Origin of the sequence: Kitasatospora sp. NBC_01539 (assembly GCF_045040525.1) — a bacterium.
Classification (GTDB): domain Bacteria; phylum Actinomycetota; class Actinomycetes; order Streptomycetales; family Streptomycetaceae; genus Kitasatospora.
This window is the reverse complement of record NZ_CP109390.1, coordinates 6,922,926-6,980,596: the sequence shown is the minus strand read 5'-3', so window position 1 is coordinate 6,980,596 and position 57,671 is coordinate 6,922,926. Positions and strand designations below refer to the sequence as shown.

Annotated in this window: 46 protein-coding genes, 3 rRNA genes, 2 pseudogenes and 1 riboswitch (1 of these 52 only partly in view); of the genes and pseudogenes, 23 read left to right on the top strand and 28 right to left on the bottom strand. The window is 72.1% G+C overall.

Annotated features, from left to right (window positions below; genetic code table 11):
• The 7 genes from OG335_RS30260 to OG335_RS30230 all read left to right on the top strand — a co-directional run.
• Nucleotides 1-89, top strand: the final stretch of a protein-coding gene (locus OG335_RS30260) for a pyridoxamine 5'-phosphate oxidase family protein (RefSeq protein WP_405014307.1). 583 nt of this gene lie to the left of the window's left edge; only the last 89 of its 672 coding nucleotides appear in the window; its start codon lies beyond the left edge, outside the window; it ends in the stop codon at nt 87-89.
• Entirely contained in the window at nt 83-706 is a 624-nt protein-coding gene (locus tag OG335_RS30255; RefSeq protein ID WP_405014306.1) for an FMN-binding negative transcriptional regulator, read from the top strand. Before OG335_RS30260 ends, OG335_RS30255 begins: the two co-directional genes overlap by 7 nt.
• Before the next feature lie 64 nt (nt 707-770).
• Nucleotides 771-2,246, top strand: coding sequence for a sugar porter family MFS transporter (locus OG335_RS30250; protein ID WP_405014305.1), 1,476 nt, complete (start codon nt 771-773; stop codon nt 2,244-2,246).
• A gap of 316 nt (nt 2,247-2,562) precedes the next feature.
• A complete protein-coding gene (locus OG335_RS30245) occupies nt 2,563-3,258 on the top strand; it encodes a dienelactone hydrolase family protein (RefSeq protein WP_405014304.1) in 696 nt (231 codons plus the stop codon).
• A 147-nt stretch (nt 3,259-3,405) separates the two neighbouring features.
• Nucleotides 3,406-4,707, top strand: a complete 1,302-nt coding sequence (locus OG335_RS30240; protein ID WP_405014303.1) for an MFS transporter — start codon at nt 3,406-3,408, stop codon at nt 4,705-4,707.
• A 62-nt stretch (nt 4,708-4,769) separates the two neighbouring features.
• Nucleotides 4,770-5,282 carry an HAD domain-containing protein gene (locus OG335_RS30235; protein WP_405014302.1) on the top strand — a complete coding sequence of 171 codons (513 nt, stop codon included), beginning with the start codon at nt 4,770-4,772 and terminating at the stop codon, nt 5,280-5,282.
• 65 nt (nt 5,283-5,347) lie between these two features.
• A complete protein-coding gene (locus tag OG335_RS30230; protein ID WP_405014301.1) occupies nt 5,348-6,211 on the top strand; it encodes a PhzF family phenazine biosynthesis protein in 864 nt (287 codons plus the stop codon).
• Between the two features lie 56 nt (nt 6,212-6,267).
• Here OG335_RS30230 and OG335_RS30225 read toward each other — a convergent pair whose 3' ends face one another.
• Entirely contained in the window at nt 6,268-7,056 is a 789-nt protein-coding gene (locus OG335_RS30225) for a CPBP family intramembrane glutamic endopeptidase (protein WP_405014300.1), read from the bottom strand.
• Nucleotides 7,057-7,177: 121 nt separating this feature from the next.
• The gene (locus OG335_RS30220; RefSeq protein WP_405014299.1) at nt 7,178-8,677 is read right to left on the bottom strand and encodes a glutamate-cysteine ligase family protein; all 1,500 of its coding nucleotides are present in this window, start codon (nt 8,675-8,677) and stop codon (nt 7,178-7,180) included.
• Nucleotides 8,678-9,015: 338 nt separating this feature from the next.
• On the opposite strand from OG335_RS30220, the gene OG335_RS30215 reads away from it, so the two are divergent.
• The gene (locus tag OG335_RS30215; protein WP_405014298.1) at nt 9,016-9,591 is read left to right on the top strand and encodes a hypothetical protein; all 576 of its coding nucleotides are present in this window, start codon (nt 9,016-9,018) and stop codon (nt 9,589-9,591) included.
• 317 nt (nt 9,592-9,908) lie between these two features.
• On the top strand, nt 9,909-10,100 hold the full coding sequence (locus OG335_RS30210; protein WP_405014297.1) for a DUF5999 family protein: 192 nt from the start codon (nt 9,909-9,911) through the stop codon (nt 10,098-10,100).
• A gap of 79 nt (nt 10,101-10,179) precedes the next feature.
• Here OG335_RS30210 and gcvP read toward each other — a convergent pair whose 3' ends face one another.
• On the bottom strand, nt 10,180-13,053 hold the full coding sequence (gene gcvP / locus OG335_RS30205; protein WP_405014296.1) for an aminomethyl-transferring glycine dehydrogenase: 2,874 nt from the start codon (nt 13,051-13,053) through the stop codon (nt 10,180-10,182).
• Between the two features lie 223 nt (nt 13,054-13,276).
• Nucleotides 13,277-13,380: riboswitch (glycine riboswitch) on the bottom strand.
• A gap of 250 nt (nt 13,381-13,630) precedes the next feature.
• Between gcvP and OG335_RS30200 the strand changes: the two genes are divergently transcribed.
• Together OG335_RS30200 and OG335_RS30195 are read left to right on the top strand one after the other, a co-directional pair.
• A complete protein-coding gene (locus tag OG335_RS30200; protein WP_405014295.1) occupies nt 13,631-14,800 on the top strand; it encodes a DUF2382 domain-containing protein in 1,170 nt (389 codons plus the stop codon).
• Nucleotides 14,801-15,071: 271 nt separating this feature from the next.
• Complete coding sequence (locus OG335_RS30195) at nt 15,072-16,574, top strand: MFS transporter (protein WP_405014294.1); 1,503 nt, start codon at nt 15,072-15,074, stop codon at nt 16,572-16,574.
• Nucleotides 16,575-16,737: 163 nt separating this feature from the next.
• On the opposite strand, the gene OG335_RS30190 is transcribed toward OG335_RS30195, so the two are convergent.
• From OG335_RS30190 to OG335_RS30145, 10 genes and pseudogenes are all read right to left on the bottom strand, one after another.
• Nucleotides 16,738-18,111: a DNA polymerase IV gene (locus OG335_RS30190; RefSeq protein ID WP_405014293.1), complete on the bottom strand. Its 1,374-nt coding sequence runs from the start codon at nt 18,109-18,111 to the stop codon at nt 16,738-16,740.
• 103 nt (nt 18,112-18,214) lie between these two features.
• A complete protein-coding gene (locus tag OG335_RS30185; protein WP_405015576.1) occupies nt 18,215-18,901 on the bottom strand; it encodes a vancomycin high temperature exclusion protein in 687 nt (228 codons plus the stop codon).
• A 213-nt stretch (nt 18,902-19,114) separates the two neighbouring features.
• On the bottom strand, nt 19,115-19,792 hold the full coding sequence (locus OG335_RS30180) for a MerR family transcriptional regulator (RefSeq protein WP_405014292.1): 678 nt from the start codon (nt 19,790-19,792) through the stop codon (nt 19,115-19,117).
• A gap of 291 nt (nt 19,793-20,083) precedes the next feature.
• Nucleotides 20,084-20,557 (bottom strand): bifunctional nuclease family protein, encoded by a 474-nt coding sequence (locus OG335_RS30175; protein ID WP_405014291.1) that lies wholly within the window; start codon nt 20,555-20,557, stop codon nt 20,084-20,086.
• A gap of 242 nt (nt 20,558-20,799) precedes the next feature.
• Nucleotides 20,800-21,549 (bottom strand): MerR family transcriptional regulator, encoded by a 750-nt coding sequence (locus tag OG335_RS30170; protein WP_405015575.1) that lies wholly within the window; start codon nt 21,547-21,549, stop codon nt 20,800-20,802.
• Between the two features lie 62 nt (nt 21,550-21,611).
• On the bottom strand, nt 21,612-22,487 hold the full coding sequence (locus OG335_RS30165; RefSeq protein WP_405014290.1) for an FHA domain-containing protein: 876 nt from the start codon (nt 22,485-22,487) through the stop codon (nt 21,612-21,614).
• A gap of 202 nt (nt 22,488-22,689) precedes the next feature.
• Nucleotides 22,690-23,733, bottom strand: a complete 1,044-nt coding sequence (locus tag OG335_RS30160) for a DUF881 domain-containing protein (protein ID WP_405014289.1) — start codon at nt 23,731-23,733, stop codon at nt 22,690-22,692.
• 11 nt (nt 23,734-23,744) lie between these two features.
• Nucleotides 23,745-24,077 (bottom strand): small basic family protein, encoded by a 333-nt coding sequence (locus OG335_RS30155; protein WP_405014288.1) that lies wholly within the window; start codon nt 24,075-24,077, stop codon nt 23,745-23,747.
• The gene (locus tag OG335_RS30150; protein ID WP_405014287.1) at nt 24,074-25,099 is read right to left on the bottom strand and encodes a DUF881 domain-containing protein; all 1,026 of its coding nucleotides are present in this window, start codon (nt 25,097-25,099) and stop codon (nt 24,074-24,076) included. The genes OG335_RS30155 and OG335_RS30150 overlap by 4 nt, the downstream gene beginning before the upstream one ends.
• A 148-nt stretch (nt 25,100-25,247) precedes the next feature.
• A pseudogene (locus tag OG335_RS30145) lies at nt 25,248-27,500 on the bottom strand (sugar phosphate nucleotidyltransferase); the annotation flags it as partial.
• Nucleotides 27,501-27,548: 48 nt separating this feature from the next.
• Here OG335_RS30145 and OG335_RS30140 point away from each other — a divergent pair.
• Both OG335_RS30140 and OG335_RS30135 read left to right on the top strand, forming a co-directional pair.
• Entirely contained in the window at nt 27,549-27,857 is a 309-nt protein-coding gene (locus OG335_RS30140) for a transposase (protein WP_405014097.1), read from the top strand.
• Nucleotides 27,854-28,744: an IS3 family transposase gene (locus OG335_RS30135; RefSeq protein WP_405014096.1), complete on the top strand. Its 891-nt coding sequence runs from the start codon at nt 27,854-27,856 to the stop codon at nt 28,742-28,744. Before OG335_RS30140 ends, OG335_RS30135 begins: the two co-directional genes overlap by 4 nt.
• Nucleotides 28,745-28,772: 28 nt before the next feature.
• Here the strand turns inward: OG335_RS30135 and OG335_RS30130 are convergent.
• The 5 genes and pseudogenes from OG335_RS30130 to OG335_RS30110 form a co-directional block, all read right to left on the bottom strand.
• A pseudogene (locus OG335_RS30130) lies at nt 28,773-29,042 on the bottom strand (NDP-sugar synthase); the annotation flags it as partial.
• 133 nt (nt 29,043-29,175) lie between these two features.
• Nucleotides 29,176-29,784, bottom strand: a complete 609-nt coding sequence (locus OG335_RS30125; RefSeq protein WP_405014286.1) for a CDP-alcohol phosphatidyltransferase family protein — start codon at nt 29,782-29,784, stop codon at nt 29,176-29,178.
• A 105-nt stretch (nt 29,785-29,889) separates the two neighbouring features.
• Nucleotides 29,890-30,006: ribosomal RNA gene (gene rrf / locus OG335_RS30120) — 5S ribosomal RNA — on the bottom strand.
• A 97-nt stretch (nt 30,007-30,103) separates the two neighbouring features.
• A 23S ribosomal RNA gene (locus OG335_RS30115) occupies nt 30,104-33,212 on the bottom strand.
• A 279-nt stretch (nt 33,213-33,491) separates the two neighbouring features.
• Nucleotides 33,492-35,013, bottom strand: a 16S ribosomal RNA gene (locus OG335_RS30110).
• Together the 16S, 23S and 5S rRNA genes form the textbook arrangement of a ribosomal RNA operon.
• A gap of 731 nt (nt 35,014-35,744) precedes the next feature.
• Here OG335_RS30110 and OG335_RS30105 point away from each other — a divergent pair.
• Both OG335_RS30105 and ptsP read left to right on the top strand, forming a co-directional pair.
• Nucleotides 35,745-36,194, top strand: a complete 450-nt coding sequence (locus OG335_RS30105) for a PTS glucose transporter subunit IIA (RefSeq protein ID WP_405014285.1) — start codon at nt 35,745-35,747, stop codon at nt 36,192-36,194.
• Between the two features lie 79 nt (nt 36,195-36,273).
• Entirely contained in the window at nt 36,274-37,944 is a 1,671-nt protein-coding gene (gene ptsP, locus OG335_RS30100) for a phosphoenolpyruvate--protein phosphotransferase (protein WP_405014284.1), read from the top strand.
• 83 nt (nt 37,945-38,027) lie between these two features.
• Here ptsP and OG335_RS30095 read toward each other — a convergent pair whose 3' ends face one another.
• The 5 genes from OG335_RS30095 to OG335_RS30075 all read right to left on the bottom strand — a co-directional run bounded on the left by OG335_RS30095 (nt 38,028) and on the right by OG335_RS30075 (nt 45,190).
• Nucleotides 38,028-40,049, bottom strand: coding sequence for an acetoacetate--CoA ligase (locus tag OG335_RS30095; protein WP_405014283.1), 2,022 nt, complete (start codon nt 40,047-40,049; stop codon nt 38,028-38,030).
• 215 nt (nt 40,050-40,264) lie between these two features.
• The gene (locus OG335_RS30090; protein ID WP_405014282.1) at nt 40,265-42,145 is read right to left on the bottom strand and encodes an adenylosuccinate synthetase; all 1,881 of its coding nucleotides are present in this window, start codon (nt 42,143-42,145) and stop codon (nt 40,265-40,267) included.
• 133 nt (nt 42,146-42,278) lie between these two features.
• Nucleotides 42,279-43,268, bottom strand: a complete 990-nt coding sequence (locus tag OG335_RS30085) for a hypothetical protein (RefSeq protein ID WP_405014281.1) — start codon at nt 43,266-43,268, stop codon at nt 42,279-42,281.
• Between the two features lie 9 nt (nt 43,269-43,277).
• A complete protein-coding gene (locus tag OG335_RS30080) occupies nt 43,278-44,339 on the bottom strand; it encodes a molecular chaperone DnaJ (protein ID WP_405014280.1) in 1,062 nt (353 codons plus the stop codon).
• A complete protein-coding gene (locus OG335_RS30075) occupies nt 44,336-45,190 on the bottom strand; it encodes an NUDIX hydrolase (RefSeq protein WP_405014279.1) in 855 nt (284 codons plus the stop codon). The genes OG335_RS30080 and OG335_RS30075 overlap by 4 nt, the downstream gene beginning before the upstream one ends.
• Before the next feature lie 313 nt (nt 45,191-45,503).
• Between OG335_RS30075 and mmuM the strand changes: the two genes are divergently transcribed.
• From mmuM to OG335_RS30050, 5 genes are all read left to right on the top strand, one after another.
• On the top strand, nt 45,504-46,493 hold the full coding sequence (gene mmuM / locus OG335_RS30070) for a homocysteine S-methyltransferase (protein WP_405014278.1): 990 nt from the start codon (nt 45,504-45,506) through the stop codon (nt 46,491-46,493).
• Between the two features lie 93 nt (nt 46,494-46,586).
• Nucleotides 46,587-47,351 (top strand): IclR family transcriptional regulator, encoded by a 765-nt coding sequence (locus tag OG335_RS30065; protein ID WP_405014277.1) that lies wholly within the window; start codon nt 46,587-46,589, stop codon nt 47,349-47,351.
• A gap of 334 nt (nt 47,352-47,685) precedes the next feature.
• Nucleotides 47,686-48,405, top strand: a complete 720-nt coding sequence (locus OG335_RS30060; protein WP_405014276.1) for an MIP/aquaporin family protein — start codon at nt 47,686-47,688, stop codon at nt 48,403-48,405.
• A gap of 106 nt (nt 48,406-48,511) precedes the next feature.
• Nucleotides 48,512-50,050, top strand: coding sequence for a glycerol kinase GlpK (gene glpK / locus OG335_RS30055; protein WP_405014275.1), 1,539 nt, complete (start codon nt 48,512-48,514; stop codon nt 50,048-50,050).
• 148 nt (nt 50,051-50,198) lie between these two features.
• Nucleotides 50,199-51,794 (top strand): glycerol-3-phosphate dehydrogenase/oxidase, encoded by a 1,596-nt coding sequence (locus OG335_RS30050; protein ID WP_405014274.1) that lies wholly within the window; start codon nt 50,199-50,201, stop codon nt 51,792-51,794.
• Between the two features lie 314 nt (nt 51,795-52,108).
• Here OG335_RS30050 and OG335_RS30045 read toward each other — a convergent pair whose 3' ends face one another.
• Together OG335_RS30045 and OG335_RS30040 are read right to left on the bottom strand one after the other, a co-directional pair.
• Entirely contained in the window at nt 52,109-53,506 is a 1,398-nt protein-coding gene (locus OG335_RS30045) for a GntP family permease (protein ID WP_405014273.1), read from the bottom strand.
• Complete coding sequence (locus OG335_RS30040) at nt 53,503-54,042, bottom strand: gluconokinase (RefSeq protein ID WP_405014272.1); 540 nt, start codon at nt 54,040-54,042, stop codon at nt 53,503-53,505. The genes OG335_RS30045 and OG335_RS30040 overlap by 4 nt, the downstream gene beginning before the upstream one ends.
• Before the next feature lie 112 nt (nt 54,043-54,154).
• Here OG335_RS30040 and OG335_RS30035 point away from each other — a divergent pair, with 112 nt between their 5' ends.
• Together OG335_RS30035 and OG335_RS30030 are read left to right on the top strand one after the other, a co-directional pair.
• Nucleotides 54,155-54,850: a FadR/GntR family transcriptional regulator gene (locus OG335_RS30035; protein ID WP_405014271.1), complete on the top strand. Its 696-nt coding sequence runs from the start codon at nt 54,155-54,157 to the stop codon at nt 54,848-54,850.
• A 243-nt stretch (nt 54,851-55,093) separates the two neighbouring features.
• Nucleotides 55,094-55,408, top strand: coding sequence for a hypothetical protein (locus tag OG335_RS30030; protein ID WP_405014270.1), 315 nt, complete (start codon nt 55,094-55,096; stop codon nt 55,406-55,408).
• Nucleotides 55,409-55,447: 39 nt separating this feature from the next.
• Here OG335_RS30030 and OG335_RS30025 read toward each other — a convergent pair whose 3' ends face one another.
• Nucleotides 55,448-56,539 carry an NADH:flavin oxidoreductase/NADH oxidase gene (locus OG335_RS30025; protein WP_405014269.1) on the bottom strand — a complete coding sequence of 364 codons (1,092 nt, stop codon included), beginning with the start codon at nt 56,537-56,539 and terminating at the stop codon, nt 55,448-55,450.
• A 113-nt stretch (nt 56,540-56,652) separates the two neighbouring features.
• Here OG335_RS30025 and OG335_RS30020 point away from each other — a divergent pair, with 113 nt between their 5' ends.
• The gene (locus tag OG335_RS30020; RefSeq protein WP_405014268.1) at nt 56,653-57,030 is read left to right on the top strand and encodes an ArsR/SmtB family transcription factor; all 378 of its coding nucleotides are present in this window, start codon (nt 56,653-56,655) and stop codon (nt 57,028-57,030) included.
• A 76-nt stretch (nt 57,031-57,106) separates the two neighbouring features.
• Here the strand turns inward: OG335_RS30020 and OG335_RS30015 are convergent, their stop codons facing one another.
• On the bottom strand, nt 57,107-57,454 hold the full coding sequence (locus tag OG335_RS30015; protein ID WP_405014267.1) for an ArsR/SmtB family transcription factor: 348 nt from the start codon (nt 57,452-57,454) through the stop codon (nt 57,107-57,109).
• Between the two features lie 2 nt (nt 57,455-57,456).
• Nucleotides 57,457-57,654, bottom strand: a complete 198-nt coding sequence (locus OG335_RS30010) for a hypothetical protein (RefSeq protein ID WP_405014266.1) — start codon at nt 57,652-57,654, stop codon at nt 57,457-57,459.
• Nucleotides 57,655-57,671: the final 17 nt, after the last annotated feature.

Genomic DNA, 57,671 nt, shown 5'->3' with positions numbered 1-57,671 from the left:
TCTACGGCACCCCCGAGCCCGACCCCTCCACGGACGTGCCCGTCCCCGACCACCTCACCCGGCTCGGCCGCACGGAGCAGCCGTGCTGATCCGCCCCTGGGACCGCGGCACCGAGGACGAGTGGCGGCGGTGGCTGGCCGAAGGCCGGGACTTCGGCCTGCTCGCCGCCAACGGCACCGGCGGCCGGGGCCCCGTGCTGGTGCCCACGCACTTCCTCCTCGACGCCGACCGCGGGGAGGTCCTGCTGCACCTCGCCGCCCCCAACCCGGTCTGGGCGGCCCTGCGCGCCGACCCGCACGCCACCCTCGCCGTCACCGACGACCACGCCTTCGCACCGGGACGCTGGCGCGGCCCGCCCGGCACCCCCACCAGCTACTACGCGTCCGTGCACTTCGCCTGCACCGCCGAGATCGTCGACGACCCGGCCGGCAAGGCCGCGATCCTCACCCGGCAGCTCGCCCGCTTCCAGCCGGAGGACCCGCGGACCGTCACCCCCGGCGAGGCGCCCTTCGGCCCGCTCCTGAGCGGGATCCGCGGACTGCGGCTGACGGTGCAGGAGGTCCGCGCGAAGTTCAAGTACGACGACAAGAAGCCCGCCGCCGAACAGGCCGCGATCGCCGACCGCCTCGCCGAGCGCGGCGCGGCACCCGACGCCGGAGCCCGCACCCAGCTGCTGCGCCGCAACGCGCTGCGCACCCGCGACTGACCCGGCCGCCGGACGGTCTGTCGCTCCGTCGGCCCGCCCGGAGGGCGGAGCCCCGGACGGGCTGATGGACTGTGGGACGTACCCTGTCCACCCGGCCGAGCAGGCGGGCCCGAGCCGCGAGGAGCCGCTCACCGTGACCACCTCCTCCCCCTCGCACGCCGAGGACCATCTCGGCCACGTCGTCTTCATCTCGGCGGCCGCCGCGATGGGCGGCTTCCTCTTCGGCTACGACAGCGCCGTCATCAACGGCGCCGTGACGGGCATCCAGAAGCACTTCGAGGTGGGGAACGGCGAGACCGCGTTCGTCGTCGCGATCGCGCTGCTCGGCTCGGCCGCCGGTGCCGTCGTCGCCGGCCGGCTCGCCGACCACCTCGGCCGGGTGCGGACGATGCTGCTCGCCGCCGTGCTGTTCGCGATCAGCGGCGTCGGCTCGATGTTCCCCCCGACCATCGGCGTGCTGGCCGCCTGGCGGGTCGTCGGCGGTGTCGCGATCGGCATCGCCTCGGTGATCGCGCCGACGTACATCGCCGAGGTCGCGCCGACCGCCTACCGCGGCCGCCTGGCCTCGTTCCAGCAGCTGGCGATCGTGCTCGGCATCACCATCTCCCAGCTGGCCAACTGGGGGCTCAACCAGGCGGCCGGCGGCGAGTCCACCAACCACCTCGGCGGGATCCAGGCGTGGCAGTGGATGCTCGGCGTGGAGACGATCCCCGCCCTGGTGTACGGGCTGATGGCGCTGGCCATCCCCGAGTCGCCGCGCTACCTGATCGCCGACCACCGCGAGGACCAGGCGCGCGCGGTGCTCGCGGAGGTCGAGGGTCCGGACGTCGACCTCGACGCCCGGATCGCCGAGATCCGCGCCGTCCTCCACACCTCGCACAAGCCCCGGCCGAAGGACCTCACCGGCGGCCGGTTCGGTCTGCTGCCGATCGTCTGGGTCGGCATCGGCGCCTCGGTGTTCCAGCAGTTCGTCGGCATCAACGTGATCTTCTACTACTCGTCGTTCCTCTGGCAGTCGGTCGGCATCGACGAGTCCAACTCGCTGCTGATCAGCCTCTCCACCTCGATCGTCAACGTCGTCGGCACCGTCGTCGCGATGGCCCTGGTCGACCGGATCGGCCGCAAGCCGCTGGCCCTCGCCGGCTCCGTCGGCATGGCGCTCGCACTCGGCACCGCCGCGTGGGCGTTCTCCTTCCGGCAGGGCACCGGCGACAACGCGACCCTGGACGACACCTACGCCACCGTGGCGCTGGTCGCCGCACACGTCTTCGTCTTCTGCTTCGCCTTCTCCTGGGGCGTGGTGGTGTGGGTGCTGCTCGGCGAGATGTTCCCCAACGCGATCCGGGCGCTGGCGCTGTCGGTCGCCGCCTCCGCCCAGTGGATCGCCAACTGGGCGATCACCGTGTCGTTCCCCGACCTCTCGGACTGGAACCTGTCGGCGACGTACGTGATCTACGCCTGCTTCGCCCTGCTGTCGATCCCCTTCGTCGCGCTCTGCATCAAGGAGACCAAGGGGCGCGCCCTGGAGGAGATGGGCTGACCGCCCACCACCCGATCCGCCCACCGCCCGGCCCACCACCCGTCAGGGTCGCACCGCCCGTTCCGCCCGCCGCCGGTTCCGCTCACCCGATCGGCGCGGCGCCGGAACGGGCGGCGGCGTGACGGCCCGCATACCATCGTCCCCGCGGGCCGCGAGGAGCGCGGCCGCGGCCGCCGCCGCACCGCCGGGCCCCGCAGGGGCCGGGCCCCCGGGCGACCGGGCCCCGCCCCGCAACCTCGGCTCCCGCACCTGCCCGGCGCACCCGATCCGCGCCGGCCGACCGCCGCGCGCACGCGGCCCGCCCCTCGGAGAGGCCATGGGCAGCAGCCCCCCGCAGAACGTCACCTTCCCCGGCAACGGGGCCACGGCGCACGGCTACCTCGCGCTCCCGCCGCAGGGAGCGGGCCCCGGCCTGATCGTCGTCCAGGAGTGGTGGGGCCTGACCACGCACATGGTGTCGATGGTGGACCGCTTCGCCGCGGAGGGCTTCGTCGCACTCGCCCCCGACCTGTACGGCGGCGCCACCACGCACGACCGCGAGGAGGCCGCCCGGATGCTCGCGGCGCTGCCGGCCGACCGGGCCGCCCGTGACCTGCACGGCGCGGTCGACTACCTGCTCGGCCGGCCCGAGGTCGTGGGCGACGCCGTCGGCGCCGTCGGATTCTGCATGGGCGGCGGCCTCGCCCTCGTCCTGGCCGCGCAGGAGGCCGACCGGATCGCCGCGGTGGTGCCCTTCTACGGCCTGCCGAGGATCCCCGGCTTCGCGTACGGCGGCCTCACCGCGCACGTGCTCGGACACTACGGCGAGGAGGACCGCTCGATCGACCAGCAGCGGGTCGACGAGGCGGCGATGCTCATCGGCGAGGCCACCGACGTCCAGCCGGAGATCCACTTCTACCCGGCCGGACACGCCTTCATGAACGACGAGAACCTCAACGGCACGTACGACCCGCTGCAGGCGCGGATCGCCTGGCAGCGCACCCTCAGCTTCCTCTGGGGCCACCTGGGGTGAGGCCGGCCCGCCGGGCGGCTCCGACCGGGGCGCCGGCCCTCGCCGCGTCCCCCGCACCGGCCCGGCGCCGACCGGCGGGCCGGAATCGGACACCGGGCTCCGGAAACCGGATGGACAACCGCCGCACCGGGCCCGCATAGTCTCCGGGTGACCGCCGCACCCGCCCCCGCCGCACCCGCCCCCGCCGCACCCCGCCCGCTCGCCTGGGCGGGACGCAACTTCCGGATCCAGACCGCCGCCACCGTGGTGAGCGGTCTCGGCAACGCGGCGGCGCCGATCGCCACCGCGTTCGCGGTGCTGGAGACGGGCGGCTCCACCGCCGACGTCGGTTACGTCACGGCGGCGCGCACGGTGCCGCTGGTGGTGTTCCTGCTGGTCGGCGGGGCGCTGGCCGACCGCATGCCGCGCCACCACGTGATGGTCGCGGCCAACCTCTTCAACGCCGTCTCCCAGGCCGTCCTCGCCCTGCTGGTGCTGACCGGCAGCACCTCGCTGTGGGCCCTGGTGGCGCTCTCCGCGGCGGGCGGCGCCGGGCAGGCGTTCTACGCGCCCGCCTCCGAGGGCATGATCATGTCGAGCGTCGCCGCCGAGCACGCGGACCGGGCGTTCTCCGTGTACCGGATGGCGATGAACGGCTCGCAGATCGGCGGCGCCGCCCTCGGCGGGGCGCTGACCGCGGCGATCGGCCCGGGCTGGGTGCTGCTCCTGGACGCGGGCGGCTTCGCCCTCGCCGGCGCGCTCCGCGTCCTCCTCCGCGTCGAACGGCGGACCGACGACACCGCCCGCCCCGGCATGGTGCACGAACTCCGGCTCGGCTGGCGGGAGTTCGCCTCCCGGCGGTGGCTCTGGGCGGTGGTGCTGCAGTTCTCCGTCGTCGTCGCGTGCATCAGCGCGGTCGAGACCGTGTACGGGCCCGTGGTCGCCGCCCAGCGGTTCGGCGGGGCCCGGGCCTGGGGCGCGGCCATGGCGGCGTTCGGCATCGGCATGCTCGTCTCCGGCGTGCTGACCGCCCGCCGGCAACCCCGCCGGATCCTGCTCGTCGGCAACTGGGGCGTCTTCCTCTTCGCCCTCCCCGCCCTCGCCCTCGCCCTGCGCGCGGGGCTGCCCGTGCTCGTCGCCGCCATGTTCGTCTCGGGCGCCGGCGTCACCGTCTTCGGCGTCAACTGGATGGTCGCGCTCCAGCAGGAGGTGCCGGCCGCGATGTTCTCGCGCGTCTCCGCGTACGACCACCTCGGCTCGATCGCCCTCACCCCGCTGGGCACCGCCCTGGCCGGCCCTGCCGCCGACGCCCTCGGGCTGGACGGCGCGCTGTGGACGTGCGCCGTCGGCACCCTCGCGCTCGCCGCCGCCGTCCTCGCCGTACCGGAGGTCCGCCGGCTCACCCGCGCACTGCCCACCACCGGGCCCGCACCCGGACCGGCCCCCGTCGACGAGCCCGTCACCGCCTGACGGCAACCGCCGCCCGCCGTCAGGGCGTCCCCCCGGGCACACCGACACGCCGGGGGGCGCGCATGACCGGACGACCACTGCTCTTCGTCGACGTCGACGGCGTGCTCAACCCCGCCGCCCCCTGGCCCGCCGACGGCTACGGCCGGCACCGCCTGCTCGGGCACGACGTGCTGCTCTCCCCCGTGCACGGCGACTGGCTGCGCGAACTCGCCAGCACGTACGACCTCTGCTGGGCGACCACCTGGCAGGAGTCCGCCAACGAGCACCTCGGCCCGCTCCTGGGCCTGCCCGAACTCCCGGTGGTCACCGTGAACCAGTACACCCGGCGGGCGGGCGACCCGCGGATCCGGCTCGCGGAGCTGATCTCCGGGCACAAGTGGGCGCCGCTCCTGCGCCACGCCGCCGGCCGGCCGTTCGCCTGGGTCGACGACGTGATCCCGCCGCGGCTGGTCCGCAACTCCCTGCTGCGCAGCGACCGGCTGCTGCTCCGCACCGATCCGCACCAGGGGCTGGAGCGCCACCACGTGGACCGCCTGCTGCGGCGCCCGCCCGCCCCGCGGTGGCGGCGGCGCTGACGACCGGGCCACCGGTCACCGATCGGCCTGCGCGCCCGCGGGCCGGGCGCGCCTACAGTCGGTTCATGCGGATCAGGACCATCGACGCCTTCACCGACCGGCCGTTCGCCGGCAACCCGGCCGCGGTCTGCCTCCTCGACGGGCCGGACTGGCCCGCGGACGCCCCGATGCAGCGGATCGCCGGCGAGCTCAACCTCTCCGAGACCGCCTTCGCCCTCCCGCCCGGACCGGGCGGCGACCCCGCGTGGGGCCTGCGGTGGTTCACCCCGACGGCCGAGGTCGGCCTCTGCGGCCACGCCACCCTCGCCACCGCGCACGCCCTGCACGCGGACGGCCTCCTCACCGACGGCCGGGCCCGCTTCACGACCCGCAGCGGCGTCCTCCCCGTCGCGGTCGGGGCGGACGGCGCGATCACCCTCGACCTCCCCGCCGCGCCGGCCGTCCCGGTCGCGGTGCCGCCCGGCCTCGCCGAGGCGCTCGGCGCACCGGTCGTGGCCGTGTACGACACGGGACCGCTCGGCGACCTGCTGGTGCTGCTGGCCGACGAGGAGGCCGTCCGCGGGCTCGCCCCGGACCTCGCCGCCGTCGCCCGGCTGGAGGCGCCCGGCGTCATCGTCACCGCCGGCGCCGCCCGGCGTGCCGGGGGCCCCGCCCGGGCCGAACGGGCCGGTGGCGGCCACGACTTCGTCTCGCGCTTCTTCGGTCCGGCGGTCGGCATCCCGGAGGATCCGGTCACCGGCAGCGCCCACACCGTCCTGGCGCCGTACTGGGCGCAGCGGCTCGGCCGGTCCGCGGTGACCGGACGCCAGCTCTCCGCCCGCGGCGGGGTGGTGGCGTGCGAGGTGGCGGGTGACCGGGTGCTGCTGTCCGGCCGGGCGGTCACCGTGCTGGACGGGACCCTGGTCGGGGAGGCCGCCGCGCTCGGCTGACCGCTGCCGGTCCGGCCCCGGCGGTAGGGCGGCTCAGGCCCCGGCCGTGGGGCGGCTCAGGCGGTGGGCAGCCAGCCGACGTGGCCGGCCAGGAGCGCGTAGCCGACGAAGGCGACGGTGTCGATCAGCGCGTGGGCCGCGACGAGCGGCATCACCCGGCCCCAGCGGCGGTAGAGCAGGCAGAAGACCAGGCCCATCACCATGTTGCCGACCAGGCCGCCGACCCCCTGGTAGAGGTGGTACGAGCCGCGCAGCACGGCGCTGGCGACGACCGCGGCGGGCCACGACCAGCCGAGCTGGCCGAGCCGGCGCAGCAGGTAGGCGAGGACGACCACCTCCTCCAGGATGGCGTTCTGCCAGGCCGAGCAGATCAGCACGGGGATGCGCCACCAGACCTCCGGAAGCCCGGACGGTGCCACGGTGAGGTTGAACCCGGCGGCCTGGGCGGCGAGGTAGAGCCCGAGGCCGGTGCCGCCGATCACGGCGGCGACGGCGGCGCCGCGGCCGAGGTCGCGGGCCTTGTCGCGCAGGTCGAAGCCGAGCACCCGCAGCGAGGTGCCCTCGCGGACGAGCAGGTAGCCGACCAGGACGACGGGCATGAGGCCGCGGGCGATGTAGTAGAGCTGCCAGGCGAGGTCGATCCAGGGGCGGCCGGGGGCGCGCGAGCCGTTGAGGGTGGCGACCTGCTGGCCGAGCGCCACGGGCTGCGTGAGCGAGTCGGCGAAGCTGATCAGCGCGCCGATGCCGCTCGCGCCGAGCGAGAGCCCGAGCACGATGAGGAGTTCGACGCCGAGCAGGCGGCGTGCCGGGGTGCCGGTCTCGGGCTCGGTCGAAACGGTGGTCACCTGGTCTCCCGCCCGCGGGCCGTGCTCCCGCGGCCGGCCGGCCGGGGGCCCGGCGCCGTGGAACGGCTCCGGGCCGATCATCCTTCCACACCGCGTCCGCGGTGCCGTCGCGACGGTCCGGTCAGCCGACCGGCCAGGTGTGGACGGGTTCGCCGGTCCGCATGTACTCGACGTACCTCCTGGTCATGGCGGCGATGGCGGCGGTGCGGTCCATGCCGAAGTGGTCGCGCAGCCGGTGGACGGTCGCGGCCTGCCAGGAGGCGCCGTTGGTGCGGCGCCGGCAGCGCTGTTCGATGATGCCGAGGTAGCGGTCGCGGTCGGCCGGCTCGACGCCCCAGGCGTCGAGGCCCTGGTGGGCGAGCGGCAGCAGTTCGTCGAGGACGAGGTCGGTGACGGCGACGGGGGCGGTGCCGCGGCCGGTGCGCCCGTGGCGGGGCCAGTGGAGGACGGCGTCGATGCCGTGGCGGGCGGCGGTGTGGAAGTTCTCGTCGGCGCGTTCGAACGGCAGTCGGGTCCAGACCGGGCGGGACTGCTCGGCGAGCACCCGGACGAGGCCGTAGTAGTAGGCGGCGTTCGCGAGGGTGTCCGCGACGGTCGGGCCGGCCGGCAGGCAGCGGTTCTCCACGCGCAGGTGGGCGACGCCGCCGGCGACGTCGTACACCGGCCGGTTCCAGCGGTAGACGGTGCCGTTGTGCAGGCGCATCTCGGCGAGCTTGGGGATGCCGCCGGAGGAGAGCACCTTGACCGGGTCCTCGTCGTCGCAGATCGGCAGCAGGGCGGGGAAGTAGCGGAGGTTCTCGGCGAAGAGGTCGAGCGCGGAGTCGACCCAGCGCTCCCCGAACCAGGTGATGGGGCGCACGCCCTGCGCCTTGAGCTCCGCCGAACGGGTGTCGCAGGCCTGCTGGAACAGCACCGGCCTGGTCTCGCGCCACAGCTCCCGGCCGAACAGGAACGGCGAGTTGGCGCCCAGGGCGACCTGGCTCGCGGAGATCGCCTGCGCGGCGTTCCAGACCGGGGCGAACCGCTCGGGGGTGACCTGGAGGTGGAGTTGCACCGAGGTCGCGGCGGCCTCGGCGACCATCGACACCGACTCGACGGCGAGGTGCTCGACGCCCTCGATGTCGAGGGCGATGTCCTCGCCGCGCGCGGCGAGTATCTGGTCGCTGAGCAGGCTGTAGCGGTTGTTGACGGACATGCTGTCGAGGCCGGTGTGGTCGATGTCGAGGGTCGGCAGGATGCCGACCATGACGATCCGGGCGCCCGCCTCGGCGGCCTGCCGGTCGGCGTACCGCAGGCAGGTGTCGATCTCCTCGTGCAGTTCCTCCAGCACGTGGCCGCCGAGCCGGCGCGGGGCGACGTTGACCTCGATGTTGAAGCGGCCCAGCTCGGTCTGGAAGTCGGTGGAGCCGATCGCCTGCAGCACCTGGGCGTTGCGCATGACCGGCATGCCCTGCTCGTCGGCCAGGTTGAGCTCGATCTCCAGGCCCATCATCGCTCTCGGGCGGTCGAAGCGGTCCTCGCGCAGCATCCGCTCCAGCACGTCCAGGCAGGACTGGAGCTTGCGTCGGTACAACTGCCGGTCGGACAGTTCAGCGCGAGTGGCAACGACCTTCTCACCCATGAGCGTCCTCCTCCCCTAGGTCGACCGTGCAAGCATCATGCCCATCCGGAAGATCGATAGCCCGGCACCGGAACGGGCCGACGGGCGGGGATTCTGACTGCCCCTCAGCCGATATCCGACTTGCCGCTCGGAACCGAACGTGATAAGAAGGTCACCCTGCGCACCTGTTCGAGTAGAATTCGCACTGCGCTTATGCCCGGTCCCCCCGCCGCACGGCTCCGCCGTGTCGTGTGGGGCCGCGCCCGCACCGCGATCATGCCCAACCGGACACGGCCCAGGTCACGCCACGCCGGTATGCCGCACTCGCACGCCGATCTCGCATGGAGAGGCGACCCACCATGACCCTGCAGACCCCTCAGCCCCCGCCCAGCGCCCTGCGCGCCGTGCTCGCCGCCCTCGACGACGAGAGCGCACTGAGCAAGCCCGCAGCGGCAGCACTGCGCCATGCCCCCGGTCCGCTGCTGCCCGCGCATCCACTGGCCGTGTACGTCCTGGAGGGGTCCGCTCTCGCCACCGCACGCCGCACCGGCTGGCGGTTCCTGATCAAGCACGGCCCGGCGGACATCGTCGCGGCCGCGGACGTCGTCGAGGCGGCCGGCCAGGGCCACGTCTTCTCGCACTTCGCCGCCGGCCCCTACCTCGACTCGACCGTCCACGCCCTGCGGCAGGCCTGGCAGCTGGCCCAGGGCTCGCGCACCCCGCGCCGGCCGCGGCTGCTGTCGATGCCGGGCCACTACGCCACGGCGCTCTGGCTCAGCGGCGGCGACCCCGACGCCGCCGACGACCTGCTGATCCCGCTCTCCCCCGCGCCACTGGGCGTCACCGCCCACCGCATCTACCAGGCCGCCGAGCTGCTGACCGCGCTGGAGCGGCCGCCGCTCGGCGGGGCGGCGATGGCACTCGGTCGCAGCTGACGCGACGGACGGCCGGAAGGGCCATCGGCACTGACCCGTTCGGGTCAGCCGCCGGTGGCCCTTCCGGCTGTCCGCCCGGCCCGGTACCGCCTGAACGGGTGGTCCGGGCCGACAGGTTGTGGCGCATGTCACGAAACGGCTGCGGAAGTGACCTGGGACACCGACACTGGGAACCACCAGGAGTGGGGGGATGTCGTACCCACTGGAGCGTCGGTTCACACCCGGGCCGGCGAAGAGGATGATCCGCCGGCAGAGCGGCACGCCCGTGAGGTGCCGTGCGGCGGGGCGGGATCGCAAGCGAAGCGAGGGTACGAGCCATGTGCCAGCACCATCCTGAATGCCCTTCAGCGGAATCCGCCGACCGCGAGGCGGCCGTCCCCGTGGCGCGCCACCCCGACCAGGGGTGGAGCCTGCTCTGCAACGGCGTCCTGCTCTTCGAGGACACCGGCGAGCTGCTGCCCGACGGCCGGGTGATCGCGCCGCGGCGCCCGCTGGCCGTCGTGGCCTGACGCCCGCACCGCCCGACGGCAGCGGGACGGCCCCGGAGGAGTGATCCTCCGGGGCCGTCCCCGTGCGGGGCGAGGGGCGTCAGACGCCGTACTCGTCGAGCGGCGGGCAGGAGCAGACCAGGTTGCGGTCGCCGTACGCGCCGTCGATCCGGCTCACCGGCGGCCAGTACTTGTCCGCCGGGTTCACTCCGGCCGGGAAGACGGCCTCCTGCCGGGTGTAGGCGTGCTCCCAGTCGCCGGCCAGGCGGGCCGCGGTGTGGGGCGCGTTGCGCAGCGGGTTGTCCGCGGCGGGCCACTCGCCGGAACCGACCTTCTCGATCTCCGCACGGATCTCGATCATGGCCTCGCAGAAGCGGTCGATCTCGTGCAGGTCCTCGGACTCGGTGGGCTCGATCATCAGCGTGCCGGCCACCGGGAACGACATGGTCGGCGCGTGGAAGCCGTAGTCGATGAGGCGCTTGGCGATGTCGTCCACCGTCACGCCGGTCTCCTTGGTGAGCGGGCGCAGGTCGATGATGCACTCGTGCGCGACCAGCCCGCCGGGGCCGGTGTAGAGCACCGGGAAGTGCGGGGCGAGCCGCTTCGCGATGTAGTTGGCGTTCAGCACGGCCACCTGGGTGGCGCGCTTGAGGCCCTCGCCGCCCATCAGCCGGACGTACGCCCAGGAGATCGGCAGGATCGCCGCGGAGCCCCACGGCGCGGCCGAGATCGGGCCGACGCCGGTGGCCGGGCCGGCCTCCGGCTGCAGCGGGTGGTTCGGCAGGTACGGCGAGAGGTGCGCGCGCACCGCGACCGGGCCGACGCCGGGGCCGCCGCCGCCGTGCGGGATGCAGAAGGTCTTGTGCAGGTTGAGGTGCGAGACGTCCGCGCCGAACTTGCCCGGCTTGGCCAGCCCGACCAGCGCGTTGAGGTTGGCGCCGTCGACGTAGACCTGGCCGCCGGCCTCGTGGACGAGGGCGCAGATCTCGGTGATCTCGGTCTCGAACACGCCGTGGGTCGACGGGTAGGTGACCATCAGCACGGAGAGCTGGTCGCGGTGCTGGGCGATCTTGGCCTTGAGGTCCTCGACGTCCACGTCGCCGTCGGTGAGGGTCTTCACCACGACGACCCGCATGCCGGCCATCACCGCGGAGGCGGCGTTGGTGCCGTGCGCGGAGGAGGGGATGAGGCAGACGTCACGCCCGCCGTCGCCGTTCGCCAGGTGGTAGGCGCGGACGGCCAGCAGGCCGGCGAGCTCGCCCTGGGAGCCGGCGTTCGGCTGGATCGACACGGCGTCGTAGCCGGTCACCTCGACGAGCTGCTGCTCCAGGCCATGGATCAGGCTGAGGTAGCCCTGCACCTGGTCGGCCGGGGCGAACGGGTGCAGCTGGCCGAACTCCGGCCAGGTCACCGGCTCCATCTCGGTGGTCGCGTTGAGCTTCATGGTGCAGGAGCCGAGCGGGATCATGCCGCGGTCCAGCGCGTAGTCGCGGTCCGACAGGCGGCGCAGGTAGCGCAGCATGGCGGTCTCCGAGCGGTGGCTGTGGAAGACCGGGTGGGTGAGGTACTCGTCCTCGCGCAGCAGCGCGGCGGGCAGCGTGTCGGCGGTCTCGGCCAGCTCGGTGCCGGTGACGCCGAACGCGCCGAGGACGGCGGTCAGGTGCTCGCGGGTGGTGGTCTCGTCGCAGGAGGCGGAGACGGTGTCGGCGTCCACCCGGTACAGGTTGACGCCGGCCGCGCGGGCCGCCCCGACGACCGCGTCGGCGCGCTGCGGCACCCGGGCGGTGACGGTGTCGAAGAACGCCCCGTGCACGACCTCGACCCCGCCGGCCCGCAGGCCCTCGGCGAGCGCCGCGGCGTAGCGGTGGGTGCGGCGGGCGATGTCCGCGAGGCCGTCCGGGCCGTGGTAGACGGCGTACATGGAGGCCATCACGGCGAGCAGCACCTGGGCGGTGCAGATGTTGCTGGTGGCCTTCTCGCGGCGGATGTGCTGCTCGCGGGTCTGCAGCGCGAGGCGGTAGGCGCGGGTGCCGTCGGCGTCGACGGAGACGCCGACGAGGCGGCCGGGCAGGTTGCGGGCGTACTCGGCGCGCACGGCGAGGTAGCCGGCGTGCGGGCCGCCGAAGCCCATCGGCACGCCGAAGCGCTGCGAGGTGCCGCACGCGATGTCGGCGCCGAGCTCGCCGGGCGACTTCAGGAGGGTGAGGGCCAGCAGGTCGGCCGCGACGGCGACGACCGCGCCGAGGCCGTGCGCCTGCTCGATGACGGGGGCGAGGTCGCGGACCGCGCCGGAGGCGCCCGGGTACTGGAGCAGCACGCCGAAGACGCCGCGCTCGGCGATCTCCGCGGGAATGCCTCCCGACAGGTCGGCGACGACGACCTCGACGCCGGTCGGCACGGCGCGGGTCTCGATCACCGCGACGGTCTGCGGCAGGGTGTCGGCGTCGACCAGGAAGACGCCGCCCTTGACCTTGGTGACGCGCCGGGCCAGCGCCATCGCCTCGGCGGCGGCGGTGCCCTCGTCGAGGAGGGAGGAGCCGGAGGTGGCCAGGCCCGTCAGGTCGGAGACGACGGTCTGGAAGTTGAGCAGCGCCTCCAGGCGGCCCTGCGAGATCTCCGGCTGGTACGGCGTGTAGGCGGTGTACCAGGCGGGGCTCTCCAGCACGTTGCGCAGGATCACCGGCGGCGTGAAGGTGCCGTAGTAGCCCAGGCCGATCATCGAGGTGAGGACCTCGTTGCGGTCGGCCAGGTCGCGCAGCTCCGCGAGCACCTGGGCCTCGCTGCGGCCGGCGGGCAGGCCGAGCGCCTCCAGGCTGCGGATGGCCTCGGGCACGGCCGCGTCGGAGAGCTCGTCCAGGGAGGCGTAGCCCACGTGGGCCAGCATCTTCTCCTGAGCGGCGGCGTCGGGGCCGATGTGGCGGGTCTCGAACGGACTGGCCTGCTCGAGCTCGGTGAGGTTCGGCTGGGCGTTCATGGGGGTCGAGGCCTCCTGGTCACGGACCGGCGGGGGTGCGCACGCCGGTCGGCCGCCATGGGGAGCCGGAGACGTACGAACCCGTCAGGCCTCCCCCTCTGTCATCGGTACCTGAGAGCTTCGCCGCATCGGTGCCCGGAGGCATCCTGTCGACTTGCACCGTCGGTGAGAGTGGTGCCGGCGGCTCCTGCGCCATCGGCCCTGCCCTGCTTTCCAGAGTGACCTATCCCACGCGGTACGGATGCCTGAGAGATTCCGGGGAGGAGTTGCTCCTTCGGCGCCCCTTTCCCAGCTCAGCGGGGTCGGGGACTCTCCCGCGCGGGCTCGGCGGTCGCCGCCCAGGATACCAGCGGGAGGGCCGTGGATCACGGCCGCTGTGACGGCCGTCGCACGGGCCTCCGCCGGGGCGGCCGCCCGGACGGCTGTCCGCCGGACGGATCAACCGCCGCCCGGACGGCCCTCTCCGGCTCGCGGGTGTCCGGTTCATGCCGTTTCGTGTGAGATGGCGTCTGGCCAGCTCCTCCAGCCGTCCCCACAACCGAGCGCCACAGGAGCAGTTGCACTGGAGGAGAACAGCGTGCAGACCGATATCGATCCGCGAGACCTGATCGGACACAAGGCGGTCGACCGGAACGGTGACAAGATCGGCACGGTTGACGAGGTGTACCTCGACGACGCGACCGGTGAGCCCGAGTGGGCCGCGGTCCGCACCGGCATCTTCGGCAGGGACGCCTTCGTCCCGCTGACGACCAGCGAGTTCTCCGGCGAGGAGCTCAAGGTCCCGTACGACAAGTCCCTGATCAAGGAGTCCCCGGACTTCGGGGTGGGCCAGCACCTCTCACCGGCCCAGGAGCTCCAGCTCTACCGCTACTACGGCCTCGACACCTCGGGCCCCGGCCGCCCGACCGCACCGGCGGCCGGTGCCGCGGCGCCCGCGGACGCCGACTTCGGCGCGGTGCCCGTCGCGGCCGGCGAAGCGGTGCGCACCGGCCCGGCCGCGGACGCGCACGAGCGGGCCCGGCGGGCCGGCCGGGACGGCGGGCACACCGACCGCCACGACCGCCACGACCGCGGCGACGGTGAGCGGGCGGCGACGGCACCGGCTCCTCCGGCGGTGTCGAACAACGTCCGCCACCTGGTGCAGCCGCCCGCGGCGCAGCACGGCCCGTCGGCGGCGCAGCTCGCACCGAAGCAGGCCGCCGAGGCGGGGCCGAGCGGCCCGGTGGAGATCACCTGCCGCGAGGAGCGCCTCGACATCAGCACGGAGTGGCACGTGCTGGGCACCGCGCGGCTGCGCAAGTACGTGACGTCGGAGGCCGTCGAGCGGCGGGTGCCGGTGGTGCGCGAGCGCGTCCGGGTGGAGCGGGTGCCGGTCGGCGACGCCGAGCGGGCCGCGCTGAGCGAGCAGGAGATCGCCGAGGCCATGGAGGAGGTGACGCTCCGGGAGGAGCGTCCGGTGGTCCGCAAGTACCTGGCGCCGATCGAGCGCGTCCGCCTGGTGGTCGAGCGCTACACCGAGGAGGAGCTCGTCCGCGAGGAGCTGCGGCGCGAGCAGGTCGAGGTCCACGACGGCACCGCGCAGCAGCCGTCCGAGTCGCCGCAGGTCAACACGGCGGAGACCTCGGGCGGCATGCGCAGCGCGGCGATGGCCGGGCATGCGGGGCTGGCGACGGGGCCGGTCGTGACGCCGCTCGCGGCGCGGACGGCCTCCGGCCCGGTGCGTCCGGAGCCGCTGCTCCCGTCCTGAGCCACCGCGCCTCCGGCGCCTGCCCAGGCCGCTCCTCCGGTCGCCGCCTCCGGTCGCCGTCCCGGCCGCTCCTCCGGTCGTCTCCCGGCCCCGCCTTCGGTCGCCGTCCCGGCCCCGGTCCGCTTCTGCGGGCCGGGGCCGGGGCGTTCCCCAAAGGTTGGCCAGTCGATATTTGACAGGCTGAAGTATCTACCTGCATCGTTACTTCAGCTGATTCACTATCGCATGCCTGAAGCAGTCGGCTCCGGGCAGCACGACAGGAGGAACCCCCGTGAGTGAGGCCCCACAGCCCGCCACCACGGCACACCGGCCGAGCAGTGCGCGCGTACTCCCCGCGCTCGTCCTCGCCATGCTGGCCTTCAGCGTGGTGCAGACCGCGGTCGTCCCGATCCTGCCGTCGCTGGCCAGGGAACTCGACGTCTCCGGCTCCAGCATCACCTGGCTGATGACCGCCAACCTGCTGTCCGCCGCCGTCCTCACCCCGATGCTCGGCCGCTTCGGCGACCTGCGCGGCCGCAAGCCGATGCTGCTCGTCGCCCTCGGCGGCCTGGTCGCCGGCTCCGCGATCGCCGTCGGCACGCACTCCTTCACCTGGCTCGTCATCGCCCGGGTGCTGCAGGGTGCGGGCGGCGGTGTGCTGCCGCTGGCGATCAGCATCGTCCGCGACGAACTGCCCAAGGCCAAGGTCACCGGCGGCGTCGCCGCCATCAGCGCCTCCATGGGCGTCGGCAGCGGCCTCGGCCTGGTCGTCACCGGCCTGCTGCTGGAGCACTGGAGCTACAAGTCGATCTTCTGGATGGGCCTCGGCTTCGGCCTGCTCGCCGTCCTGCTGGTCGCCCTGCGGGTGCCCACCGACCCGGTCGTCGACAAGGCCGGCGGAGCCGACCCGCTGGGCGCCGTCACCCTCGCCGGCTGGCTCTCCGCACTCCTGGTCGCCGTCAGCCAGGGCAACACCTGGGGCTGGACCTCCAACCGCACCCTCGGCCTCTTCGCCGTCGCCGCCGTGATCGCACTCGTCTGGGTCGCCGTCGAGGCCAGGGTCGCGCACCCGCTGGTCGACATGAAGATGATGGCGCGCCCCGCGGTCGCCTTCACCAACCTCTCCGGCCTGCTCATGGGCTTCGGGATGTACGGCTCCTTCATGGTCATCAGCAACTTCGCGCAGACCCCGGAGAAGCTCGCCCACTACGGCTTCACCGCCACCGTGCTGCACGCCGGCGTCATGCTGCTGCCGTCCGCCCTCGGCTCGATGGCCGCCGCACCGATCGGCGCCCTCCTCATCGCACGCCGCGGGCCCCGCCTGCCGCTCGTCCTCGGCGGCGTCCTGGGCGGCGCGAGCATGGTCTACCTCGCCCTCCGGCACGGCTCCGAGATCGACTTCTACCTCGCGTCCGCCGTCTTCGGCCTCGGCGTCGGCCTCGCGTACGCCGCCATGCCCGCGTACATCAACGGCGCGGTCCCGGCCGAGCAGAGCGGCATCGCCAACGGCATGAACGCGGTGCTGCGCACCGTCGGCGGCGCCATCGGCACCGCCGTCATGGCCGCGATCCTCACCGGCGACACCATGAAGCTCCCGATCCCGGTCTCCCTGCCCACCCTCACCGCGTACGAGCACGCGTACTGGACGGCCGCCGTCATGTGCCTGATCGCAGGTCTGGTGCCGTTCGGCATCCGCCGGATCAAGGCCGACGCGGCGGAGAGCACCACCCCCGGTGCCCTCGACGGTGCCGGCACCGCGGCCGCCGTCGGGGAGCCCGCCACGACCGGCGCCTGACGAGGCGCCCCGCTCGCGCCCGGGGACAGGGCGCGGGAACGGCCGGGCACCGTGGGGACGACGGGCATCGCCCCACGGCACCCGTCCGGCTTGCCGAGTGGCCCGCACCAGGGACGGTGCGGGCCACTCGGCCTTTCCGCGAACGGCACCACCACGGCCCGGCCTACGGCGGCGGGCGCAGCGGCAGCGGGTCGGCGGGCTCCAGCGCGGGGTCCTCGATCGCGAAGGTCCGCACCCGCCCCGGCGGCCCGTACGGCGTCTCGAAGCGGACGGTGACGCGGCCGACCCCGCTGCCCTGCACCCAGCCCGGCCCGTGCTCCGCGTGCAGCACGTCCTGGCCCGGCAGCCAGCGGCGCGCCGCCGCGGGTCCGGCCGGGAGCACCGGCTCGACCTCCACCGCCGGACCGGCCTCGGCCTCCACCGCCCCCTCGGCGGCGTGCGCCGCCTGCGCGAAGAGGTCCTCCTGCGTGTAGTCGGCCAGCTGCGCCACCCCGACACCGAGCAGCCGGACCCCGCCCGTCGTGTCCACCTGGAGCGCCAGCCGACGGGCCGTGTCCGCGATCACCGCCTCGTCGTCGGTCGGGCCGCGCAGCGTCTCCGAGCGGGTGAGCGTCGAGAAGTCGAAGCGGCGGACCTTCAGCACCACCGTGCGCCCCGAGCGGCCCGCCGCGCGCAGCCGTCGCACGCACCGCGCCGCGAGCAGGTCGATCTCCCGCAGGATGCGGTCGCGGTCGGCGAGGTCCACCTCGAAGGTGTCCTCGACCGAGACGGACTTCGCGTCCCGGTCCGGCACCACGGGGCGCCCGTCCAGCCCTATGGCCATGTGGTGGACACCGCTGCCGTGCGCGCGCCCGAGCAGCTGGACGAGCTCCGCCTCCCCCGCGTCCGCCAGGTCCGCCACCGTCGTCAGACCGGCCCGCCGCAGCGCCTGCTCGGTCGCCGGACCGATGCCCGGCAGCGCCCGCACGGGCATCGGGCTCAGGACGGCCCGCTCCGACCCGATCTCCACCAGCACGAGGCCGTCCGGCTTCGCCTGCTCGGAGGCGATCTTGGCCATCAGCTTCGAGCCAGCCGCCCCGACCGAGGCGGTCAGGCCGGTCCGGGCCAGGATGTCCGCGCGCAGGTCCTCGGCGACCGCGAGCACCAGCTGCGCGCCCTCGGCCGGGCCCGCACCGGCGAGCGCGGGAGCGTACGGGCCGGCCTCCAGGTCGACGAACGCCTCGTCCAGGCTGAGCGGCTCGACCAGCGGCGAACGCTCGCGCAGCAGGCCCATCACGATGTCGCTGTTCTCCCGGTAGGCCGCGAACCTGCCCGCCAGGAAGGCGGCGTTCGGGCAGAGCCGGCGTGCCTGGGCCATCGGGAGCGCCGAGTGCACCCCGAAGGCCCTGGCCTCGTAGGAGGCGGTGGAGACGACGCCGCGACCGCCGAGGCCGCCCACGACGACGGGCTTGCCGCGCAGGCTGGGCTTGGCCGCCTGCTCCACCGCGGCGAAGAAGGCGTCCATGTCGAGGTGGATGATGCTCGGCACAGTCCGCACAGGGCGATCATCGCGCACGGCTCTGACAATGCGTTCGAGGCGACCCGCCGCGCCGCGGCAGCACGACGACCGGACGGCACGGCGACCGGTCGGACGGGCCTCCTCAGCCGGTGGGCCCGTCCGCCAGGGCCCGGCCGATCCCGGTCTCCCGGACGCCGAGGAACTGCGGGTCGGGACGGAGCAGCGCGTCCATCAGCGCCTTGCCGGCGCCCGGGATCTCCCGCAGGCCGCCGTAGTACCAGGTGGCGTTGTGCGCCTCGGCCACCGCCACCGCGTACGCGTCGATGCCCGCGGCCCGGCACAGCGCCAGGGCCCGGCGGACATGGAAGTCCTGACTGACCAGCAGCGCCCGGTCCACGCCGAAGATCCGCCGCGCCCGACTGCAGGAGTCCCAGGTGTCGAAGCCCGCGTAGTCGCCGACGACCCGCACCTCCGGCACTCCGCGGGCCGTCAGATAGCCCCGCATGGCGTCGGTCTCGTCGTAGTCGGTGCGGCTGTTGTCGCCCGTCACGAGGATGGCCCGCACCTTGTGCTGCCGATACAGCGTCAGCGCCGCATCGAGCCGGTGCGCGAGGTACGGCGACGGCTCGCCGTCGAAGAGGCCCGCCCCGAACACCACCGCCACCGGGGCGGAGGGCGCGTCGGCGACCGTCCGCACCCGGCTGTCGGAACCGGTCCACAGCCAGGCGCTGGGCAGCAGCGCGACCGCCGTCAGCAGCACCGCGGCCTGGAACCACCGCCGACGGCCGGCGCGGCTCCCCGGACCCGGCACCCGCCGGCCGCGCAGCAGCCCGGCCCACGCCCGCCGAGCACCGGCCGGCGCCCGCCGAGGTCCTGACAGCGCCCGCACCGCCCGCCGGGGCCCCGGCGTCCGCAGCAACCCCGCCGCGGCGGCACGCTTCGCCCGGCGCAGCACCTTCACATCCTTGATCGACACACCTGGCGGGACGCCGACGGCCTGCCGTGCGGTTCCCGGTCGCGCCGGGAGCCGGCGGCGGCGGGGTCAGACGGCCCGGTTGCGGCGCTGTGCCAGCTCGTCGGCCGGGTCGTGGCCGGGCAGTGTCTCGCCGGTGTCGGTCCGCTCGGCGTGCAGCCGCCCGAGCGTCGTCTCCAGCTCCAGCCAGACCGCTCCGACCGCGATGCCGAACATGCCCTGGCCGCCGCCGAGCAGGTCGACGACCTGCTGTGGTTTCGTGCACTCGTAGACGGTGGCGCCGTCGCACATCAGCGTGAGGCCGGTCAGGTCGCCGGGCTCGACGGCTTGCAGGTGGGCGACCGCGACCCGGATGTTCTGCAGGGAGACGCCGGCGTCGAGCAGCCGCTTGACGATCTTCAGCAGGAGGATGTCGCGAAAGCTGTACAGCCGCTGCGTACCGGCCGGGTACGCGGTGCGCACGCTCGGCTCCAGCAGGCCCGTCCGCGCCCAGTAGTCGAGCTGACGGTACGTGATGCCGGCCGCCGCGCAGGCGGTCGGGCCGCGGTAGCCGACGAGCGCGGAGGTCGGCGGGATGCGTTCGATGGCCGGCTGGCCCGCCTGGACGGCCGGGAAGCGGCCGACCCGGGGCAGATCGCTCTCGACGGGCTCGGCCGGTGCGTCCCAGATGCGACTGCTGCGGGCGGCCCGCGGCAGGTGTACGGCGCACAGGGCCCCGGCGGCAGCGTCGTCGCCCGTACCGCTCATGCCTTCCTCCGTCCACTCGGCCTGCGGGTCTCCGGGCGCCGAACGGCGCTTTTCGACCCCAGTCACCCTTGACGGTAGGCAGTCACCCATGGCCCGTCAACGATCGCCACGCCGCGGCTCCCGCTGAAAGTCACTCCGGAGAGTGGTTTTTCGTGCCCTTAGTGTGGATATGGAACGACGCTTTTGCAAAGCGGCACGCGCGGCCTCATCCGATCCGCAAGACGCCGACGGCCTCCGCGGTCCGCCCGGGGCCGGTACCGCTCGTGCCGTCCCCCGGCCCTGCCGTCCCCGCTACTGCTGGCCGCCGCCGAAGTCCTCCGGCGAGACCTGGTCGAGGAACTCGCGGAACTTCTCGACCTCGTCCTCCTGCTCGTCCGGGATGGCGATCCCCGCCTCCGCGAGCACGTCCTCGCTGCCGAAGATCGGCGTGCCGGTCCGCAGGGCGAGCGCTATGGCGTCCGACGGGCGGGCGCTGACCTCGACGCCGCCGGAGAAGACGAGCTCCGCGTAGAACACCCCGTCCCGCAGGTCGCTGATGCGCACCTCGGTGAGCTGCTGGCCGAGTGCGTCGAGCACGTCCTTGAAGAGGTCGTGCGTGAGCGGGCGGACCGGGGTCATGCCCTGCTGGGCGAAGGCGATCGCCGTCGCCTCGCCGGGGCCGATCCAGATCGGCAGGTACCGATCGCCCCCGACCTCCCGGAGCAACACGATCGGCTGGTTGGAAGGCATCTCCACCCGGACACCCACGACGTCGAGCTCATTCACACTCGCAACCCTATGGCTCACGCCGCCGATAGGAAAGCGCAGCCCCTCACCCGCTGGTCAGGGCCGCGTCCCGGGGGTGTCGCAGCCTCAGGTACGCACCACCCGGCGGGGCCGGCCGGGCTCGGCACCACTCCGGGCCGGCCGACGGCGGCCCGGCGAACGGGGGCCACGACGGACCGCGCGGCGGCACGACCGGCGGTATCCGGTCCGGAGGCGTTCGGCTGCGGAGGGCGCCGGCCGGCTCAGCTCGGGCGGGCGCGCAGCCCCGCCTGCACCATCGCGGCGTGCAGCCGCACGGAGAGCGTCGCCAGGTCCCGCGCCGTCGTCTCGGCGTGCGCGCGGGTCTGCGGGTTGCGGTGCCGCCGCAGCGGGGCGACCACCTGGTCGACCAGGGCCACCTCGCGCTCGGCCGCGGCCTTCATCGCGCGCAGGTGCCGCGGCTCCAGCCCGTACCGTCCGAGTTCGGCGACCAGCCGGGCGATCTGCAGGGTCTCGCCGTCGTAGCCGCCGTCCGGGCCCGGCACGACCAGGCCGTACGCCTCCCACTCGCCGAGCTCGGTCTCCCCGGCCTCGGCCGCGGCCAGCAGCTCGGCCCGTCCCAGCCGTACCCCGGCGGCGGCGTTGCCCGCCGCGGCGACCAGCTCCCGGTCGGCCTCCTCCAGCGGCCCCGGACGGGCCTCCGGCGCAGGCAGCGCGGGCGGTGCCTCACCGCGCTCGATGGCGTCCAGGTGCTCCCGGATGACCCGCAGCGGCAGGTAGTGGTCGCGCTGCATGCGCAGCACGTACGCCAGCCGCTCCACGTCACCGGCGCTGAACTTGCGGTAGCCCGAGGGCGTGCGCTGCGGATCGACCAGGCCCTCGGCCTCCAGGAAACGGATCTTGGAGATCGTGACCTCGGGGAAGTCGTCCCGCAGGAAGGCCAGGACGGCCCCGATCGAGAGCAGTTCGTCGCCCCTCCCCCGCACCTCGGCCGCACGGCGTGTGGCGGGCACGGGGGAGGCCCCGAGAGTGGTGGGAGGATTCGCGGTCACTCGGGCTCCTGCCGAAGTCGGATTCAGTACCCCCGGACGTGGCCGGCGAAGAACACCAGCCGGTACTTGCCGATCTGCACCTCGTCGCCGTTGCTGAGCGTCACCTCGTCGATCCGCTCCCGGTTGACGTACGTGCCGTTGAGGCTGCCCACGTCCGCGACCGAGAAGCCGCCGCCGGGCAGGCGCCGGAACTCCACGTGCCGACGGGAGACCGTCACGTCGTCCAGGAAGATGTCTCCCTGCGGGTGCCGGCCCGCCGTGGTGACGTCGGAGTCCAGCAGGAAGCGGCTGCCGGAGTTGGGCCCGCGCTGCACGATCAGCAGCGCCGAACCCATCGGCAGCGCGTCGATCGCCGCCATCACCTCGGCGGACAGCGCGGGGGTTGCGCCGGTCGACGTGGCGTTGGGGTCGTACGACTCGATGCCGGAGATCGAGATGGTCGAGGTGGTCTCGGCCGCACGCTCGGGCTGCGGTGCCGTACGCAGCGCAGACCCGCAGTTCGAGCAGAACCGGGCCGTGACCGGGCTCTGGTTGCCACAGTGCGGACACGGGAAGGTGCCGGCCATCGTCACAGCCTCCTGGCTCGGCACACCCTGCTGGACGTGCCCCGCGTAGGGGTCCGGGGAAAACCCTCCACCAGGGGTTGAGGGTGCTGCCGGGAAACCTATGCGCGGCGCGCCACCGGTTTCAACCGACGCGCCGTAGCCCGGCGCATTCCCCTCGTACGGAGCCGCGACCCGGCCGTCGAGGTACGTCGGGCGTTCGGCGTACCGGTCCGCCTCGGGGGCGGGACGCATGCCGGGCACCGCCGCCTCGTCGCCCGCACGGTGGCGGGCGGTGGGCGCCTCCGCGGCGCCCTGGCGGTTGTTGCGACCGAACAGCTTCGAGAACAGACTCACGGGCGAATCCCCTTGCGTGTGACAGACCCGCCCGCGGGGCAGGGTGACAGGCTCGGACAGACAGCGTGCCCGGCATCCGGCCGGGCCCGAGCAGCCGGCGGGGCGTACCGCCGGGGTGGAACATCCCAGTGTGCATCAGGCCCGGTGGGAACGGCCCACCGGGGGCGGCGCAGACCTGACGGGGTGTGAGGAGGTCGGCCCGTCACTTCGCCGCCGGCTTGCCGTACTGCAGCGGCGCCGGCGAGGCCAGCGCGTCGACGACGACCTTCTGCTGCTGCGTGATGACGGCGGTCGCCTGCTGCTTCTCCAGGGTCCGGACGACACCGCCCGGGATGTTGAGCGCGGGCGTCAGGTCCTGCGGGTTGCCCACGACGGTGAAGCGGAACGGCTGGGCGATGTCCTTGCCGTCGATCTGGACACCGCTGACGGTGCCGTCGGTGAAGTAGGTGCCGGCCACCACGCGCACGTCGTTGATCTGAATCGCCTCCGCTCCCGCCGCTCGGAGTTCCTGCAGGGTGTCCAGCAGCATATCCGCCTTCACCTGCCCCTGGGGATCATTGATCGTCAGGATGATGCCAGGTCCGGTCGCCTGCTCGGTGCCCGCCAGCACGCCCAACTCCGCCACCTTCCTCAGGGTCTGCTCCTTGGCCTCCCTGGCCTGGTTGGAGCTGTTCTCCAACTGGATCAGGGACTGCTCCAGCTGCGTCTTCTCCTGCTGGAGACGCTGCTGGCGGCTGTCCAGTTCGTCGAGGATACGGACAAGATCCTCCTGGCGGGCGCCGCGCAGCTGGTTGTGGTCGTTGGTGGAGCGCACCTGGATGGCGAGGCCGAGGCCCAGCGCGAAGAGCAGCACCGCCACGACCAGCTGCCCGCGGGACACCCGCAGCGGCCACAGGGCCGCCCGGAGCCTCCGTCGTGCGTCGAAGCCGTCGTCCGCGCGCACGGTCTCCACCGAGGTGGCGCCGTCCACGGCCGCACCGCCGCCGACGGCACCGCCATCGACGGCACCGACGGGCTCGGTGCCGGGATCCGCGGCCCCGTCCTCGGCTGCTCCGTGACCGGCGGTCCCGGCCGGATCCCGGGGCTCATCGGGCGGGGGCGGCATGCCGGGCAGCCCGGGACGGGGCGCCTCCGCAGGCTCCTCCCCCATCGGCATCGGCATCGGCATCGGGGCCGGCAGGTCCGCCGGACCGCCGAGCGGCTCCTGCGGTTCCGGCCTGCCTGCGGCCCTGTCGTCCTGTTCCACGCCTGTTCCCCTCACGCCCTGAACACGTGCCGCCGGATCGCGGCAGCGTTGGAGAAGATCCGGATGCCGAGCACCACGACGACGCCCGTCGAGAGCTGCGCCCCCACGCCGAGCTGGTCGCCGAGGAAGACGATGAGCGCCGCGACGACCACGTTGGAGAGGAACGAGACGACGAAGACCTTGTCGTCGAAGATCCCGTCCAGCATGGCCCTGACCCCGCCGAACACCGCGTCCAGCGCCGCGACCACCGCGATCGGCAGGTACGGCACCACGGCGTCGGGCACCTCGGGCTGGACGAACAGACCGACGACGACGCCGATCACAAGGCCCAGAACGGCAATCACGGTGAAGGTACTCCTGTCCCGGTGGCGGACGACTTGTCGGCCGTGGCGGCGGTGCGACGCGGCGTGGGGCTGCCCGAGGCCCTACCGCTCGGCGCGGGGCTGGGCGAAGAACTGGGTGAGGGACTCGGCGAGGGCTCCGCGCCGCCGGGCCGGGCGGTGCGCAGGGTCACGCCGACCGCGGCGGGCAGCGTCAGCCTGCTCTGCACCGACAGGTTCGACCTGATCCCGTAGCTGTCCCCGATCAGCCCCAGGTACCGGCCGGCCCAGCTCGCCTCGAAGGCCTGCTTGAACCGCTCCCCGTCGCCGATCGCCAGCACCGTGTACGGCGGCGCCAGCGGACGGTTGTCCACCAGCACGGCGTCACCGGCCGCGCGGATCGCGGACAGCGTGGTCAGCCGCTGCCCGCTGATCGACACCGCCTCGGCGCCCACGGACCACAACCCGTTCACGATGAGCTGAAGATCGCGGTCGCGCAGCCGCCCGGTGTCGCTGAAGCCCTCGGCCTCGCGCGGCTTGTTCACCGAGCCGCCCGCGGCGGTGTCCGCCGCGTCGTCGAGGACGAGCTTCACACCGCGACCGGTGACGGCTCCCGTGCCCGTACGGGCCTGGAGCTGGGCGAGCCCGCCGTCGCCGTCCGAGGGCAGCGCCTGCTGCTGCGCGCGGTCGACCTCCTGCCGCAGCTGTTCGACCTGCCGTTGCAGGTCGTCCGCCGCGCGCGTCGAATCGCCGACCCGGTGCACGAGGGCGTCACGCTCCTTGGCGAGGGCCGGTTCCGCCTTGGAGGCGTTCACCCCGCTCACGGTGATCACGGTCGTGGCCAGCGCGAGCCCGAGCGCGAGGACCATTCGGCCCCGCTGGGTGGTCGGCAGCCTGCGCGGCCCGTCGGCGCCGCGCGCGGCCTCCGCGTAGCCCTCGTCCAGGCTGTGGTCCATGACGTTGGTCAGCAGGGACATCGAGGCGTCCGGACGGTCGAACCGCCCGCTCCGGTTGCTCGGTGTCGGAGTTGCTGGCATGCCGGACATCGTCGCACGTCGCTGCGGCGGCGTACGCACAGCCCCCGCAATCACCCGTCCGAGCGACATGCGGAACGCAGCACGGGCCGGGGTGAGGCGGCTGCTGCCGTCTCACCCCGGCCCGTCGACGGGTCGGATCCGCGCGGTGCCCTCCGGCCTAGCGGCCGGCCGAGTCCACCACGGCCGCCCACTCGTCGAGGAGCTGCTCCGTGGCCTGCTCGTCCGGCCCCTCCGCCCACAGGTGCGTGACGGCTTCGGCCGGGTCAGGCAGCACCAGCGTCCAGCGCCCGTCCGGCTCGACCACGCGCACGCCGTCCGTGGTGTCCAGCTTCCGGGTGCCGGCCGCCTCGACGACCGAGCGCATGACCATGCCCTTGGCCGCCCACGGGGTCGCGATGTCCCGGCGCTGGATGTGCGCCTGCGGGATCCGCGCATCGATCTGGCTCAACGTGAGCTGTGTACGGGCCACCAGGCCGACCAGCCGCACGAACGCGGCCGGGCCGTCCAGCACCCCGCTGAACTCCGGCACCACGTAGCCGCCCCGCCCGTCACCGCCGAAGACGGTGCCTTCGGCCGCCGAGGCCTTCGCCAGGTCGTCCGGCGAGGTGGTCGTCCACGTGACCTGCGTCCCGTGGTAGGCCGCGACCTGCTCCGCGATGCGGGTGGTCGTCACCGGGAGCGCCACCTGACCGCTGCGGCGCTCGGCGGCGACCAGGTCGAGCAGCACGAGCAGCGCCCGGTCGTCCTGGATCACCCGGCCGAGCTCGTCGACGAACGAGACCCGCTCGCCGACGGGGTCGAAACGCACGCCGAAAGCCGCCCGCGAGGACGACACGAGCTCGCCGAGCCTGGCGAGCGCCGCGCGCCGTTCGTCGGCGTCCTCCGTCGGCCGGGCCTCGTCGAGGCCGCTGTCGACCGTGAGCGCCTCGACGCCGAGGCGGCCGAGGATGCTGGGCAGCACGAGCCCGGCACTGCCGTGCGCGGCGTCGACCACGACCTTGAGGCCCGCCTCGCGGACCCCCGAGATGTCGATCGACCGCAGCAGGTTGCGCGCGTACGAGTCGAAGACGCTCGACGGGTGCAGCAGGTCGCCGATCTCGCCCGGGAACGCCCTGCGGAACTCCTGGCGGGCGTAGACCCGGTCCAGCTTCCGCTGCCCGGCCTGCGAGAGGTCCGCTCCGGTCTCGTCGAAGAAGAGGATGTCCAGCGAGTCCGGCACACCGGGGGTGGTCCGGAGGAAGATCCCTCCGGCGCTGCCCCGCGCGGTGTTCTGCCGGGCGACCGGCATGGGTACGTTCTCCAGGTCGCGCACGTCGATGGCGCTCGTCTGCAGCGCCGAGATCATCGCTCGTTTGAGTGCACGGGCACCACGGGAGTGGTCACGCGCGATGGTGACGGTGGCGCCCTTCTTCAACGTGGTGGCGTAGGCCCCGGCCAGCCGCACGGCGAGCTCCGGCGTGATCTCCACGTTGAGGATGCCCGAGACGCCGCGGACGCCGAACAGGTGCTCCTGCCCGCGGGACTCCCAGATCACCGACGTGTTGACGACCGCGCCTGCCTCGATGGTCTTGAACGGGTACACCCGCACGTTGCCCGCGAGCAGCGACTCCTCGCCGATCAGGCACTCGTCCCCGATCACCGCGCCCTCGTCGATCCGCGCGGCCCGCATGACGTCCGTGTTCTTGCCGATGACGCAGCCGCGGAGGTTGCTCTGCGGCCCCACGTACACGTTGTCGTGGATCACGGCCTTGTGCAGGAACGCCCCGCGCTTGACGACGACGTTGCTGCCCAGCACGGTGTGCTCGCGGATCTCCACCCCGGCCTCGACCTTGGCGTAGTCGCCGATGTAGAGGGGGCCGCGCAGGATGGCCTCCGGGTCCACCTCGGCGCCCTCGGCCACCCACACGCCCGGCGAGATCTCGAACCCGTCGAGCTCGACGTCGACCTTGCCCTCCAGGACGTCGGCCTGCGCCTTGAGGTAACTCTCGTGGGTGCCCACGTCCTCCCAGTAGCCCTCGGCGATGTAGCCGTAGACCGGCTTGCCCTCCTTGAGCAGCTGCGGGAAGACGTCGCTGGACCAGTCTACGGACTCGCCGGCCGCGACGTACGCGAAGACCTCCGGCTCCATCACGTAGATGCCGGTGTTCACGGTGTCCGAGAAGACCTGCCCCCAGGTGGGCTTCTCCAGGAACCGCTCGACCTTGCCCTCGTCGTCCGTGATCGTGATCCCGAACTCGAGCGGGTTCGGCACCCGCGTCAGGCAGACGGTGACCAGGGCGCCCTTCTCCCGGTGGAACGCCACCAGCTCGGACAGGTCGAAGTCGGTGAGCGCGTCACCGGAGATCACGAGGAACGAGTCGTCCTTGAGCGCGTCCTCCGCGTTCTTCACACTGAAGTTCCACCCTGCGGTTGGACACCTGGACACTGGGACGTGTGAGCCCAGAGGAAGCAGTGCCAGGTGGGAACCAAGAGCAACATGAGTAAGCGCTACACGGCGGAGTTCAAGCGGGACGCGGTCGCGCTCGTCCGGTCCTCGCCGCATCGGAACGTCACCGAGATCGCCCGGGAGCTCGGGGTCAGTCCGGAGGGGCTGCGGGGCTGGGTGAAGCAGGACAAGACCGACCGGGGTGAGGGCCGACCGGGCGAGCTGACGAGTGCCGAGCGCGAGGAGCTCACCCGCCTGCGGCGGCAGACGGTCGAGCAGCAGAAGACGATCGAGATCCTGCGCAAAGCGGCCGCCTATTTCGCGACCGAGACGATACGGTGATCCGCTTCCGTTTCGTTGATGACCACCACGGCGCCTGGGGCGTCAAGCGGATCTGCCGAGTACTGGGGATCGCCCGCTCCTCCTTCTATGCCTGGCGGGCCGGCGAGCAGGACCGCCGCGCCCGCATGCGGGCCGAGGACCTGCTCGCCGCCGAGATCACCGTGATCCACCTCGCCTCCAGGGGCTCCTACGGGGTGCCGCGCGTGCATGCGGAACTGCGCCGCCAGGGCCGACTCGTCAACCGGAAGAGGGTGGAGAGGATCATGCGCGAGCGTGGGATCGCGGGCGTCACCCGCCGCCGGCGCCGCAACCTGACTCGTCAGGCCCGCAAGCCGGTGCATGTTCCGGACCTGATCGGGCGCGACTTCACCGCGCCCCGCCCTGGAGTGCGGCTGGTCGGCGACATGACCTGCCTGCCGACCGAGGAGGGCTGGCTCTACCTGGCCACCGCGATCGACCTGGCCACCCGCGAGGTGGTCGGCTACGCGATGGCCGACCACCACCGCGCCGAGCTGCCGGTGGCCGCACTGCGGATGGCGGCCGGACGCGGCGGCCTCGAGCGCAGCTGCATCTTTCACTCGGACCGCGGCAGCGAATACACGTCGACTGAATTCCGAGCCGAAATAGGCAAGTTGAAGATGAGGCAGTCGATGGGGCGAGTCGGCTCCTGTTACGATAACGCCGCTGCCGAGAGCTTCTTCGCCGTACTGAAGGAGGAGATCGGCACCCGGGTCTGGCCTGACCGCGCCAGTGCCCGCGCGGAGGTCTTCGAGTTCATCGAGACCTTCTACAACCGCAGGCGCCTACGCAGGCACCCGGAGTGGGGCTACCTCACGCCACTCGAGATCCGGCAGCGACACCAGCAAGGTCATACCCTCGCGGCGTAGAAGATCGGTGTCCAACCGCAGGGTGGAACTTCACACTGCCCGCGGTACCGAGCGGGGTCTCTTCGTTGGCATAGGTGAGGTGCATCCCCAGCTCTTCGCCGTCCCCGAAGTAGTTCTTCACGAGGGATGCGAGGAACTGGACGGTCACCACGGTATCCGTGAGACCGTGCCGCCGTAGCAGCCGCAGTACGTGTTCCATGATCGGCCTGTTGACCACCGGCAGTAGCGGCTTCGGCATGCTCGACGTCATCGGACGGAGCCTGGTGCCCTCGCCGCCCGCCATCACAACGGCTTTCATTTCGGGTGCGTCCTCCTTCGCGGTGGTGAACCCTGCAGATCCATCAAACCGTTCCAGGGCTTCTCTACCCGGATAAAAACGTCCGACTCACCGGGGGACGGCGAATCGGACGTGGAGATCCTGTCAGCAGCACTCAAACCGCGACGCGGTCCGCCTTCACGAGCTGACGAGCCTGGACGGCATAGAGGATGCCCGCCCACCAGTAGAGGGTCGTGCCCCACCAGATGAATGCCCAGCTGACCGGTTCGGCAACCGTGGCCAGCCATCCGTCACCGCTGCCCAGCAGAAGAAGCGGAAAGGCGTACATCAGATTGAAGGTCGCCGCCTTGCCCAGGAAACTCACCTGCAACGGCCCGTAACCGTGCCGACTCAGAATGGGAAGAAGCAGCCCCAGGAAGACCTCGCGGGCCAGCAGCAGCGCCGTCACCCACCACGGCAGAATCTCGCGCCAGGTCAGACCGACGAGCGTCGACAGGACGTACAGACGGTCCGCGGCCGGGTCGAGGATCTGGCCGAGCCGGCTGATCTGGCCCCACCGCCGGGCCAGCTTGCCGTCGAGGTAGTCGCTGATGCCGCTCAGCATCAGGACGAGGATGGCCCACCCGTCGTTCTCGGGCCCGCCGAACACCGGCCAGAGGATCAGCCAGAGGAAGATCGGCACTCCGACCAGCCGGCCCATGCTCAACAGGTTGGGGATGGTGAGGACGCGGTCGGTCTGTACGCGCGTCTCCTGAACCTCCACCGAGGGCCCTCCTGATACCTGTACCGCGCTGCGACTGTGTGCGGCATTGACCTTACAACAACAAAGCCCCCACCCGAGCGGGTGGGGGCTTTGCCATGAAGAGTTGTTCGGCGGCGTCCTACTCTCCCACAGGGTCCCCCCTGCAGTACCATCGGCGCTACGAGGCTTAGCTTCCGGGTTCGGAATGTAACCGGGCGTTTCCCTCACGCTATGACCACCGAAACACTATGAAACTGTCACCACCCACCCGCGAACTCAGGACACAGCCTGGTGCGATGGGGGTCGTTGTTTCAGAACAACACAGTGGACGCGAGCAACTGAGGACAAGCCCTCGGCCTATTAGTACCGGTCAACTCCACCCCTTACAGGGCTTCCATATCCGGCCTATCAACCCAGTCGTCTACTGGGAGCCTTACCCTCTCAAGGAGGTGGGAGTGCTCATCTCGAAGCAGGCTTCCCGCTTAGATGCTTTCAGCGGTTATCCCTCCCGAACGTAGCCAACCAGCCATGCCCTTGGCAGGACAACTGGCACACCAGAGGTTCGTCCGTCCCGGTCCTCTCGTACTAGGGACAGCCCTTCTCAACACTCCTACGCGCACAGCGGATAGGGACCGAACTGTCTCACGACGTTCTAAACCCAGCTCGCGTACCGCTTTAATGGGCGAACAGCCCAACCCTTGGGACCTACTCCAGCCCCAGGATGCGACGAGCCGACATCGAGGTGCCAAACCATCCCGTCGATATGGACTCTTGGGGAAGATCAGCCTGTTATCCCCGGGGTACCTTTTATCCGTTGAGCGACGGCGCTTCCACAAGCCACCGCCGGATCACTAGTCCCTACTTTCGTACCTGCTCGACCCGTCAGTCTCACAGTCAAGCTCCCTTGTGCACTTACACTCAACACCTGATTGCCAACCAGGCTGAGGGAACCTTTGGGCGCCTCCGTTACTCTTTAGGAGGCAACCGCCCCAGTTAAACTACCCACCAGACACTGTCCCTGATCCGGATCACGGACCCAGGTTAGACATCCAGCACGACCAGAGTGGTATTTCAACGTCGACTCCACCATGACTGGCGTCACGGCTTCAAAGTCTCCCACCTATCCTACACAAGCCGAACCGAACACCAATATCAAGCTATAGTAAAGGTCCCGGGGTCTTTCCGTCCTGCTGCGCGAAACGAGCATCTTTACTCGTAATGCAATTTCACCGGGCCTGTGGTTGAGACAGTCGAGAAGTCGTTACGCCATTCGTGCAGGTCGGAACTTACCCGACAAGGAATTTCGCTACCTTAGGATGGTTATAGTTACCACCGCCGTTTACTGGCGCTTAAGTTCTCAGCTTCGCCCGACCGAAATCGGACTAACCGGTCCCCTTAACGTTCCAGCACCGGGCAGGCGTCAGTCCGTATACATCGCCTTACGGCTTCGCACGGACCTGTGTTTTTAGTAAACAGTCGCTTCTCGCTGGTCTCTGCGGCCACCCCCAGCTCAGAGTGCAAGACTCATCACCAGGAATGGCCCCCTTCTCCCGAAGTTACGGGGGCATTTTGCCGAGTTCCTTAACCACAGTTCACCCGAACGCCTCGGTATTCTCTACCTGACCACCTGAGTCGGTTTGGGGTACGGGCCGCCATGAAACTCGCTAGAGGCTTTTCTCGACAGCATAGGATCATCCACTTCACCACAATCGGCTCGGCATCAGGTCTCAGCCTCAATGAACGGCGGATTTGCCTACCGTTCGGCCTACACCCTTACCCCGGGACTACCACCGCCCGGGCTGGACTACCTTCCTGCGTCACCCCATCGCTCACCTACTACCCCGTTGGGTCACCGGCTCCACCACGTCCCATTGTCCGAAGACTCCGGGCCGGCTTCGCGGGCTTAGCATCAAGAGGTTCGACGTTGGCGCTTCAAAGCGGGTACGGGAATATCAACCCGTTGTCCATCGACTACGCCTGTCGGCCTCGCCTTAGGTCCCGACTTACCCTGGGCAGATCAGCTTGACCCAGGAACCCTTGGTCAATCGGCGCAAGAGTTTCCCACTCTTGTATCGCTACTCATGCCTGCATTCTCACTCGTGAACCGTCCACAACTGGATTCCTCCGCTGCTTCACCCGGCACACGACGCTCCCCTACCCATCCACAGCGCCGTTGGGCGTATTCTGTGAATGACACGACTTCGGTGGTGTGCTTGAGCCCCGCTACATTGTCGGCGCGGAATCACTTGACCAGTGAGCTATTACGCACTCTTTCAAGGGTGGCTGCTTCTAAGCCAACCTCCTGGTTGTCTCTGCGACTCCACATCCTTTCCCACTTAGCACACGCTTAGGGACCTTAGTCGGTGTTCTGGGCTGTTTCCCTCTCGACCATGGAGCTTATCCCCCACAGTCTCACTGCCGCGCTCTCACTTACCGGCATTCGGAGTTTGGCTAAGGTCAGTAACCCGTTGAGGCCCATCGCCTATCCAGTGCTCTACCTCCGGCAAGAAACACACGACGCTGCACCTAAATGCATTTCGGGGAGAACCAGCTATCACGGAGTTTGATTGGCCTTTCACCCCTAACCACAGGTCATCCCCCAGGTTTTCAACCCTGGTGGGTTCGGTCCTCCACACGGTCTTACCCGCGCTTCAACCTGCCCATGGCTAGATCACTCCGCTTCGGGTCTTGGGCATGCAACTATGACCGCCCTATTCGGACTCGCTTTCGCTACGGCTACCCCACACGGGTTAACCTCGCTACACACCGCAAACTCGCAGGCTCATTCTTCAAAAGGCACGCAGTCACACCCCACAAGGAGATGCCCCCACGGCTTGTAGGCACACGGTTTCAGGTACTATTTCACTCCGCTCCCGCGGTACTTTTCACCATTCCCTCACGGTACTATCCGCTATCGGTCACCAGGGAATATTTAGGCTTAGCGGGTGGTCCCGCCAGATTCACACGGGATTTCTCGGGCCCCGTGCTACTTGGGAGAAGCTCAAGCAAGCCGTACAGATTTCGTCTACGGGGGTCTTACCCTCTACGCCGGACCTTTCGCATGTCCTTCGACTACCCATACGGTTTCTGACTCGCCCAGCCGCCGGCAGACGACTGAAGAACTTTCCCACAACCCCGTCATGGCAACCCCTGCCGGGTCTCACACCATGCCGGTTTGGCCTCATCCGGTTTCGCTCGCCACTACTCCCGGAATCACGGTTGTTTTCTCTTCCTGCGGGTACTGAGATGTTTCACTTCCCCGCGTTCCCTCCACATACCCTATGTGTTCAGGTATGGGTGACAGCCCATGACGACTGCCGGGTTTCCCCATTCGGACACCCCCGGATCAAAGCTCGGTTGACAGCTCCCCGGGGCCTATCGCGGCCTCCCACGTCCTTCATCGGTTCCTGGTGCCAAGGCATCCACCGTGCGCCCTTAAAAACTTGGCCTACAGATGCTCGCGTCCACTGTGCAGTTCTCAAACAACGACCAGACACCCACCCTCCCACACCGAACGGTGCAGTCACGTGAGGCCGGCATCCAGAGGCAACAGACCAGACGGCCGTCCCCTCAGGACCCAACAGCGTGCCCGACCCACCAAGCCGTATCCCTGTTTTCCACGCCGAAGCAGTACTTACAGAGCCGTACTCGATGTGCCGAATAGTCAACGTTCCACCCATGAGCAACCGTGCGAGACATTCGCTCGCAACCGGCTATGTGCTCCTTAGAAAGGAGGTGATCCAGCCGCACCTTCCGGTACGGCTACCTTGTTACGACTTCGTCCCAATCGCTGGTCCCACCTTCGACGGCTCCCTCCCAAGGGTTAGGCCACCGGCTTCGGGTGTTACCGACTTTCGTGACGTGACGGGCGGTGTGTACAAGGCCCGGGAACGTATTCACCGCAGCATGCTGATCTGCGATTACTAGCAACTCCAACTTCATGGGGTCGAGTTGCAGACCCCAATCCGAACTGAGGCCGGCTTTTTGGGATTCGCTCCGCCTCGCGGCATCGCAGCCCTTTGTACCGACCATTGTAGCACGTGTGCAGCCCAAGACATAAGGGGCATGATGATTTGACGTCGTCCCCACCTTCCTCCGAGTTGACCCCGGCAGTCTCCTGTGAGTCCCCATCACCCCGAAAGGCATGCTGGCAACACAGAACAAGGGTTGCGCTCGTTGCGGGACTTAACCCAACATCTCACGACACGAGCTGACGACAACCATGCACCACCTGTACACCGACCACAAGGGGGCGCCTATCTCTAGACGTTTCCGGCGTATGTCAAGCCTTGGTAAGGTTCTTCGCGTTGCGTCGAATTAAGCCACATGCTCCGCTGCTTGTGCGGGCCCCCGTCAATTCCTTTGAGTTTTAGCCTTGCGGCCGTACTCCCCAGGCGGGGAACTTAATGCGTTAGCTGCGGCACCGACGACGTGGAATGTCGCCAACACCTAGTTCCCAACGTTTACGGCGTGGACTACCAGGGTATCTAATCCTGTTCGCTCCCCACGCTTTCGCTCCTCAGCGTCAGTAATGGCCCAGAGATCCGCCTTCGCCACCGGTGTTCCTCCTGATATCTGCGCATTTCACCGCTACACCAGGAATTCCGATCTCCCCTACCACACTCTAGCCTGCCCGTATCGAATGCAGACCCGGGGTTAAGCCCCGGGCTTTCACATCCGACGCGACAGGCCGCCTACGAGCTCTTTACGCCCAATAATTCCGGACAACGCTCGCACCCTACGTATTACCGCGGCTGCTGGCACGTAGTTAGCCGGTGCTTCTTCTGCAGGTACCGTCACTTGCGCTTCTTCCCTGCTGAAAGAGGTTTACAACCCGAAGGCCGTCATCCCTCACGCGGCGTCGCTGCATCAGGCTTTCGCCCATTGTGCAATATTCCCCACTGCTGCCTCCCGTAGGAGTCTGGGCCGTGTCTCAGTCCCAGTGTGGCCGGTCGCCCTCTCAGGCCGGCTACCCGTCGTCGCCTTGGTAGGCCATTACCCCACCAACAAGCTGATAGGCCGCGGGCCCATCCTGCACCGCCGGAGCTTTACACCGTCAACCATGCGGAAGACGGTCATATCCGGTATTAGACCCCGTTTCCAGGGCTTGTCCCAGAGTGCAGGGCAGATTGCCCACGTGTTACTCACCCGTTCGCCACTGATCCACCCCGAAGGGCTTCACCGTTCGACTTGCATGTGTTAAGCACGCCGCCAGCGTTCGTCCTGAGCCAGGATCAAACTCTCCGTGAATGATTACCCGCAATCGGGTTCACACCCGCGTTGAGCGGCACGGCAACCCCCGGAATAGGGAGCCCCGCGCACTGCGTCCTCGCTGTGTTATTTACTACAAAAGGAATCTCCAACCCCAGGAAACCTGAGGCCGGGGATGTCAACATATCTGGCGTTGACTTTTGGCACGCTGTTGAGTTCTCAAGGAACGGACACTTCCTTCGGACCGCCTTCCAGCGGACCCTCCGGGTGTTTCGCTCTTTCGTGTTCCCAGCTTATCAGAACGTTTTCGGGCTCTTAACCCGAACTTTTCGTTCCCGACTCGCGGAGTTAACCAGCGCCTCGCGGCGACCTGAGCAACGATAGCCCTTCCCCGGCCAGGCGCCTAATCGGCCACGGGCGGGTCACTCGTCCGGCGTAGACGGGGGCGCGGCCCGCCGGCAGGGGTCTGCGGCGCACGGGCATCCCGGACCAGCTGCGGAGGGGCTCGGCGGCTGCCTACGGCATGGCGTAGAGTGCGGCGCATCGACCAGAGGACTAGACCACTTGATGCACCGCGGGCCCGCCGTTACTGGGGTCCCGGTCGGCCGCAAGGGGTTCCGCGTGCCGGCCGTGGGTGTTGACCCCACTCGGCGCAGCCGGTGATTCGAGACCGGTATGTCCGAAGTTGACATGATTTAGGCTTCAGCTGATGCCCATGCCGCTCTCCTGCGGCCGCGCACGCTGCAACTCCGCACCTGGGAGGCTCCCCCATGACCACTGTGACCTCGCCGCTCGCCGGGCGGGCCGTCGGGCTGGCCAACGTGCCCGACCCCGTGTTCTCCGGCGCGATGGTCGGCCCGGGCACGGCCATCGACCCGGTGCGCGAACCCACCGAGGCCGTGGCCCCGGTGGACGGCCTCGTGGTCTCCATGCACCCGCACGCCTTCGTGGTGGTGGACGCCGCCGGTCACGGAGTGCTGACCCACCTCGGTATCGACACCGTGCAGCTGAACGGCGAGGGCTTCGAACTGCTCGTCGCCAAGGGCGACGAGGTCAGGCGGGGCCAGCCGGTCATCCGGTGGAACCCGGCGGCGGTGGAGCAGGCCGGCAAGTCCCCGATCTCCCCGATCGTGGCGCTGGAAGCCACTCCCGACGCGCTCTCCGCCGTGGCGGAGAGCGGCGACGTCGCGCCGGGTGGCGCACTGTTCACCTGGAGTTGAGATCGACCGGTGCGCGCCGGCGGGACGGCGCGCACCTTGCGGACGGCACGAACCTGCCGGGTGAAAGGAAAGTCAGAACGTGGAAGCGATGCTGCGCGGCGTAGGGGTCAGCCACGGAGTCGCCATCGGCCCGGTGCGACACATGGGCACGGCGGTCCTGGAGCCGCCCGCCACCCAGATTCCCAGTGACGAGGCACCGCACGAGCAGGCGCGGGCGCAGGCCGCGGTGGACGCGGTCGCGGCCGACCTCATCGCCCGGGGGAACCTCGCCGGCGGCGAGGCGCAGGCCGTGCTGGAGGCCCAGGCCCTGATGGCGCAGGACCCGGAACTGATGGCGGACGTCAGTCGGCGGATCGCGGTGGGCAGCAGTGCCGAGCGCGGCATCTACGACGCGTTCGCCGCTTACCGGGCGCTGCTGGCCGCGGCCGGCGACTACCTCGCGGGCCGGGTCGCCGACCTCGACGACGTGCGGAACCGCATCGTCGCGCGGTTGCTCGGCGTGCCGATGCCGGGTGTGCCCGACAGCGACGAGCCGTACGTGCTCTTCGCGCACGACCTCGCGCCGGCGGACACCGCGCTGCTCGACCCGACGCTCGTGCTGGGGTTCGTGACCGAGGAGGGCGGGCCGACCAGCCACAGTGCGATCCTCGCGCGGGCGCTGGGTGTGCCGGCCGTCGTGGCGCTGCCGGGTGCGACCGAGGTGGCCGAGGGCACCGTGGTCGCCGTCGACGGGAGCAGCGGCGAGGTCCTGGTGGACCCGGCGCAGGAGAAGCAGGAGGAGCTCCGGCAGAAGGCGGCGGAGCGCAGGGCCGTCCTCGCCGCGTCGTCCGGGCCGGGCCGTACGTCGGACGGGCACCGGGTGCCGCTGCTGGCCAACATCGGCGGGCCTGCCGACCTGCCGGCCGCGCTGGAGGCCGGCGCCGAGGGCGTCGGGCTGTTCCGTACGGAGTTCCTGTTCCTCGACGACTCGGCGCAGGCGCCGAGCGAGGAGAAGCAGTACGAGGCGTACCGGAAGGTGCTGGAGGCCTTCCCGGAGAGCCGGGTGGTCGTACGGGTGCTGGACGCCGGCGCGGACAAGCCGCTGGCCTTCCTCACGCCGGTCGACGAGCCGAACCCGGCGCTCGGGGTCCGCGGGCTGCGGACGCTGCTGGAGCACCCCGAGGTGCTGTCGAGCCAGCTGCGGGCGCTCGCGAAGGCGGCCGAGGGGCTGCCGGTGCACCTGGAGGTCATGGCGCCGATGGTGGCGGACCGGCAGGACGCCCGGGCGTTCGCCGAGGCCTGCCGGGAGGCCGGTCTGCAGGCGAAGTTCGGCGCGATGGTCGAGATCCCGTCGGCTGCGCTCCGCGCGCGGTCGATCCTCCAGGAGGTCGAGTTCATCTCGCTGGGGACCAACGACCTGGCGCAGTACACCTTCGCGGCCGACCGGCAGGTCGGTGCGCTCGCCAGGCTGCAGGATCCGTGGCAGCCCGCGCTGCTCGACCTGATCGCGGTGTCGGCGGAGGCCGCGCAGACGCTCGGGAAGAGCTGCGGGGTGTGCGGCGAGGCCGCCTCCGACCCGCTGCTCGCCTGTGTGCTGGCCGGGCTGGGTGTGACCAGCCTGTCCATGGGCGCGGCGTCGATCCCGTACGTGCGCACCGCGCTCGCCAAGTACACGCTCGCACAGTGCCGACGGGCCGCCGCGGCGGCGAGGGCCGCGGACAACGCGGCCGACGCCAGGGCGGCGGCCCACCAGGTGCTGTCGGGCGAGTAGACGCCCCGGGCAGGGCCGGGGCTGCAGGGGCGCTTCCACCGTGGGGGTTGGAAGCGCCCCTGACCCGTGCCCGGCTCCGGGGCTCAGGCCCGGCGGCGCTCGCGGCCCAGGCGTTCGAAGAACCGCAGGTGGTCGAGGTTGTCGACGGAGCCCGGGTTGACGGCGCGGTCGAGCGGGGTGCCGGAGAGCAGGCGCTTGACGGGCACCTCGATGCGCTTGCCGGTGAGGGTGTGCGGCAGGCCCTCCACCACGATGATCTCGTCGGGGACGTGGCGCGGGGAGAGCTCGGTGCGCAGCCGGGTGCGGACCCGGGTGCGCAGGGAGTCGTCGAGCTCGGCCCCGGGGGCGAGGACGACGAAGAGCGGCATCCAGTAGCCGCCGTCCGCCTCCTCGACACCGATGACCAGGGACTCCGCGATCTCCGGGAGGCGTTCGACCACCTCGTAGATGTCGGAGGAGCCCATCCGCACGCCCTGGCGGTTCAGGGTGGAGTCGGACCGGCCGTGGATGACGACGGTGCCGCGGTCGGTCGTGGTGATCCAGTCGCCGTGGCGCCAGATGCCGGGGTACATGTCGAAGTAGCTGTCGTGGTAACGGGTGCCGTCCGGGTCGTTCCAGAAGCCGATCGGCATGGACGGCAGCGGCTTGGTGACGACGAGCTCGCCGACCTCGCCGACGAGCGGGCGGCCCTGGACGTCCCAGGCCTCGACGGCGGCGCCCAGGCAGGGGGCCTGGATCTCGCCGAGGTGGACGGGGAGGGTGGGGACGCCGCCGACGAAGCAGCTGCAGACGTCGGTGCCGCCGCTGACCGAGGCGAGCCAGACGTCGGACTTGACCTCGTCGTAGATCCACCGGAAGCCGTCGGGCGGCAGCGGGGAGCCGGTGGTGCCGATGCAGCGGACGGCCGAGAGGTCGAGGTCGCGGCCCGGGTGGAGCCCGGCCTTGCGGCTCGCGATGACGTAGGCGGCGGACGTGCCCAGGACGGTTGCCCCGGTGCGGGCCGCGACGGACCAGAGGGCTCCGGTGTCCGGATGTCCGGGGCTGCCGTCGTAGGTGACGATCGTGGATCCGACGAGCAGGCCGGCGACGAGGAAGTTCCACATCATCCAGCCGGTGGAGGTGTACCAGAGGAAGCGGTCCTCGGGACCGAGGTCGAGGTGGAGCGCGGCCTGCTTGAGGTGCTCGACGAGGATGCCGCCCTGGCTCTGCACGATGGCCTTGGGCAGGCCGGTGGTGCCCGAGGAGTACAGCACCCAGAGCGGGTGGTCGAAGGGAACGGCCTCGAAGACGGGGTCGGTGTCGGCGGCGACCAGGTCGTCCCAGCCGAGTGCGCCCTCGGGGGCCGGGGAGCCGAGCAGGGGGACGTGGACGACGGCGCGCAGCGTGGGGAGCTCGCGGCGCAGCTCGGCGACGACGTCGGTGCGGTCGTGCTCCTTGCCCCCGTAGCGGTAGCCGTCGACGGCGAAGAGGACGGCGGGCTCGATCTGCTGGAGGCGGTCGAGGACGCTCCGGGCGCCGAAGTCGGGGGCGCAGGAGGTCCAGACGGCGCCGACGGCGGCGGTGGCGAGGAGGGCGACGACGGCCTGCGGGATGTTGGGCAGGTAGGCGCCGACCCGGTCGCCGGGGCGGACGCCCTGCGTGCGGAGGGCCTCCGCGAGGGAGCCGACCTGGCGGCGGAGCTCGGCCCAGGTGAGGGTGACGGGCCGGTCGGTGGTCTCGTCGACGTGCAGCACGGCGGGGAGGTCGGCGCGGTCCGGGTCCTCGGCGGCACGCAGGGCGTGCTCGGCGTAGTTGAGGCGGGCCCCGGGGAACCAGCGGGCGCCCGGCATCGCGGGGTCGGCGAGGACGGCGTCGGGGGCGGTGCTGAAGCGGACGTCGAACCAGGTGGTGACGGCCGTCCAGAACCGGTCGAGGTCGTCGGTCGACCACGCGTGGAGGGCGGCGTAGCGGGCGGCGGCCTCGCTGTCGTCGGCCACGGGGGCGAGCGGGGCGGCGGGGGCGCCGTGGTGTTCGGCGGCCCAGGCCTGGAAGGCCACGAGCCGGGAGGCGGCCGCGCGGGCGGGGTCGGGTCGCCAGAGCGGGCGGTCGGCGGGTGGGGTGCTCACGGTGGTGGTCTCCCGGGGTGGGGCGCCCCCGCCCGGGGGCCGGGGGCGGTGGACGGGGCTGCTTGTGGCGGGCGCCCGCCCGAGTGGTCGCTGACGAGCAGACCATGCCATGTGATCGTCGGGCGCGCCAGGGCCCGGGCCCGTGGCGCGCCGCAGGCCGGTACGGGCCCCCGGCGCGGCCCACGGCGGGGTCGGGGCGTGCCCGTGCGGGCCGGTCAGGCCAGGTGTGCGTACTCGCCGTTGAACCAGGCGTGGCTGACCCGGGTGTGGAAGGGGAAGGCCAGCTGGGAGGGGTTGGGGAGGAACTGCCAGCCTTCGGTCTCGTCGGTCGGGACGGACGGCGGGAGTTCGTCGATGCGCCGGGGCGGGAGCATGCCGAAGAGGCAGAGGAATCCGCCGGAGGTGTCGGAGTCGGTGGCGACCAGGGCGACCCGGCCGGCGTCGGCCTCGATGCCCGTCTCCTCGCGGAGCTCGCGGACGCAGGCCTGCTGCCAGCTCTCGCCGTAGTCGATGTATCCGCCCGGAAGGGCGAGCTCGCCGTAGCCGGGCTCGATGGTGCGGCGGATGACCACCAGGCCGTTGGCCTCGGGGGCGATCACCGGCAGCAGGGTGACCACCACGGGCAGCGGGTTGCGGTAGGTGATCTCGGCGCAGCCGGGGCAGGCCCGCGGCCAGCCGGTGGTGCCGGGTGCGTACGCCGCACCGCACCAGTGGCAGTGCGAGCCGGGCCCGTAGGACGTGCGGTCGGCGTCGTGTGTGGTCATGGGGTGGATGGTAACGCTGTCGACGGGGGCCCGGCGGAGGTGTTTCTGACGGGCTGTCGGGCCGTGGGACTCCAGCAGGACCGGGGTGCCGAGACGGTGGGCGATCGCCGCCGACCAGGTCTGCGGGTCGGGGCCGGGGTCGGTGAGCCGGCCCGGGCGGGCGCGGGTCAGGGCCTCGGTGAGCTGTGCCTGTGCGGTGAGGTCTCCGGGTCGTCCGGGGGTGAGGGTGTGCAGGGGGGCGTCGTCGAGGTCGTACGTGTCGCACAGGCGCAGGGCGGGGTGGCGGGCGGGGGCGTCGAGGTGGGTCAGGGCGAGGGCGTCCGCGCCGCCGGCGACGGCCAGGGCGTACCGGTGGGCGACGGTGTCGAAGTGGCCGATCCGGAAGGGGCCCTGCCAGGGGCCGGTGCTGTTGTGCGGTTCGGGGACGGCGAGGTGCTTGTCCTCGGTGGGCAGCGGGCCGGGGCCGTGGCGGGTGGTGTAGCTGCGCAGCACTCCGAGCCGGAGGGCGGCGGACGGCAGGCCCGCCTCGGCCAGCAGGGTCTCGGCGTTGGCGAAGGTGGTCGTCGACCAGGTGGTGTAGGGGTGGAAGCCGTGGTGCTCGTCGAGCAGGACGCCCTGGGCGCCCTCGAAGACCACGGGCCCCTGCCGGAGGAGCTGCGGGAGGGCCGTTTCGTCGGTGAGGCGGACGCGGCCGGCGAAGGCCGCGAAGGCCCCGACGCAGTCGGCGGGCGGTGGGGCGGGCAGCCGGTCGGGGGCGAGGCCGAGCCGGTGGGCGAGGCGGTCCCGCAGGAGGGTGAGCCGGGCGAGGAGCCGCCCGCGGCTGGTGCAGTCACCGGCGGTCGGGGCGTCGTCGGGGTGGTCGAGGGCGTAGCGGGCGGTCTCGCCGATGCCGAGTCCGCAGGAGCCGTGGCGGGCTGCGCCGCGGCGCCGTTCGCCGAGGCGGTTGGCGGCGGCGTGGTACGGGGTGGTGAGGAGGGCGCGGCGGTCCACGGTGAGCAGGGCGAAGGGGTCGGGCACGCCGAGGGTGGTGAGGTGGTGGGCCTCCGCGGCGAGGGCGAGCGGGTCGACGAGCATGAAGCGGGAGAGGTGGGTGGGGACGCCGGAGAAGGTGCCGGAGCCGAACTGGGCGAAGGTGTGGTGGCGGCCGTCGTCGGTGACGACGTTGTGGGCGGCCTGGGCGCCGCCGTTGTACCGGACGACCGCCCGGACCGGGCGTCGGCCGTCCGGGCCGGGCGGGCGGCGGCAGAGGTAGTCGACGACGGTGCCCTTGCCGGCGTCGCCGAAGCCGAGGTCGCAGACGATCACGTGGCTCTCGGGGAGGAGGTCGGTCACGGCGTGGTCTGCCTCTCTGCGACGGGACGGGACGGCGGGGTCGGACGGCAGGACGGCGGGGCGGCGGGATGACAGCAGGGACGGCGGGGTGCGGGCCGTGGCGGCCCCGCACCCCGGTGGGAGGTGCGGGCCGTCAGAGCCGGGTGGTGCCGGTGGCCGAGCGGTCGTCGGGGCCGAGCAGGGAGGGGCCCGGGACGGCGACCGTACGGGAGGCGCGGGCGAGTCCGTCGAGGGCCTTGCCGACGGTGGCGACCGCGCCGGATCCCAGGTCGGCGAGGTCGGCGAGGCCCTCCTGGAGGTCGATGGCCTCCTCCCCCAGGCCGATGGTGAGCGCGACGGTCTCGCAGACCGCGTCGAGGTCGTCGAGCTCGATGACGTTCTGGCCGAGCAGCTTGCGCCAGGTGCCGAGAACCTCGGCGTTGCCGGCGTACGCGGTGCCTGCCGGGAGGATGAAGTAGACGTGGTAGAGCCGCTGGAGCTCGGCGACGAGGGCGGGGAGCGGGATGTCCTCGGGGATCTCCTCGCCGAGGACGGCCCGCACCTCTCGGGCCTTGACCTTGCCGTAGGGCAGTTCGTCGCCGATGAGGAAGAGGTAGCCCTTGCGCCCGCGGCGTTCGAGGCAGTCCAGCGCGGTGTGGCGGGCCATGGCGTACATCGCGAGTTCGTAGGACTCGGTCATCTGCCCGCCGCCGCCCTCCAGCAGGATGTTGCCGAGGTCGTCGTCCATGCGGTTGTCGGACTCGAACTGGCCGAGCTGGAGCGGGACGCGGTCGCAGGTGGCGTCGCCGACGGCGCCGAAGAGGATCTGCGGGTGCTCGGTGTAGCCCTTGCGCAGGAGCAGGCCGAAGAGCTCGGGGAGCTTGGTCTGCAGGACGCGCGGCACGGTCTGCATGGAGCCGGTGACGTCGAACAGGACGGCGACGGCGAGGGACACGGGGTGCTCGTCGGAGTCGCGGCTCTCGCGGATGGTGAGGCCGTGCGGGTCGAGGCTGGGGTGGGCCTTCCAGGTGGAGCGGGAACCGCGGGTGGTGGAGTCGCTGTAGGCGAAGGCGCTGGCGCCGGTGCCGGCGCGGTAGTGCGCGGCCGCGTCGTAGACGTTGGTGGACCAGGAGCCGCTTCCCATGGGTTCTCCTCAGGTGGTGGCGGGCAGGTGGAACGGCCGGAAGGTGCGCGGGCCGTAGAGGGTGTGGAGCAGGTCGTCGAGCTCGGCGAGCAGTCGCCAGGCGTCGTGCGGTCGGCGGGGTTCGGCGGGCAGGGTGCAGCCGGCGACGAACGCGCGGAGGGGCTTGGGCGCCTTGGGGCCCATGAGCTCCTCGATGCAGCGGGTGGCGAGGTGGATGTCGGTGGCCTCGGTGACGGGGCGGCGGGCGGGGACCTCGGGCGGGTACCGGGCGCGGTGGCGCTCGACCAGGGCCGGGGCGGCGGCGGGGCTGCCGGTGGTGGCGTAGCACCAGTCGACGAGGACGAGGCCGTGCTCGGCGGGGTGGATGAGGACGTGCTCGGGCAGGACGGCGCCGTGGCGGACGCCGGCGCGATGTGCGTGGCCGAGGGCGACGAGCAGCCGCCGCCACATCCAGACGGCGTCGCGCGGGTCGAGGCCGTCGGGGTGGGCGAGGAGGACGTCGGTGAGGGGACGGAGTCCGTCGGTCCGTCGGAGCACGTTGATCCGGCGCGGGCGGTCCGTGGGGTCGGTGGTGTCCTCGTGCTCGAAACTCTCCACGAGGGTGGGGACGTAGGCGTGGAAGCGGCGGTCGCCGTGCCGGGCGAGCCGGGTGAGGGCGGTCGCCTCGCGTTCGAGGAGGTCGTTGTCGGCGGGGCTGCGGGGGATCTTGAGCAGCACCGGGTCGTCGTGCTCGGTGGTGGCGGCCCGGAGGACGGCGATGTCGCCGTGGGCGATGACCGGACCGAGCCGGTAGGTGTGGCGGGCGGTGCGGAGTTCGTCCCCGCTGCCGCCGCGGTGGTGCTGCTCCCAGAGGCGGCCGAGGGCCACGAAGGCGGTGCCGGCCTCCGCCCTCCGATCGGACGGCGCGGTGTCGGGGTGGAGGAGCCGGGCGAGCCGCCGGTACCGGCGGGCCGCGTCGGCGGGATCCCCCGTGAACAGTTCTTCGGGCCGGACGGCGGCGGTGACGGCGGCGAGCGCCTCGGTGAAGGTCCGTGGTGTGGTCGGCGGCCGGGCCGCGCGGGGTGCGGTCACCGGATGCCGTCCTCCTGTGCGGGCCGCAGCAGCGGCGGGTGGAGCAGGTGGGCGTCGCCCGCGTGGTAGGTGCGGGCACGGGGGCCGCCGCGGGTACCGCCGCGGGGGGTGGTGGCGCCGGTCGACTCGACGAAGCCGGGCACGGAGAGGACCTTGCGATGGAAGTTGCCGGCGTGGAGGGGCTCGCCCCAGACGGCCTCGTAGACGGCGCGCAGCTCGGGGATGGTGAAGTCGTGGCCGAGGAAGGCGGTGGCGAGGGGGCTGTACTCGATCTTGGCGCGGGCCCGGTCGAGGCCGTCGGCGATGATCACGCCGTGGTCGAAGGCGAGCCGGATGCCGGGCCGCTCGCCGACGCCACCCCCGTGGGTGTCGGCGGGCGGCCCGGCGGTACGGGAGGCGGGCAGGTCGAGCGCGGTGACCGGGTGCCAGGCCGCGGCCGCCGCGTCGGTGCCTGCCTGCGGGTCGGGGAGGTCGGGGGCGAAGGCGAGGTAGGCGACGGACACCACGTGCATCCGCGGGTCGCGGTCCGGTGAGCCGTAGCTGCCGAGCTGTTCGAGGTGGGTGCGGCTGAGCGCGGCGGCGATCTCCAGGCTGCCCTCCAGGCCGGTCTCCTCGGCGAGTTCGCGGGTGGCCGCCCCGAGGAGGTCCTCCTGGCCGGCCCGGAGGAAGCCGCCGGGCAGGGCCCAGCTCCCCTGGTAGGGGGGTTCGCCGCGTTCGACGAGCAGGACGTGGAGCTCGCCCCGGCGGAGCGTCAGGGCGACGACGTCGACGGTGACGGCGACCGGCGTGTAGGCGCGGGGGTCGTACGCCTGAAGCCAGGCGCGCTCCGCGTCGTCGTGATCGGCTGCCATGCCGTACCTCGCTCCGTTCGGCCGGTTGTTCTCGTTCTGAGAAGAACGTAGCGCACGCCTCGGACGGCCGCCAGTGCGTTTCGATCACTCGTACGGGTGGACTTGACCTCGCAGGCTCCCGCCGCCCCGGCCGGCGGTGCGCGACGGCACGACACCGGGCGGGACGGGGCGGCACCGGGCAGGACGCCGCGGGAACGGGCAGGACGTCGCGGGACAGGGGCGGGCCGGGCGGGATCCCGCCGCCCCTGGCGTCCCGGCGCGCCGCGCACGGCTCTACAGTGCTGGCACCGGCCCGCGGAACAGGAGGTGCGCCGTGACCACGACTCCCCCGGGCTTCGCCGCTGCGCTCGCGGCCGGGCCGCTCGTCCTGGACGGCGGCCTGTCCAACCGGCTGGAGGCCGCCGGCCACGACCTCTCCGACGCCCTGTGGAGCGCCCGCCTGCTGGCGGACCGGCCGGAGGCGGTGGCCGCCGCGCACCTGGGCTACTTCCTGGCCGGCGCCGAGGTCGCGACCACGGCGAGCTACCAGGCGAGTTTCGAGGGTTTCGCGCGCCGCGGGCTGGGCCGGGCCGAGACCGCGCGGTTGCTGACGCTGAGCGTGCGGCTGGCCCGCGACGCGGCGCGCGAGGCCGCCGAACTGCGGTCGGCGGCCCCGCAGCCGGGCGGACCGGGCAGACCGGGCGAACCAGGTGGACCGGGCGGGGGCGCGGGGCGCCCGCTGTTCGTGGCGGCCTCGGTGGGTCCGTACGGCGCGGTATTGGCGGACGGTTCGGAGTACCGCGGCCGGTACGGGCTTGGCCGGGCGGCGCTGGAGCGCTTCCACCGGCCGCGGCTGGAGGTGCTGGCGGCCGCGGGGCCGGACGTGCTGGCGGTGGAGACGATCCCCGACGCCGTGGAGGCCGAGGCGGTGCTGGCCGTGGTCGAGGATCTGGGGGTGCCCGCCTGGCTGTCGTTCTGCGCCGCGGGCGACCGGACGCGGGCGGGGCAGCCGCTGGCCGAGGCGTTCGCCCTGGCCGCGGACGTGGACGCGGTGGTGGCGGTGGGGGTGAACTGCTGCGCCCCGGCCGACGCCGACCGGGCGGTCGCCCTGGCGGCGGAGGTGACGGGCAAGCCCGTCGTGGTGTACCCGAACAGCGGGGAGCGGTGGGACGCCGCCGCCCGCGGCTGGCGGGGCGCGCCGGCGTTCCGTCCGGCCCGGGTGACCGGCTGGCTGGCGGACGGGGCCCGGCTGATCGGGGGGTGCTGCCGGGTCGGGGAGCAGGAGATCGCGGATGTGGCACGCGCCGTACACGGTGCGGACTGATCCGAAAGGTGCACGCCCGGCCGTCGGCCTGGCAGACTCGTTGCGTTCACACTCCGGTCGACATTGTCGACCGCCTGTCAGGGGAGGTAGCTCATGCCCGGCCCGATCCAGTCGCTCTCCCGGGCCGCCGCCATCATGCGTTTGCTGGCCGGCGGCGAGCGGCGGCTCGGCCTCTCCGAGGTCGCGGCCTCCCTGGATCTCGCGAAGGGCACCGCCCACGGCATCCTGCGCACCCTCCAGCAGGAGGGGTTCGTCGAGCAGGACCCGGAGAGCGGCAAGTACCAGCTGGGCGCCGAGCTGCTGCGGCTCGGCCAGAGCTACCTCGACGTGCACGAGCTGCGCGCCCGCGCCCTGGTGTGGGCCGACGACCTCGCGCGGGCCAGCGGCGAGACGGTGTACCTGGGCGTCCTGCACCAGCGGGGCGTGCTGATCGTGCACCACGTCTTCCGCCCCGACGACTCCCGGCAGGTGCTGGAGGTCGGCTCGATGCAGCCGCTGCACTCCACCGCACTGGGCAAGGTGCTGCTGGCGTACGACCCGGTGGCCCGCGGTGAGCTGGGCGAAGGCCCGCTGCAGTCGTACACGCTGCGCACCCTGACCGACCCGGCGGACGTGGACGCGGAGTGCGCGCTGGTCCGCGAGCGGGGCTGGGCGGACTCGGTCGAGGAGACCTGGGAGGGCGTGGCCTCGGTCGGCGCGCTGATCCAGGACCGGCGGCGCAACCCGGTCGGCGCGGTCTGCGTGACCGGGGCGGTGGAGACCGTCACGGAGGACGGGTTCGTGAAGCCCGGCCTGGTGGCGTCGGTGCGCAGCGCGGCGCGGGCGATCTCGCGGGACCTGGGCGCCGGCCGGTTCTGACGGGTCGCCCCCGGGGCGACGGTACGGCGCGGGGCGCGGACGGGCGGGAGCCTGTCCGCGCCCTTTCGCATGCCCTGGTCCGGGTGGGTCCGGGTGGGTCCGGACGGGGCGGCCGGCCCGGCGGCCGGACGGGCGCGTCGGGGCGCACCCGTCCGTCACGAGTGCGTAACCCTGCCTTGACGCGGAGGGCGGGCGCGGTGGAAGCTTCCGCATGTCGGTCGACATTGTCGAACGGCGGCCGGAGATCCACTCCCCATGCGCTCACCACGCAACGGATCGCCCGGGCCACCTGCCCCCACCCGCTCCTCCGGGCCACCAGGACAAGGGAGTCTCTGTGTCCGCTTTCTCCAACGGCGACATCTTCGTCGGCGAAACCCTCGGCACCGCCGCGCTGATCCTCCTCGGCGGCGGCGTCTGCGCCGCGGTCACCCTCAAGAAGTCGAAGGCGATCAACGCCGGCTGGCTCGCCATCACCTTCGGCTGGGGCTTCGCCGTCCTCGTCGCCGCCTACATGTCGGCCCCCAAGTCCGGTGCCCACCTCAACCCGGCCGTCACCGTCGCCATCGCCACGGACACCGGCGACTGGAGCAAGGTGCCGCTCTACATCGGCTCCCAGATGCTCGGCGCGGTCATCGGCGCCGTCCTGGTGTGGGTCACCTACCTCGGACAGTTCCAGGCCAACGAGGACCCCACCCTCGGCATCTTCTCCACCGGCCCCGAGATCCGGAACCCGGTGCAGAACCTCCTCACCGAGATCATCGGCACCCTGGTGCTCTGCCTGGCCATCCTCACCCAGGGTCTCAACAAGGGCCTCGGCCTCTCCGGCACCGGCGTCCTGATGGTCGCCCTCACCGTCGTCGGCATCGGCCTCTCCCTGGGCGGCCCGACCGGCTACGCCATCAACCCGGCCCGCGACCTCGGCCCGCGCATCGCGCACAGCCTGCTGCCCATCCCCCACAAGGGCAGCTCCGACTGGTCGTACGCGTGGATCCCGGTGGTCGGCCCCGTCATCGGCGCGCTCCTCGCCGGCGGCCTGTACAACGTCGCCTTCTGACCCTCCGGGCCGGACGGGCGCTGGTTTGCCCGCCACCCACCCACGGGGACTGACCCATGGTCAGGACCGCCCGCCCCTGAAACCCTCATCCAGAGCCGAGGACCCCATGACTTCAGGCACCACCGCGCCCACCGGGAACTACATCGCCGCGATCGACCAGGGCACGACGTCCAGCCGGTGCATCGTCTTCGGCGCGGACGGCCGGATCGTCGCCGTCGACCAGCAGGAGCACTCGCAGATCTTCCCGCAGCCCGGCTGGGTCGAGCACGACGCCGCCGAGATCTGGACCCGCGTGCAGTCGGTCGTCCGCGGCGCACTCGAGAAGGCCGGCCTGACCAGGGACGACATCCGGGCGATCGGCATCACCAACCAGCGCGAGACCACCGTGCTGTGGGACCGCCACACCGGCAAGCCCGTCCACAACGCGCTGGTCTGGCAGGACACCCGCACCGAGGCGCTCTGCCGCGAGCTCGGCCGCAACGTCGGCCAGGACCGCTACCGCCGCGAGACCGGCCTGCCGCTGGCCAGCTACTTCGCCGGCCCGAAGATCCGCTGGCTGCTCGACAACGTCGAGGGCCTGCGCGAGCGCGCCGAGGCCGGCGACATCCTCTTCGGCACCATGGACACCTGGGTCATCTGGAACCTCACCGGCGGCGTCGACGGCGGCCGGCACGTCACCGACGTCACCAACGCCAGCCGCACCATGCTGATGAACCTCCACACCCTGGCGTGGGACGAGAAGATCGCCGAGTCGATGGGCGTGCCGCTCGCCGTCCTCCCGGAGATCCGCTCCTCCGCCGAGGTGTACGGGCACGCCGTCGGCGACCTCGCCGGCGTACCCGTCGCCTCCGCGCTCGGCGACCAGCAGGCCGCCCTCTTCGGACAGACCTGCTTCGACGAGGGCGAGGCCAAGTCGACGTACGGCACCGGGACGTTCCTGCTGCTCAACACCGGCGAGAAGATCGTCAACTCCTACCACGGCCTGCTGACCACCGTCGGCTACCGGATCGGCGACCAGAAGCCGGTCTACGCCCTGGAGGGCTCGATCGCCGTCACCGGCTCGCTCGTGCAGTGGCTGCGCGACCAGCTCGGCATCATCTCCACCGCCGCCGAGATCGAGACCCTCGCGTCCACCGTCGAGGACAACGGCGGCGCGTACTTCGTGCCCGCCTTCTCCGGCCTCTTCGCCCCGTACTGGCGCTCCGACGCCCGCGGCGTCATCGCCGGCCTCACCCGGTACGTCACCAAGGGCCACCTCGCCCGCGCCGTGCTGGAGGCCACCGCCTGGCAGACCCGTGAGGTCGTCGACGCCATGCAGAAGGACTCCGGCGTCGAACTCACCGCCCTCAAGGTCGACGGCGGCATGACCTCCAACAACCTCCTCATGCAGAACATCGCCGACGTGCTCGACGCCCCCGTCGAGCGCCCGTTCGTCGCCGAGACCACCGCCCTGGGCGCCGCCTACGCGGCCGGCCTCGCCGTCGGCTTCTGGAACGACCTCGACACCCTGCGGGCCAACTGGCACCGCGCCGCCGAATGGACCCCGCGGATGGACGACGCCACCCGGGAGCGCGAGTACAAGAAGTGGCTCAAGGCCGTCGAGCGCACGATGGGCTGGGTGGAGGAGGACGACGAGCAGGGCTGACGCGTACGCCGGCCGGGGCATGACCGCCCCGGCCGGCTCGGCCGTTCCCCGGCCCGCCCGCACCGGGCCGGACCCGGTCTCCCACGAGACCGCACCGCACACCGAGAGGAGACACGGCAGCCCCGACCGGGGCCGCCGTACACACACCATGGCAACCATCCCGACCCTGGGCGCCGGCTACACCACCGGCCACACCGCCTCCCGCGCCGAGACCCGCGAACTCCTCGGCAGGGCCACCTACGACCTGCTGGTGATCGGCGGCGGCATCCTCGGCACCGCCACCGCCTGGACGGCGGCCCAGGCCGGGCTGAAGGTCGCCATGGTCGACGCCGGCGACTTCGCCGGCGCCACCTCCAGCGCCTCCTCCAAGCTCGTCCACGGCGGCCTGCGCTACCTGCAGACCGGCGCCGTCCGGCTCGTCGCCGAGAACCACAAGGAGCGCCGGGCGCTCGCCACCGACGTCGCCCCGCACCTGGTCAACCCGCTGACCTTCTTCGTGCCCGTCTACAAGGGCGGCCCGCACAGCGCCCCCAAGCTCGGCGCCGGCGTCTTCCTCTACTCCGCCCTCTCCGCCTTCCGCGACGGCATGGGCCGGGTCTCCACCGCCGCCCACGCCGCCCAGCAGGTGCCGGCCCTGCGCACCGAGGGCCTGCAGGCCGTCGCGGTCTACGGCGACCACCAGATGAACGACTCCCGGGTCGCCGTGATGACCGTCCGCGCCGCCGTCGAGTCCGGCGCCGTCGTGCTCAACCACGCCGAGGTCACCGGCCTGCGCTTCACCGGCGGCCGGGTCAGCGGCGCCGAACTGAAGGACCGCATGGACGGCACCGAGTTCGGTGTCTCCGCCCGCCTCGTCCTCAACGCCACCGGCCCGTGGGTCGACCACCTGCGGACCATGGAGGACGCCGGCGCCGCCCCGTCGATCCGCCTCTCCAAGGGCGCGCACGTCGTCGTGAAGCGCCGCACGCCGTGGCGCGCCGCGCTCACCATCCCCATCGACAAGTACCGCGTCTCCTTCGCGATCCCGTGGGAGGACCACGTCCTCCTCGGCACCACCGACGAGGAGTACACCGGCGACCCGACGGACGTCCGCGCCACCGAGGCCGACATCGACCAGATCATGGACGAGGCCGGGCACGCCATCCGCGACGAACACCTCGACCGCGACCTCGTCACCTACGCCTTCGCCGGCCTGCGGGTGCTGCCCGGCGGCCCCGGCGACACCGCCGCCGCCAAGCGCGAGACCGTCGTCACCGAGGGCCGCGGCGGCATGCTCTCCGTCGCCGGCGGCAAGTGGACCACCTACCGTCACATCGGCCGCGCCGTGCTGGAGAAGCTCAAGCGCGTGCCCGGCACCGGCCTCGCCGAGGACATGTCCTCGTTCCCCGCGACCGTGCCACTGCCCGGCGTCGGCGCGCCCAACGCCGTCGCCCACCGGCTGCTCGTCGACCGCGAGCCCGGCTCCCGCATGGAACCCCTGGTCGCCCGCCACCTGGCGAGCCACTACGGCACGCTCTCCTTCGAGATCGCCCACCTCATCGCCGACAACCCCCAGCTCGGCGAACCCGTCCACCCCGACGGCCCCGACGTGTGGGCCCAGGTCGCCTACGCCGCCGACAACGAGTGGGCCTACACCGTCGACGACGTGCTGCGCCGCCGCACCACCATGACCGTGCGCGGCCTCGACACCCCGGAGGTGCGGGCCAAGGTGGAGGCCTTCCTCGCGGAGCGCGGGACCAGGTAGACACAGCCTCGCGGAGCGCGGGACCAGGTAGACACAGCCTCGCGGAGCGCGGGACCAGGTAGACACAGCCTCGCGGAGCGCGGGCGCGGCAGGGCGAAGGTCGGCGGAGGGCGGGCACCCACGGGGGAGGTGCCCGCCCTCCGGCGCGCCGCGCCGGTCGTCCGGCACCGCGGCCGCTCCGCCGGGTGGGAATGCCGCAGGACCCCGGCGCGGGGAGGTGGCCGGGGTCCTGCGGGGTCGGGGGGCCTGCGGGTCAGCGGGGCTGCGGGGTCAGCGGGGCTGCGGGGTCAGCGGGCCTGCGGAGGCGGGAGGGCTCAGACGATCAGGCTGAGCGGCAGGATCAGGGCGATCGCGGTGACCGAGATGACGGTCTCCATGACCGACCAGGACTTCACCGTCTGACCGACGCTCAGGCCGAAGTACTCCTTGACGAGCCAGAAGCCGGCGTCGTTGACGTGGGAGAAGAAGAGCGATCCGGCGCCGATGGCGAGGACGAGCAGCGAGGCGTGGCTGGTCGACAGGTCGGCGGCGAGCGGGGCGACGATGCCGGCGGCGGTGATCGTGGCGACGGTCGCCGAGCCGGTGGCGAGCCGGATGAGGACGGCGATCAGCCAGCCGAGCAGGATCGCGGAGATGTGCCACTTGCCGGCCCAGGTGCTGACGGCGTCGCCGACGCCGACGTCGATGAGGGTCTGCTTGAAGCCGCCGCCGGCGCCGACGATGAAGACGATGCCGGCGATCGGGGCGAGCGACTTCTCGACGGTGCGGGATATCTCGGCCTTGGTGAAGCCGGCCGCCCGGCCGAGGGTGAGCATGCCGAGCAGGGTGGCGGCGAGCAGCGCGATGAGCGGCGAGCCGACGAAGTCGAAGACGCGCTGGAGGACGGCCTTCGGGTCGTCGACGACGACGTCGACGAGGGCCTTGCCGAGCATCAGCACGACGGGCAGCAGGATCGTGACGAGTACGGCGCCGAAGCGGGGGCTGCGCTCGTGCGGCACGGTGTCGGCGGCGGGGGCGGTTTCGGCGGGCGGCTCCAGCGGGCCGACCCAGCGTTCGGCGACGCGGCCGAAGAGCGGGCCGGCGACGATCAGGGTGGGCACGGCGATCAGCAGGCCGAAGGCCAGGGTGACGCCGAGGTCGGCCTTGAGCGCGTCGACGGCGACCAGCGGGCCGGGGTGCGGGGGCACCAGGCCGTGCAGCACGGAGAGTCCGGCGAGGGCGGGGATGCCGATCCGCATGAGCGGGACGTTGCCGCGGCGGGAGACGAGCAGCACGATCGGGATGAGCAGGACGACGCCGACCTCGAAGAAGAGCGGCAGGCCGAGGAGGGCGGCGATGAGGGCCATCGCCCAGGGCAGTCCGCGGCGTCCGGTGCGGGCGAGCACGGTGTCGGCGATGGTGTTGGCGCCGCCGGAGTCGGCGAGCAGCTTGCCGAGCATCGCGCCGAGGCCGATCAGCAGGCCGACGCCGGCGACGGTGGCGCCGAAGCCGGTGGCGAAGCTGGTGAGCAGCTTGTCGAAGGGTGCCTGCGCCACGACGGCCAGCAGGGCGGATCCGAGGGTGAGGGCGAGGAAGGGGTGCAGCTTCAGCCGGGTGATCAGCAGGACGATCGTGGCGATGCTGAGCAGGACGGCGACGAGCAGTCGTCCGTCGCTGTCGGTGTGCGGGAGGGCCGGGGCGGCCGCCGCGAGCAGGAGGGTGGGGGTGGTCACGCGAGGTCTCCGTTGACGTGGCCGAGCAGTGCTGCGGCCTTCTCGACGAGGGTTTCCGGGGTGGGGCCGACGTCCAGCACGGCTCCGCGCTCGTCGGGCCCGAGAGGTTCGAGCGCGGCGTACTGGGAGTCGAGGAGGGAGGGCGGCATGAAGTGGTCGGCCCGGTGGACGAGGCGGTCGCGGACGAGCTCGTGGCTGCCGCTGAGGTGCAGGAAGAAGGCGTCGGGGCAGGACGCGCGCAGGGTGTCGCGGTAGCGCCGTTTGAGTGCCGAACAGGTGACGACGCCACCGGTGCCGTCGGCGGCCTGCGCGCCCAGCCAGGCGCCGAGGGCGCGCAGCCAGGGTTCGCGGTCGTGGTCGTCGAGCGGGGTGCCGGCGCTCATCTTGGCGATGTTGGCGGCGGGGTGGAAGTCGTCGGCCTCCGCGTACGGGAGGCCGAGCCGGTCGGCGAGTTGCCGGGCGACGGTGGTCTTGCCGACTCCGGAGACGCCCATCACGACGATGACGGGCGGCTGGTCCTCGACGCTGAGAGCCATGGGTGGTGCTCCTTCTTCTGCCTGATCCGCGCCCACTGTCGCGTAAAGGTATGACTTATTCAAGCCCTTGAAACTTAATCGTCATACTTTTGCTTCCCGCTAGTCTGGCCGGATGGAGATCCAGGGCCTGCCCGGCCGCCTGCTCGCCGACCTCGGCCCCGCCATCGCCTCCGGTGAGATCCCGGAGGGCACGGTGCTGCGCGCCGAGGAGCTGGAGGAGCGTTACGGGGTCTCCCGCACCGTCGTCCGCGAGGCCGTACGCATCCTGGAGTCGATGCGGCTCGTCGCCCCGCGGCGCCGGGTCGGCATCACCGTGCAGCCCCGGGCCGGCTGGGACGTCTTCGACCCGCTGGTGATCCGCTGGCGGCTGGCCGGCGCCGACCGGGCGGCGCAGTTGCGCTCGCTGGGCTCGCTGCGGGTCGCGGTCGAACCCGCCGCGGCGGCGCTGGCCGCGGTGGAGGCGACCGACGACGACCGCCGGGCCCTCGCCGCGCTCGCGGTCGAGCTGACGGTCACCGCCCGGGCGGCCGACCTGGAGGCCTTCCTGCAGCACGACATCGCCTTCCACGCGACGGTGCTGCGCGCCTCCGGCAACGAGATGTTCGCGCACCTGCACGACACCGTGGGCGCCGTGCTGACCGGGCGGACCGAGCACCACCTGATGCCGCACCGGCCGCGGCCGTACGCCGTGCAGCTGCACCGCGAGGTCGCGGACGCGATCTGCTCGGGCGACGCCGCGCTCGCCGAACGGGCGATGCGCACCATCGTGACGGGGGCGCTCGACGAACTGAACGCCACGCTCGACTGAGTTCGTACCTGAACGCCTGCCGGATTCCGGGCCCGATCGTGGACTTCCGCCGCATGACGGGCCCTTGGTGGGGCAGGGTGGGGGTGTCGGGGGGTGCGCACCAGCGCACGCCGCCGGCACCTGTACCCACCTGCACGCACCTGTACCTGCACGCACGCACCTGCCCGCCCGTGCACCCACCGGCCCGACCGCCGGCCCGTACGCCGGGCTCAGCTCTCCGAACGTCAGCGCTGGGGGTCGCCGATGTCCACCGTTCGCCGCCGCCTTCCGGACGAGGTGCGGGCCGCCGCCGTCCGGGCGGGGCTCTCCTTCTCCCTGATGCTGGTGGCCCTGATCGTCGCCGTCCTGGCCTCGTACGCGGGCACCACGCTGCTCACGCCCGCCCTGGTGGTGATGGCGATCGGGGTGTTCGGCACGGCGTGGGGGCTGCTGGAGATCCTGGTGTCGCGTCAGATCGCCGCGCAGAGACGCCGGGGGCCCAACTCCGCGTCGCCGCTGGACGGCAGCCGGGAACGCGGACGGCGCCCGGCGGGTCACCGGGCGCCGCTGCAGGGCTGACGGCCCGACAGGGCCGTCGGCCCCGCCGGGTCAGCCGAGTCAGCCGCGCGGGCCGACCGCGTAGCCGTACTGCCGGGGCCAGCGGCGCTCGGCGCCGAGCGCCCGGGCGGCGTGCAGCGGCCAGTACGGGTCGCGGAGCAGTTCCCGGCCGAGCATCACGGCGTCGGCCCGGCCCGCGGTGACGACCTCCTCCGCCTGGGCGGGTTCGGTGATCAGGCCGACCGCGCTGACCGGGACGCCCGAGTCGCTGCGGATGCGCTCCGCGAAGGGCACCTGGTAGCCGGGGCCGGTCTCGATGCGGGCGTGCGGGGCGATGCCGCCGCTGGAGACGTCGACCAGGTCGATGCCGATCGCCCCGAGCTCCTTGGCGAGCAGCACCGTCTCGTCCACGGTCCAGCCGGGTTCGCCGTCGAGCCAGTCGGTGGCCGAGACGCGGAAGAAGACCGGCAGGTCGGCCGGCCAGACCGCGCGGACGGCCGCGGCGACCTCCAGCGCGAAGCGGGCCCGGCCCGCGAAGCTGCCGCCGTAGCCGTCGGTGCGGTGGTTGGAGTGCGGCGAGAGGAAGGAGTGCACGAGGTAGCCGTGCGCCCCGTGGACCTCGGCGACGAGGAAGCCGGCCTCCCGGGCGCGGACCGCCGAGGCCGCGAAGTCCTGCACGAGTACGGCGATCTGCTCCTCCGTCAGCTCGTCGGGCGTCGGGTTGGCGCCGAACGCCACCGGGGAGGCGCCGACCGTCCGCCAGCCGCCCGCCTCGGGGCCGAGCGGCGCGGAACCGCCCGTCGGGCCACCGGTGGACGCCTTGCGGCCGGCGTGGGCGAGCTGGATCGCGGGCACCGAGCCGTGCGCGGTGATCAGGGCGGCGATCCGGGCGAGCGCCTCCTGCTGCCGGTCGTTCCACAGGCCGAGGTCGTACGGGGAGATCCGGCCGTCGGGGCGGACCGCGGCCGCCTCGGTCATCACCAGGCCGGCGCCGCCGGCCGCGCGGGAGCCGAGGTGGGCGAGGTGGAAGTCGGTGGCCACGCCCTGCTCGGGGCCGTCCGGCGCCGCCGAGTACATGCACATCGGGGCGAGCCAGACCCGGTTCGGGACGGTCAGCGAGCGGAGGGTGATCGGCTCGAACAGGGCGCTCACAGAGGCTCCTCGGGCGGTGGCCGGGGTGAGCCGGCCGGGGCGGTTCGGGGTTACGACGATAACTCTCGTACGACGAAGTCTGTCAAACTACGATATCCGTCGTACGATGAGGCGTGACCGCCACCAGCACCGCGACCGCCACCGGCCCCGAGTCCGGCGTCTTCCCCGAACCCGCGGTCGGCGAGATCCGGCTGGAGTGCGTGCTGCACGCGCTCGCCGATCCCGTCCGGCTGCGGATCGTCGCCTCGCTGGCGCAGCACGAGGCCGAGGTCAACTGCGTGGCCTTCGACGTGCCGGTGACGCGCTCCACGCTGACCCACCACTTCCGGGTGCTGCGCGAGGCCGGGGTGATCCGGCAGGTGCGCCGCGGCACCTCCAAGATGAACTCGCTGCGCCACGACGACCTCGCGGCACGCTTCCCCGGCCTGCTCGACAGCGTCGTCACCGGCCACCGCGCCACTGCCGCCACCACGGCCGTGCCGGAGGACTGACACACCGCGGGGCCGTTCGGCACACGGCGAGCGCCGGACGGGCCAGGGTGCCGGACGGGTCAGGGCGCCGGACGGGTCAGGGCGCCGGAACGGCCCGCCCTCCGCCACGCAGCTCGGCCAGCAGGACCTCCTGGTCCGTGATCATCTCGGTCAGGATCCTGCGCGCGGCCCGCAGCAGCTCGGCGACGTCCGGCGTGCTGAGCTCGTAGACCACGGTGTTGCCCTCACGGGTCGCGGTGACGAGGTTGGTGCGCCGCAGCACCGCGAGCTGCTGGGAGAGGCTGGACGGTTCGATGTCCATCTCCGCCAGCAGCTCGCGGACCGGGCGGGGGCCGTCCTGCAGGAGTTCGAGGACGCGGATGCGGGCCGGGTGACCGAGGGTGCGGAAGAACTCCGCCTTGGCCTGGTAGAGCGGGACCGGCATGCTCAGTCGTCCTCGTCTTCCTCTTCGTCCGGCGCGTGCGGCAGGTCGATGCCGTGCCGCGCGGCGATCCGCAGCAGGCTCGCGATCCGCCCCCGGTAGGCCTGGACGCCGTCCTCGTCACCCGCCTCGCGGGCGGCGGCCAGGTCGCCGCGGGCCCGGGCCAACTGCGCCCCGAGCTCCTCGCGGAACAGGTCCGTCACGCTGACCTCCGTTGCCG

Coding starts and splice junctions, on each gene's coding strand:
- OG335_RS30245 (WP_405014304.1), top strand. CDS start 2,563: ATGGGCAGCAGCCCCCCGCAGAACGTCACCTTCCCCGGCAACGGGGCC.
- OG335_RS30230 (WP_405014301.1), top strand. CDS start 5,348: ATGCGGATCAGGACCATCGACGCCTTCACCGACCGGCCGTTCGCCGGC.
- OG335_RS30065 (WP_405014277.1), top strand. CDS start 46,587: ATGCCCGGCCCGATCCAGTCGCTCTCCCGGGCCGCCGCCATCATGCGT.
- OG335_RS30075 (WP_405014279.1), bottom strand. CDS start 45,190: ATGGCAGCCGATCACGACGACGCGGAGCGCGCCTGGCTTCAGGCGTAC.
- OG335_RS30235 (WP_405014302.1), top strand. CDS start 4,770: ATGACCGGACGACCACTGCTCTTCGTCGACGTCGACGGCGTGCTCAAC.
- OG335_RS30105 (WP_405014285.1), top strand. CDS start 35,745: ATGACCACTGTGACCTCGCCGCTCGCCGGGCGGGCCGTCGGGCTGGCC.
- OG335_RS30215 (WP_405014298.1), top strand. CDS start 9,016: ATGACCCTGCAGACCCCTCAGCCCCCGCCCAGCGCCCTGCGCGCCGTG.
- OG335_RS30210 (WP_405014297.1), top strand. CDS start 9,909: ATGTGCCAGCACCATCCTGAATGCCCTTCAGCGGAATCCGCCGACCGC.
- glpK (WP_405014275.1), top strand. CDS start 48,512: ATGACTTCAGGCACCACCGCGCCCACCGGGAACTACATCGCCGCGATC.
- OG335_RS30250 (WP_405014305.1), top strand. CDS start 771: ATGGACTGTGGGACGTACCCTGTCCACCCGGCCGAGCAGGCGGGCCCG.
- OG335_RS30035 (WP_405014271.1), top strand. CDS start 54,155: ATGGAGATCCAGGGCCTGCCCGGCCGCCTGCTCGCCGACCTCGGCCCC.
- OG335_RS30015 (WP_405014267.1), bottom strand. CDS start 57,454: ATGCCGGTCCCGCTCTACCAGGCCAAGGCGGAGTTCTTCCGCACCCTC.
- OG335_RS30040 (WP_405014272.1), bottom strand. CDS start 54,042: ATGGCTCTCAGCGTCGAGGACCAGCCGCCCGTCATCGTCGTGATGGGC.
- OG335_RS30220 (WP_405014299.1), bottom strand. CDS start 8,677: ATGGGTGAGAAGGTCGTTGCCACTCGCGCTGAACTGTCCGACCGGCAG.
- OG335_RS30085 (WP_405014281.1), bottom strand. CDS start 43,268: ATGGGAAGCGGCTCCTGGTCCACCAACGTCTACGACGCGGCCGCGCAC.
- OG335_RS30030 (WP_405014270.1), top strand. CDS start 55,094: ATGTCCACCGTTCGCCGCCGCCTTCCGGACGAGGTGCGGGCCGCCGCC.
- OG335_RS30180 (WP_405014292.1), bottom strand. CDS start 19,792: ATGAGCGGTACGGGCGACGACGCTGCCGCCGGGGCCCTGTGCGCCGTA.
- OG335_RS30150 (WP_405014287.1), bottom strand. CDS start 25,099: ATGTCCGGCATGCCAGCAACTCCGACACCGAGCAACCGGAGCGGGCGG.
- OG335_RS30050 (WP_405014274.1), top strand. CDS start 50,199: ATGGCAACCATCCCGACCCTGGGCGCCGGCTACACCACCGGCCACACC.
- gcvP (WP_405014296.1), bottom strand. CDS start 13,053: ATGAACGCCCAGCCGAACCTCACCGAGCTCGAGCAGGCCAGTCCGTTC.